The 52,799-nt window shown below is 59.8% G+C and carries 48 protein-coding genes and 1 pseudogene; 26 read left to right on the top strand and 23 right to left on the bottom strand.

The genetic code is table 11. From position 1 onward, the window contains the following. Positions 1 to 320: 320 nt before the first annotated feature. The 4 genes from G205_RS11400 (at position 321) to G205_RS11415 (ending at position 1,797) form a co-directional block, all read left to right on the top strand. Positions 321 to 737, top strand: a complete 417-nt coding sequence (locus tag G205_RS11400) for a hypothetical protein (RefSeq protein WP_160166606.1) — start codon at positions 321 to 323, stop codon at positions 735 to 737. Between the two features lie 14 nt (positions 738 to 751). Then, positions 752 to 1,045, top strand: coding sequence for a hypothetical protein (locus tag G205_RS11405; RefSeq protein WP_235046884.1), 294 nt, complete (start codon positions 752 to 754; stop codon positions 1,043 to 1,045). Between the two features lie 115 nt (positions 1,046 to 1,160). Next, complete coding sequence (locus G205_RS11410; protein WP_009358092.1) at positions 1,161 to 1,496, top strand: hypothetical protein; 336 nt, start codon at positions 1,161 to 1,163, stop codon at positions 1,494 to 1,496. Then, complete coding sequence (locus G205_RS11415; RefSeq protein WP_235046885.1) at positions 1,477 to 1,797, top strand: hypothetical protein; 321 nt, start codon at positions 1,477 to 1,479, stop codon at positions 1,795 to 1,797. Before G205_RS11410 ends, G205_RS11415 begins: the two co-directional genes overlap by 20 nt. Positions 1,798 to 1,817: 20 nt before the next feature. On the opposite strand, the gene G205_RS21920 is transcribed toward G205_RS11415, so the two are convergent. The 16 genes and pseudogenes from G205_RS21920 to G205_RS11485 form a co-directional block, all read right to left on the bottom strand. Next, positions 1,818 to 1,964 (bottom strand): hypothetical protein, encoded by a 147-nt coding sequence (locus tag G205_RS21920; protein ID WP_160166607.1) that lies wholly within the window; start codon positions 1,962 to 1,964, stop codon positions 1,818 to 1,820. Positions 1,965 to 1,967: 3 nt separating this feature from the next. Then, entirely contained in the window at positions 1,968 to 2,204 is a 237-nt protein-coding gene (locus G205_RS23470) for a M48 family metallopeptidase (RefSeq protein WP_268743674.1), read from the bottom strand. Further along, positions 2,179 to 2,691, bottom strand: coding sequence for a M48 family metallopeptidase (locus G205_RS11420; RefSeq protein ID WP_338058414.1), 513 nt, complete (start codon positions 2,689 to 2,691; stop codon positions 2,179 to 2,181). The genes G205_RS23470 and G205_RS11420 overlap by 26 nt, the downstream gene beginning before the upstream one ends. Continuing rightward, the gene (locus G205_RS22815) at positions 2,678 to 3,988 is read right to left on the bottom strand and encodes a type I restriction enzyme subunit R domain-containing protein (RefSeq protein WP_235046886.1); all 1,311 of its coding nucleotides are present in this window, start codon (positions 3,986 to 3,988) and stop codon (positions 2,678 to 2,680) included. The genes G205_RS11420 and G205_RS22815 overlap by 14 nt, the downstream gene beginning before the upstream one ends. Then, a complete protein-coding gene (locus tag G205_RS22820) occupies positions 3,946 to 5,763 on the bottom strand; it encodes a type I restriction endonuclease subunit R (protein WP_235046887.1) in 1,818 nt (605 codons plus the stop codon). The genes G205_RS22815 and G205_RS22820 overlap by 43 nt, the downstream gene beginning before the upstream one ends. Further along, positions 5,760 to 6,995, bottom strand: coding sequence for a restriction endonuclease subunit S (locus G205_RS11430; protein WP_083875052.1), 1,236 nt, complete (start codon positions 6,993 to 6,995; stop codon positions 5,760 to 5,762). Before G205_RS11430 ends, G205_RS22820 begins: the two co-directional genes overlap by 4 nt. Continuing rightward, positions 6,995 to 9,451 (bottom strand): type I restriction-modification system subunit M, encoded by a 2,457-nt coding sequence (locus G205_RS11435; RefSeq protein WP_009358096.1) that lies wholly within the window; start codon positions 9,449 to 9,451, stop codon positions 6,995 to 6,997. Before G205_RS11435 ends, G205_RS11430 begins: the two co-directional genes overlap by 1 nt. Before the next feature lie 265 nt (positions 9,452 to 9,716). Continuing rightward, positions 9,717 to 10,715 carry a restriction endonuclease gene (locus G205_RS11440; RefSeq protein ID WP_009358097.1) on the bottom strand — a complete coding sequence of 333 codons (999 nt, stop codon included), beginning with the start codon at positions 10,713 to 10,715 and terminating at the stop codon, positions 9,717 to 9,719. A 1,604-nt stretch (positions 10,716 to 12,319) separates the two neighbouring features. Beyond that, positions 12,320 to 12,910, bottom strand: a complete 591-nt coding sequence (locus G205_RS11450) for a recombinase family protein (RefSeq protein WP_009358099.1) — start codon at positions 12,908 to 12,910, stop codon at positions 12,320 to 12,322. A gap of 587 nt (positions 12,911 to 13,497) precedes the next feature. Further along, positions 13,498 to 14,268: a ParA family protein gene (locus tag G205_RS11460; RefSeq protein WP_035752829.1), complete on the bottom strand. Its 771-nt coding sequence runs from the start codon at positions 14,266 to 14,268 to the stop codon at positions 13,498 to 13,500. Between the two features lie 784 nt (positions 14,269 to 15,052). Continuing rightward, a complete protein-coding gene (locus G205_RS22825; protein WP_235046888.1) occupies positions 15,053 to 15,817 on the bottom strand; it encodes a MarR family transcriptional regulator in 765 nt (254 codons plus the stop codon). Positions 15,818 to 16,260: 443 nt separating this feature from the next. Then, complete coding sequence (locus G205_RS22830; RefSeq protein ID WP_235046889.1) at positions 16,261 to 16,647, bottom strand: hypothetical protein; 387 nt, start codon at positions 16,645 to 16,647, stop codon at positions 16,261 to 16,263. Between the two features lie 688 nt (positions 16,648 to 17,335). After that, positions 17,336 to 18,798: pseudogene (locus G205_RS11470) on the bottom strand (MinD/ParA family ATP-binding protein). Between the two features lie 6 nt (positions 18,799 to 18,804). Continuing rightward, positions 18,805 to 19,320, bottom strand: a complete 516-nt coding sequence (locus G205_RS11475; RefSeq protein WP_035752832.1) for a hypothetical protein — start codon at positions 19,318 to 19,320, stop codon at positions 18,805 to 18,807. 58 nt (positions 19,321 to 19,378) lie between these two features. Continuing rightward, positions 19,379 to 20,398: a CHAP domain-containing protein gene (locus tag G205_RS11480; protein ID WP_009358104.1), complete on the bottom strand. Its 1,020-nt coding sequence runs from the start codon at positions 20,396 to 20,398 to the stop codon at positions 19,379 to 19,381. A gap of 33 nt (positions 20,399 to 20,431) precedes the next feature. After that, positions 20,432 to 20,683 (bottom strand): helix-turn-helix domain-containing protein, encoded by a 252-nt coding sequence (locus tag G205_RS11485; RefSeq protein WP_235046890.1) that lies wholly within the window; start codon positions 20,681 to 20,683, stop codon positions 20,432 to 20,434. A 188-nt stretch (positions 20,684 to 20,871) separates the two neighbouring features. Here G205_RS11485 and G205_RS11490 point away from each other — a divergent pair, with 188 nt between their 5' ends. From G205_RS11490 to G205_RS11525, 8 genes are read left to right on the top strand one after another with little or no spacing between them, the layout of a single operon-like run. Next, entirely contained in the window at positions 20,872 to 21,465 is a 594-nt protein-coding gene (locus G205_RS11490; protein WP_235046891.1) for a DUF6668 family protein, read from the top strand. A 13-nt stretch (positions 21,466 to 21,478) separates the two neighbouring features. Continuing rightward, on the top strand, positions 21,479 to 21,766 hold the full coding sequence (locus G205_RS11495; protein WP_009358107.1) for a hypothetical protein: 288 nt from the start codon (positions 21,479 to 21,481) through the stop codon (positions 21,764 to 21,766). A gap of 12 nt (positions 21,767 to 21,778) precedes the next feature. Continuing rightward, positions 21,779 to 22,501, top strand: coding sequence for a DUF8175 domain-containg protein (locus G205_RS11500; RefSeq protein WP_009358108.1), 723 nt, complete (start codon positions 21,779 to 21,781; stop codon positions 22,499 to 22,501). Next, on the top strand, positions 22,501 to 23,811 hold the full coding sequence (locus tag G205_RS11505) for a TrbL/VirB6 family protein (RefSeq protein WP_035752838.1): 1,311 nt from the start codon (positions 22,501 to 22,503) through the stop codon (positions 23,809 to 23,811). The genes G205_RS11500 and G205_RS11505 overlap by 1 nt, the downstream gene beginning before the upstream one ends. Before the next feature lies 1 nt (position 23,812). After that, positions 23,813 to 25,324, top strand: a complete 1,512-nt coding sequence (locus tag G205_RS11510; protein WP_009358110.1) for an SCO6880 family protein — start codon at positions 23,813 to 23,815, stop codon at positions 25,322 to 25,324. Next, the gene (locus G205_RS11515) at positions 25,324 to 26,943 is read left to right on the top strand and encodes a hypothetical protein (protein WP_009358111.1); all 1,620 of its coding nucleotides are present in this window, start codon (positions 25,324 to 25,326) and stop codon (positions 26,941 to 26,943) included. The genes G205_RS11510 and G205_RS11515 overlap by 1 nt, the downstream gene beginning before the upstream one ends. Then, the gene (locus G205_RS11520; RefSeq protein ID WP_009358112.1) at positions 26,943 to 28,712 is read left to right on the top strand and encodes a type IV secretory system conjugative DNA transfer family protein; all 1,770 of its coding nucleotides are present in this window, start codon (positions 26,943 to 26,945) and stop codon (positions 28,710 to 28,712) included. Before G205_RS11515 ends, G205_RS11520 begins: the two co-directional genes overlap by 1 nt. Continuing rightward, positions 28,705 to 29,127, top strand: a complete 423-nt coding sequence (locus G205_RS11525) for a DUF4913 domain-containing protein (RefSeq protein WP_009358113.1) — start codon at positions 28,705 to 28,707, stop codon at positions 29,125 to 29,127. The genes G205_RS11520 and G205_RS11525 overlap by 8 nt, the downstream gene beginning before the upstream one ends. Positions 29,128 to 29,359: 232 nt before the next feature. Here G205_RS11525 and G205_RS21105 read toward each other — a convergent pair whose 3' ends face one another. Then, positions 29,360 to 29,641 (bottom strand): DUF3892 domain-containing protein, encoded by a 282-nt coding sequence (locus tag G205_RS21105; protein ID WP_009358114.1) that lies wholly within the window; start codon positions 29,639 to 29,641, stop codon positions 29,360 to 29,362. 583 nt (positions 29,642 to 30,224) lie between these two features. Between G205_RS21105 and G205_RS11530 the strand changes: the two genes are divergently transcribed. The 8 genes from G205_RS11530 to G205_RS24195 all read left to right on the top strand — a co-directional run bounded on the left by G205_RS11530 (position 30,225) and on the right by G205_RS24195 (position 37,861). Beyond that, a complete protein-coding gene (locus tag G205_RS11530; RefSeq protein WP_009358115.1) occupies positions 30,225 to 30,524 on the top strand; it encodes a type II toxin-antitoxin system RelE/ParE family toxin in 300 nt (99 codons plus the stop codon). A gap of 13 nt (positions 30,525 to 30,537) precedes the next feature. Further along, positions 30,538 to 31,626: a HigA family addiction module antitoxin gene (locus G205_RS21115; RefSeq protein ID WP_009358116.1), complete on the top strand. Its 1,089-nt coding sequence runs from the start codon at positions 30,538 to 30,540 to the stop codon at positions 31,624 to 31,626. Positions 31,627 to 32,018: 392 nt separating this feature from the next. Next, positions 32,019 to 32,597 carry an AraC-like ligand-binding domain-containing protein gene (locus tag G205_RS22835; RefSeq protein ID WP_235046893.1) on the top strand — a complete coding sequence of 193 codons (579 nt, stop codon included), beginning with the start codon at positions 32,019 to 32,021 and terminating at the stop codon, positions 32,595 to 32,597. Further along, complete coding sequence (locus G205_RS22840) at positions 32,564 to 32,980, top strand: helix-turn-helix domain-containing protein (protein WP_235046894.1); 417 nt, start codon at positions 32,564 to 32,566, stop codon at positions 32,978 to 32,980. The genes G205_RS22835 and G205_RS22840 overlap by 34 nt, the downstream gene beginning before the upstream one ends. A 223-nt stretch (positions 32,981 to 33,203) precedes the next feature. Next, positions 33,204 to 35,000 (top strand): FAD-dependent oxidoreductase, encoded by a 1,797-nt coding sequence (locus G205_RS11540; protein WP_009358117.1) that lies wholly within the window; start codon positions 33,204 to 33,206, stop codon positions 34,998 to 35,000. 3 nt (positions 35,001 to 35,003) lie between these two features. Beyond that, the gene (locus G205_RS11545) at positions 35,004 to 36,080 is read left to right on the top strand and encodes a maleylacetate reductase (RefSeq protein ID WP_009358118.1); all 1,077 of its coding nucleotides are present in this window, start codon (positions 35,004 to 35,006) and stop codon (positions 36,078 to 36,080) included. A 70-nt stretch (positions 36,081 to 36,150) separates the two neighbouring features. Beyond that, the gene (locus G205_RS11550; protein ID WP_009358119.1) at positions 36,151 to 37,062 is read left to right on the top strand and encodes a dioxygenase; all 912 of its coding nucleotides are present in this window, start codon (positions 36,151 to 36,153) and stop codon (positions 37,060 to 37,062) included. A 658-nt stretch (positions 37,063 to 37,720) separates the two neighbouring features. Continuing rightward, positions 37,721 to 37,861 (top strand): hypothetical protein, encoded by a 141-nt coding sequence (locus G205_RS24195; protein ID WP_012623559.1) that lies wholly within the window; start codon positions 37,721 to 37,723, stop codon positions 37,859 to 37,861. Positions 37,862 to 38,496: 635 nt separating this feature from the next. Here the strand turns inward: G205_RS24195 and G205_RS21125 are convergent. The 3 genes from G205_RS21125 to G205_RS11570 all read right to left on the bottom strand — a co-directional run bounded on the left by G205_RS21125 (position 38,497) and on the right by G205_RS11570 (position 41,268). Next, positions 38,497 to 39,219: a substrate-binding domain-containing protein gene (locus tag G205_RS21125; protein WP_157672522.1), complete on the bottom strand. Its 723-nt coding sequence runs from the start codon at positions 39,217 to 39,219 to the stop codon at positions 38,497 to 38,499. Further along, entirely contained in the window at positions 39,216 to 40,130 is a 915-nt protein-coding gene (locus G205_RS11565) for an intradiol ring-cleavage dioxygenase (protein ID WP_009358122.1), read from the bottom strand. Before G205_RS11565 ends, G205_RS21125 begins: the two co-directional genes overlap by 4 nt. A 418-nt stretch (positions 40,131 to 40,548) precedes the next feature. After that, complete coding sequence (locus G205_RS11570; RefSeq protein ID WP_083875054.1) at positions 40,549 to 41,268, bottom strand: flavin reductase; 720 nt, start codon at positions 41,266 to 41,268, stop codon at positions 40,549 to 40,551. A 258-nt stretch (positions 41,269 to 41,526) separates the two neighbouring features. Between G205_RS11570 and G205_RS11575 the strand changes: the two genes are divergently transcribed. From G205_RS11575 to G205_RS11595, 5 genes are all read left to right on the top strand, one after another. Continuing rightward, complete coding sequence (locus G205_RS11575) at positions 41,527 to 43,179, top strand: winged helix-turn-helix domain-containing protein (RefSeq protein ID WP_035752844.1); 1,653 nt, start codon at positions 41,527 to 41,529, stop codon at positions 43,177 to 43,179. Beyond that, positions 43,152 to 44,483 (top strand): AfsR/SARP family transcriptional regulator, encoded by a 1,332-nt coding sequence (locus tag G205_RS11580; protein WP_083875055.1) that lies wholly within the window; start codon positions 43,152 to 43,154, stop codon positions 44,481 to 44,483. Before G205_RS11575 ends, G205_RS11580 begins: the two co-directional genes overlap by 28 nt. A gap of 50 nt (positions 44,484 to 44,533) precedes the next feature. Continuing rightward, positions 44,534 to 44,893 carry an ester cyclase gene (locus tag G205_RS11585; protein WP_009358124.1) on the top strand — a complete coding sequence of 120 codons (360 nt, stop codon included), beginning with the start codon at positions 44,534 to 44,536 and terminating at the stop codon, positions 44,891 to 44,893. Between the two features lie 76 nt (positions 44,894 to 44,969). Next, on the top strand, positions 44,970 to 46,577 hold the full coding sequence (locus G205_RS11590) for a 4-hydroxyphenylacetate 3-hydroxylase family protein (protein WP_009358125.1): 1,608 nt from the start codon (positions 44,970 to 44,972) through the stop codon (positions 46,575 to 46,577). 105 nt (positions 46,578 to 46,682) lie between these two features. Then, a complete protein-coding gene (locus G205_RS11595; RefSeq protein ID WP_009358126.1) occupies positions 46,683 to 47,747 on the top strand; it encodes a maleylacetate reductase in 1,065 nt (354 codons plus the stop codon). Between the two features lie 311 nt (positions 47,748 to 48,058). On the opposite strand, the gene G205_RS11600 is transcribed toward G205_RS11595, so the two are convergent. Next, on the bottom strand, positions 48,059 to 48,685 hold the full coding sequence (locus G205_RS11600; RefSeq protein ID WP_009358127.1) for a TetR/AcrR family transcriptional regulator: 627 nt from the start codon (positions 48,683 to 48,685) through the stop codon (positions 48,059 to 48,061). 95 nt (positions 48,686 to 48,780) lie between these two features. On the opposite strand from G205_RS11600, the gene G205_RS11605 reads away from it, so the two are divergent. Further along, entirely contained in the window at positions 48,781 to 50,004 is a 1,224-nt protein-coding gene (locus tag G205_RS11605) for a beta-ketoacyl-[acyl-carrier-protein] synthase family protein (protein WP_012623565.1), read from the top strand. A gap of 70 nt (positions 50,005 to 50,074) precedes the next feature. Here the strand turns inward: G205_RS11605 and G205_RS11610 are convergent, their stop codons facing one another. Beyond that, the gene (locus G205_RS11610) at positions 50,075 to 50,665 is read right to left on the bottom strand and encodes a TetR/AcrR family transcriptional regulator (protein ID WP_009358129.1); all 591 of its coding nucleotides are present in this window, start codon (positions 50,663 to 50,665) and stop codon (positions 50,075 to 50,077) included. A gap of 174 nt (positions 50,666 to 50,839) precedes the next feature. After that, complete coding sequence (locus G205_RS11615) at positions 50,840 to 52,567, bottom strand: FAD-binding protein (protein WP_009358130.1); 1,728 nt, start codon at positions 52,565 to 52,567, stop codon at positions 50,840 to 50,842. Between the last annotated feature and the right edge of the window lie 232 nt (positions 52,568 to 52,799).

Below are 52,799 nucleotides of genomic sequence, written 5' to 3' on the forward strand. Positions count from 1 at the left end.
CCGAAAAATCTTGCGGGATCGGCGCGGAGCGTTGATCCCTGGCTGAAGAATTTTCGGCACGCAGGCCCCCGGAGGGGGCTAGACGGGTTGGGGCGGGCACGTACAATCCGAAGGACAGCAGCCAAAAACGTCGTAAACACACAGGGCCAGGGACGGCGGAGCTCTGCGGAGCCGGCACTGGACCCAACAGCCGGCCGCGCCAGCGGACGCCCGATTTGGTGTGAGCGTCGGCGAACACCCTCCGCCCTGCAGCGGGCAACCGCTAGCGGCATTACAGCCTGCCAGCGGCTAGTGTCGTGCCCTTCTGGTACTTTGCGGGCATGGACCTGAAGTCATGCGGATACTGCAAGGAAACGGTCGATCTCAGCACTGGACCGCATATCCACGACCCCAAAATATGCAAGAAGTGCGGGCAGACGCTGCCAGCAGAAGCCTACGACCGCTGGCCCTCCAGCGCTGACGGCCGCCGGCACGTCTGCAGCCAGTGCGTCACCGACGAATCTGCAGCCGGTAGGGCGCAGCGGGTCATCGAAAAGGACAAGCAGTTCCGGGACGACAAGCAAAAGCTGAAAGAGCATCGCTACCGCTGGACGCGGCGGATCGTGCAGCGTAGCCCGGATCCCATCTTTCGCTGGGCATTGCTGGATCCGCAGGGGCAAGAGGTATCAAAGGAACAGGCCCTCCAGGACATCGACATTGCAGAGAACCTTGAGCCCGACGACTACCCGATCTACTAAGAGGAGACATAACTTTGGGACTTCGCAACTTCCTCAGCAGACGACGAACACCAGCTGCAGCTAAGCCCTGGTCGGCCGCCCCGGCGACGGTGACCGAGCGCGCGCCGTTGACGCCAGCCCAACAGGCCGACTTGGAAGAGGCTTGGGCCGAGTTGCGGCAGGCCGCCCAGGAAGCCGGCGTGAAGTCATTTCGTGCTTGTACGCGCGACGGCAGCCGCTGGGAGGAAAACCTGGACTCCGTGCGGGCCATGACCCGCACGATCAAAGGCATACAGAAGGACACGACCGAAGGACCGAAGGACCCGTAGGGAAGGAACCTGGTCCTGTTGTCAGACCCCTCACCGATACTGAAAAGGATGGCGGCCATTCGTTGGCCGCCATCCTTTTCCGTGTCGCTTCGAATATATGTTCTAAGGTTGTGGTATGTCCTCCGAGAGTTTTGCGGCCGCGCTGCAGGCGCAGTACGCACGGCGGGCCGGCCCAATCGGGCTGACCGCGGAAGAGCTCGATTTCGAGCACTTCCCGGTCAAGAACGGATATCCGGGCATCCCGGTGAAGGCGTGGGTCCGGTTCCCGAACTGCGCCGAGCTGGTGGATGGGGAAGTCTTTGCCTGGACAGCGAAGGCGGCCGAAGTGACGTGGAAGGACGGGCCGGTCACGTACCGGACCTGGGTGTGGAGTTCGGCGGTCACCCGCCGGGAGGAAATGATGAACAGGAATTTGGGAGAGCGGACCCGCCGTGACAGCAACAGTAAGTGAAACAACCCTTGATGTTCCTGTGGACGTCCGCTTCACCGCCACGGGCACTCCCCTGGCCGTCCGATATGACGGGCGCGTGTGGGCTGTGGCTGCTGAACCAGTGCATTGGTTCACCAGGGACTCCTGGTGGGAAAAGCGGCGGACCGTCCCGGTCGGCATCGGAAATGTCGTGGACATCGAGCACTGGCGCCTTCAGGTCCGGCTGGGGCCCTCGACGTCTGCACTTCGGACTTTCGAGCTGCGCCGGGACCCCTTATCGGAGCAGTGGCTCTTGGAGGCCATTACCGACACCAAGCCTTGAGCTCGGGCCTTAGCCACGGCTCAACGATCAGCGCGGATGGTAATGAGTCTTTGCCCATCTTCTAAAAGCGCGTAAAGGTTTTCTCGCGCTTCTTCATAAGTGTCGCCTTCAGCTTCAATGTGTTTATAGCTGCCATCTAGGTTGGCGATGGTGCCGGTCAGGATCACGATCTATCGCCATTCTTCGTCGGCGAGGGGAGCCGTGTTCAGCTCTTCTTGACGTGCGCGCCAGTCGGGCAGGAACTCATTCATTAGCTCGACGAAACGCTCATTGTGGCTTCTTTCCTTGAGGTGGGTCAACTCGTGCACAACCACATATTCAAGGCAACGCGGGTTCTTTTTTGCAAGCTCAGGATTGAACCAGACGCTTCCATTGTCTGGGTTACAGGTACCCCATTTGGTTTTCATCCGGCGTACCCCAACATGGCGCGGTTCCGCACCAAATCACACCGGTCCAGTGATCAAGCAAACGTGGGATCGCCGCCTTTAATTCACGGCGATACCACCGTTCAAGAACGGCGAAACGTTCCACCGCCGATGCACCCTCTGGTGCCACAACCCAAAGAGTACTCCCGGAAGCTTTGACACCATGATTACCGCTTGTACGGGATACATCTAGCCGATAGCGTCTCCCCCAAACGAAGTGCGATTCTCCCGAAAGCATCTGCCTCGCGCTTTGGCGGTTGGCTCCTTGGAACTGTTCGCGCTGTCGTTTGATCCAAGGGAGACGTTGCACAACGGCACGCCTGATGGTGTCTTCGTCCAAACGCTCGGGAGCGGCAACTCGAATTCGCCCCATAGGCGGGTAGACGGAGAGGTGAAGATTCTTGATGTCCTTATAGACGACTTCAATCTCCAGCCCCGAGACAGTGATACAAGTGCTAACGGTACTCATCGTGCTGCTTCAACAGACTTATGAGATCGTCCAGCCGGTCTGGATCCAATTCTTGGAAGGCCAGCGCCAGGGATTTGCGCAATGCCCGCTCCTTAATCCCTGAAGTCGTCCAGCCATGCTCTTTGCTGTTCTGTATGACATGGTGGACATGTCCAATGTCGTTCTCTGTGCTCCAGCCAAAGTCGAAGAGGGCTCGACGAGCAGGGGTAGACGCCCAGTCGGGATAGGCGCCAACTGACGCGCCACTGCCGACCTGCGCGGTGAACTCCAAGATCTTTGCCAGAAACTCCGCGTATTCAATAGCCCCTTGGCGGCGTTGCTCTATGAGGGCGTCGAGAAGCTTTGACATCTTGTCGTAGTACTTCGGATTGGTTGCGTGCTCGTCAACGATTGTCTTACGAACATTGTTGATGATTGTTTCTGCGATGGCTTCGGGCCGCTTTCGGATGCCGTTCGGCAGCTTACCTATTGCCGCTGCACCGTGTTCCACGATTAGACCGACCAAACCTTGCTCAAAAGTTGCGACTGACTCTGACGGGTCAGCTTGGATATAGGTATCAAGCAGGGCACGCATGCCTGCTTCAAACTGTTTGAGAGCAACATTTTCCCCGGCGCCTAGTTTCACCTCGTCGCGGACGGCCACATAATGGGCGACTTCTTCCTTGATCGACGCGGCCTCGACCGAGCTGTATCCAGCGACTTCCATTTTGTTTGCAAGCACCGCGTAAGCACGCACGAGGGATGCGACACCCTTGTAGAGCTCCACCCGCTTGGGTTCATTCGTCTTGAGCTGTTCGGCGTTGCCAGGCTCAGAAGCGCAGAAGTAATGCTGATACTGAAGCGTCTCCTTGGGAGGAGCTACAGGTTCGCAGAGTGCCCGCATAATTTCGAGCTGGTCGTCGAGATCCTTGCGTTCTTGCTCCGTCCTGTCTTTGAGGAGGCCATCGATGTCCTCCTTTGCATAGCCATCGAGAGCTCCTGAGGTGTAGTCGGTGATTGCTGACTCCAGGGACTTGAAGAGGTCCCGGTAGTCGATTACGTACCCGTAAGTCTTGTCATCCCCATCAAGGCGGTTCACTCGGCAGATCGCCTGAAAAAGCCCGTGATCGCGCATTTTTTTGTCGATGTAGAGGTAGGTTGCGCTGGGGGCGTCGAAGCCTGTTAGGAGCTTGTCTACCACGATTAGTAGCCGCATTTGTCCCGGTTCTTCGACGAAACGGCGCTTGACGTCCTTCTCGAACTCTTCGATCCGCCCTACCGCCTCATCAGCTGGGATGCCGAAGTAACTGGCAAGCATCTGTCGGTAAATGTCGTACTTGCGCAGCTCCTCATTGTCGCCGTCCCCGGCGTCTTCTTTTGAGATTCCTCCCGGGTTGGAACATAGCTCGTGACAATGGCAACCTTGCCCTTGAAGCCCGCCTGGACAAACATCTCGTAGAACTTGCAGGCCTGGTACACGCTGTCGCTGACCAGCATCGCGTTGCCCCTGCCGTCCATGAGGCGCGGCATGGTTTCCATGTCGAACAGAATGTCCTGGACGATTTGTTTCGCTCGAGGTTCAGCGGACACGACCTTTTGCATTGTGCCCCATCGCTTCTTTAGCGCTGCCTTTGTAAGGTCAGTCATGCCCTTAGTCTTGGCCTCAAACCACTTGTCGACCTTCTCTGCGCCGGCCAACTCTTGATCGATATTGCGTGCTTCGTAACGTAGATCGAGTACGACACCATCACGGACAGCTTGATCGAACTTGTAAGTGTGGATGAAAGACCCGAATGTCTCAATGCTCGTCATTGCGTCGGCTTTCAGCAGCGGCGTGCCGGTGAATCCTATGAACATCGCGTCGGGCAACAGTGACTTCATGGCACGGTGCAACTTGCCGGTTTGTGTCCGGTGAGCCTCGTCGACGAAAACAAAGAGATTGCCCTTTGCCGAGAATCCCTGGGGAAGGCGGGATCGGAGTTCCGCCACATACTCGTCGCTGCCGTCTTCTTTGTCGTTGCCTTCGCCCTCAGCGTCACCACGGAACTTGTGCACGAGAGAACAGAGAAGCCATGGCTGGCTTTTGTTCAGCTGTCCTATCAGATCGGTGCCTGAGGCGGTGCGGTAAATCGACTCATTCACCCCGCCAAAGACCTTCTCGATTTGCTCATCAAGCTCGGTCCGATCGGTAATGATCAGGACTCGGGCATCTGGCTGGTTCTCACGTATCCACTTGGCTAGCCACACCATGGTGAGGCTTTTTCCCGATCCCTGGGTATGCCAGATGATGCCGCCCTCCCGCGTCGTTACGCGTGCTTGGGCGGCTTTCACTCCAAAAAATTGGTTATGTCTGGCAGCTTTCTTCACCCCGGAGTCGAAGACAATGAAGTCGTGGATCAGCTCAAGGAAACGCGCTTTTCCGCACAACTGATTTAATGCGCGGTCCAGCGGCTCCGGGACGTTGCTGGGCTCTTTCCATTCGAGCCAGTACTTTTCTGGCGTCTCGATGACCCCGTAACGCAAGCCTTCAACGTCATTGCCCGCGAAGAGAAACTGCACAGTCGTGAAGAACGGGCGAATAAAATGCTGTTTCTGATTACCGATGTTCTGCCTGATGCCTTCGCTGACGCTCACCTTTGAACGTTTCAGCTCTATGACACCTAGGGCGATCCCGTTCACATACAGGACGACGTCTGGACGCTTGTTGTGCTCTCCCTTTATTGAGACCTCCTCAGCGACTAGGAAATGATTTGCCTGAGGGGCCTCCCAATCGACGAGCCAAACGGTTTCATAATTTTCGGCAACGCTGCGCTTTACTTTGGCACCGTAGCGGAGGAGCTCATACACCTTCCGATTTGCATCGTAGAGTGATGCTCCTGCCGCTAGGGACGCTGCAGTGAGCAACTGCTGAATTGCTCGCCCAATAATCTCATCGTCGTACCCGCGCCTTAGTAGGTTCTGGCGGAGCGTCGTCTCATTAACGTTCGAGTTGTCGAGGTCTTTGAGGTTCCCTCCGAACGAGTACCCAAGCTGTCGGAACACGTCCAGGACACGATCCTGTGTCTTGCGCTCCATTTGGCCCACAGTGCTCATGCCGGATCCCCCTCCTTGGGCAGTCGCACCCGCCCTGTCAGCAATTCCTGCATCATACCCAGCTTGATCCTGCGGATGGACTGGAGGCGGCTTACTAGGACGGTGATCTCACGGTCGACGTCGAGCAGTGCTGTCGCAATTGCTTTTTGCTCGTCGAGGTCTGTGGGGGCGTGAAAGGTGAGGGTAGCCAGGTCTCGCTGATAGAGGTGGTTGATAGTCGATCCAGCGCTAAGGCCAGCGACGAATTCCTCAAACATCCGAGAGCACAGCAGAAAGTACATGAAGCGAGAGTCATATGCAGCTCTCTTAGGCCGCATAACAAACACACCGCTATTTAGCGTCGCTGGACCTGGCAAGGAATCCACGAAGGCAACCTTGCCGATCGTGCCATCCTTGGTGACTAGTATGTCTCCCCTTCGAAGCTGGATATTGCTGTCTTGCTCGAATCGCCACTTGTCGACATACGGCGTAGTTGACCAATCAACAAGGCCATCCTTGAAGTCTGTTCCCCCAACAAGCCAGTACTCACCGAAACTGCGGTACTCGGCTGTAGTCAATCCTTGCCATCCGATTCTTGCCTTGAGGTGAGAGGCAGCGGCGACCTCCAACGTGCCCCATGGTTGGTTGAAGCCGGGAAGCCGTGTAACACCTGTCAGGAGCTCCTGCATCATCCCTTGTTTGATTGCACGCTTCTTAGCGATAAGTCGTTCAAGTGAAGCAATCAGCTCGTCGACGTCCCAAAGTGCAGACGCAATTCGGCTCTGTTCCTTGGGATCCACGGGAAGAAGGACCCGAAGGCTCCTGACTATGTCCGTATTCACATTCATTTGCGAACCCGACTGACCGGCTTCCCGTAGCCGCTGCTCCGAGGCTTTGAGCACGTAGAGCAAAAGCCTCTGGTCAACTTTGAGATCCTCTAAGGCGACAAATCCGTCATGGATGCACGACGGAACGCCGGTGATCACCGGGACTCCGACCGTTGCAGCAATGCTCATAATGAGCGTCCCAGGCTCTAAGAACCGGCTCCGAGCTATCCCGTCAGGTGAAAGCGCTTGAGTGGTTTCACGCAAAGTACGGCCGTCGGAACGATTCATGTCGGCAATACGAACCCACCGAACTTCACTGTTCATGTCGAACCAGCGCGGCGATGCAATCGGCCTTGGGGAAGCCCCGCGGGAGACTGACGCCAATTCGCCGACCGTCGTTTCTTCCCAATCCGACACGACAGCCATCAGGCCTTTACTCCCATTGCCGTCAGGTGCGCTGTGACCTTGCCGCTGAGTTCCTGGACTTCGTTTTCCAAGTCTCCGACAGTACTTTCGTAGCGGCTGGCGAGCTCCCGCAGGCGATTAACGAGACGTTGGATGAGCATAAGGACTTCGTCCTCTATGGCCCCAACGATTGTTGCTCCCCACTTGTCATCAATAACGAGGCTTTGAACGTCGGCGGCACTCAGCACGGCGTACTGCGAAAGTGTCTTCCTGTTGAGCTCAATCGTGGCCATTTTTAGAGCCTTTTTGGCAGCAGCTTCATCCGCGTAGTGCCTAATAACGGCCAAGAGCGCATCAATCTCATCTTTCTCGGCACCCTCCCCACGCGCTACTTTTAGCCGCGCCTTGGCGAGGGCGGGCGAAAGTTTACCTTCGTCGTCGGCGGCGTCCCAGAGAAGGCCGCCCTCCGTCAGGTGTTCTTCAACGTATTCATCAAGTTCTTGAGTGGCAGTAGCCTGCGCCGTCACGAGCACATCTAGATTTTCTTGTTCGGCTTCAAAGTACCGGCGCACGATGTACTCGGGCGGGATCAAGTCCATCACCCAACGCTCTGCCTTGGCGCCGGTGCCGAAAACAAGGTGGGCATCCTCAAATTTGGGCTTGTCCTTGTTGTCGTACCCTGTGATTCGAGCGCGACGAGGCTGAACCGCTTCGATCCATCCCCCTCCAAGGATCAGCGTTACGTCGTCGTGCATTGACTGGTTCCAGTAGCTCATGAGCCGCTCGTACACGCCGTATTCATCTAAAAGGGGCTGAGTGCGGAACATGGCCAAGAGTGCCTCTGCGAGTTCATCAATTAGCGCTGTCGGCCTGGTTGATTCGTCGATCCCTTCCAGGCTAGTTCGATTGGCTTCCCACCACTGGTGGACCATGTCACGAGTTCCCTCGCGAAAGGTTATGGATTCTTGCGAACCCGTCACAACAGCAGGAATGTCAGCCCTTGGTACTGCCAGCTCTGAATATCCTTCCCGCAGGTGGGAATGGAACAGTGTTGATCGCAGCTCAGGGAAGGCTTCCCAATAAGGCTGGAGGATGTCGAGATCTCGGTCCGGGAAACCTCCTCGTAAGTGGGCGTGAAGGTCCTGGATGTCCTCCGGTTCCGCCGAATCGATGTAGCGGGGAATGTTCAGGTTGCAGTCGTTTTTTGGGTCCAAGATTTCACTCATCGGCACCATGCGAGCGAAGCGGTGAATGTCTATCCGTTTGAGGCAGGCATCGACAATCTTGTGCATGTCACGAGGACGCAACCTGTTCTTCGGACCATCTTTTTCAAATCCCTTGGATGCATCCACCATGAAGATGCCAGGACGGTTCTGTGCATCCTTTTTGTTGAGGACGATGATGCACGCAGGGATGCCAGTGCCGTAGAAGAGGTTCGCTGGTAAACCGATGATCGCTTCGATGTAGCCGCGCCTTACAATTTCCTTCCGAATAGTTGCCTCGGCGTTGCCTCGGAAGAGTACACCGTGGGGAAGGATCACGGCTCCCTTGCCAGTCGACTTCAATGACTTGATCATGTGCAGTAGAAAAGCGTAATCGCCGTTCTTCTCCGGCGGTTCCGGGTAACCGTCGAAGCGTCCATAGTCTTTTTCGAAGCCGTTCTTCCACGTCTTGACAGAGAAGGGCGGGTTCGCGACGAGGTAGTCGAACGCGTCGAGGGTCTCATCTTCACGGAATTTGGGATCTGCCAGGGTATCGCCCTGCCGAATATCGTGAGTCTCGTTCCCGTGAAGGATCATGTTCATACGCGCCAGGGCCCAGGTCGCGACGTCCTTCTCCTGCCCGTAAATCGTCAGGCCGTTTGGCGCCGCATCAGCGACCTTGATGAGCAGTGAGCCGGATCCACAGGTTGGGTCGTAGACAGTCGTGGAGCGTGGCGTGTCTGCCGGAATTTGAAGTAAATGCGCCATGACACGCGAGACTTCAGCAGGGGTGTAAAACTGCCCCTTGCTCTTTCCTGATTCTGTGGCGAAGTGTCGCATTAGATACTCATATGCGTCGCCAAGAAGGTCATCGCCTTCGGCTTTAGAACCTGTGAAGTCGATGTCTTGAAATATGCCGATGAGGTTCGACAGGCGATCCTGCATCGCTTTGCCGTCACCAAGCTTCTGAGGATCGTCGAAGTCAGCGTTGTTGATGACGCCCTGCAGATCGTTGCCCTCCGCCAGCTTACGGATGGCGATATTGATCTGCTCGCCAATGTTTGCCTTGCCCTTGAGCGCGACCAAGTCATCGAACGAGCCCCCGTCTGGGACGACAATGAGACTATTCGGATCGCTCTTCGCCTTATCGGAAACGTACTTTACGAAAAGGAGCGTAAGTACATAGTCCTTGTACTGGCTGGCATCCATGCCACCGCGCAGCTCGTCCGCGCTCCGCCAGAGGGAGCTGTACAGGTCCGATTTCTTCAGCGCCATTGTCCTACCACCATCATCGTTATCGGCCCGTGGGCCGTCTGGTCGCTCAGTTTCTTGCGCATCATTTTCGATTCGTTCGTCTCTGCCACTCCGGTGGCCTCAAGGTTTACTCGCAACTTCTGTTCCCCACTTTTAGGCACTGCCCAAGGACCAGGCAAGGACGCATGGGTGGCACAGCGGCTGGAGAGCGTGCACGGCCAAGCGCAGTGTTGCGATTTTTCTCCGACCGATTCTCTCATCATCGGAAGGAAGGATTTTGCCCGTGCTAGACGGCCGCAGGTTCCCCATCGAGCACCCAGACTAATTTCAGTGGCAGCGCGGCCTTGGTCACGTCCGGCAGCTGCGGATATACCTCGAAAAGTTTGTCCAGAACGTCATCGGCGTCCCAGAACGCCATCCTCGTTCGTTGCTGCGAGAATTCTCGTTTGGCAGCCGAGTTGATTCCTCCCCAAGCCACCAATAGTCCCTGGTCCGCTTGGTTGCTTGAGACGGCTCCTTGAAGCCCGCGGGCGACTTGAGTCTTGACTGGAGTGGGCTCCGATTTGACCTCCACTACCAGGGTTGGGGAATCGAGCCCGAGCGGGCCGCTGCCGGCTAGGATGTCCACTCCCCCGTCTGGTCCGGCCGGCGACACTGTGCAGATATACCCCAGTGCAGTAAGGATGTCTGCAACCAATCCCGTGAGCTTGTGACCCGAGAAGTTCTCTACAATGCGGGTGCGGATCGTATCCCGTATAGCCTCTATGGTTGGAGCCGGTGCGGGGTCTAGCAAGCCGGATTCGTCAAGTTCCCGCTCCTCTGCCCGCTCCGCGGGAGAAGGGACAGGCCGCGCCGGAACACCCAGTAAGCCTGGATCGCTGCCCTGGTCTTGGACCGCGCGAAGCCTGAACTCAGCATTGTTCCGTGTCGCTTTGAACACCGTCATGGCACCGTTTATCGTGTTCAAAAGGTCATCCTTGAACACGGACCGTGACATCCGTTCGGGGGTCCAGGTGACCGCGATGTAGTGACGGCGGGACCTGTCAGGTTCACCAGCATCGTAGGCGTACCCTGCTGTGCAAGTGCCGATGGCTATTTGTCCGTCGCTTTTGAGGGGCATGACGATCAAGTCCCCTGGCTTTATGCCGTGCCGCAGCGCCCATAGTTGGCCGGCGAAGTTGGCGCGGGTTCCTGGCTTGGCTTGTGGGTAGGCTTCGTCGACAGCGGCGCGAACATCTTCTCGGGAGTTGCATTCAAGGAGGCTTCCCACGCCCGTGAAACTCACTCCCGCGCGACCCTTCGCTAAATTCCAGCTCTCGGCTTCGCCGGCAACCCCCGCCCGAACAATCCACGCTGTCACCTTGCAACTCCCCTGTTCAGCTTTCGCACCCTTCGTGGCGCCCCCGACTCCCGGTACTGAGTGTATGCGGGCAGGCATCAACCAATTACAAAAGCGGTCGGTTCACGAAGAGCCCTACGGTTCACGACTCAAAGGCATTTGCGAATCATTCACCAGTGTCTGACGTACCCGTTTGTTGAGCGGGTACGCATTCTCTCCATGACCCGTAGACACGACCACAACGAGCTTCGTGGCATCAAACCCGCTCTCCCTCGCAGCGCGCTGAACCTCGGCGACAGGAATGAACTGATGTGCAGACTCACCAGGCTCCAGTGTGGTCGGCAGGGTTGTGGCACCGGGGAGGGGTAGCGGCGTGTACAGGCTGACTCCCTTTGGCATTCTGAGATGCAGAGAAGTGAGGACCGTCTTCCCCGTGCGACCAACGTTGGTCGCTTTGACACTAATGTGCGGCTGGCCGCTTGCTCCGCCGACGAAGACACCTATACTGCTGGTGACAGTGATGCGGGCGTCATCTCTGAATCTCAGCACTAATGTCAAAGCTACTGAGGCGAGCGAAATTACGATCGCAATAATGGGTAGAAGGCCTTGCCACCATGGTTGGCCAACAAGCTCGACAAGAATAGGATCCATACGCACCGCGCAAGGATACAGCTGGATGCCTAGGAGTAGCCTCAGCTCATGGTCAACTTCGTCACCCCACGGAACCTCTCTGACGAGTTAGAGGTCCCGCAATAGAAAATCTGAGATTACCTGCGTCAAACGTATGGCGTCCTTGTGGCGCGAAACGAGGTGCGCTGGCAATTGGACGCGGACCAAGCCTCTGCCGTCCGGCAGCACTTCCGTGCTGAAGGCGTTTCTCGGGAGAAGGGGCGCGATACCTACTCATGAGCGCGGCATGCAGCCGATTCTTGTAAGGTAGGAAGCGAGGTTGTTCCCTGAGTGGTGTGCTGGACAGTGCACTGCGAGCCACAGGGGCAGCCTTTTTCTTTCCGACGGGAGTAGGAGAACCGCAATTTTTTCCTAGGGTTTTCGGTACGGTCGTCATCTCAGACTGGTGAATTTACGCTGGTGACATGACCGAATCTGGAACTGAATCACCGGAGCCCTACTGGCTGATAAGGATGCGTCAAGCTGCTAAGCAACGCCCCAGGACCCGGTTCGTCAAGGTCCGCTGGCTCGAGTTGCAGTACTTGCTTCGCGAGCGGGATGCACTCTGGCTCGCCCCTGGTCCAGCCACGCGCGAACGGCTCCTAAAGCTCCGAACGACCGATGACTATACGTACTTGTCTCTTCAGGAGATAGCCGCTCTGCAAGCCTCCCAGGACGAAGAGCACAGGGCGTAGCGTTCCTGTTGCCGCTGATCCGTCAGCTGAGCCTTCATGGGCATCTCGTTTCCGTAGAACCGAGACACTCCACCGAACGCCTGCGACCTTCGGCGATAAATGGCGGCAATTTCACGGCGCTAGCTGTCGCTGGTGCCGGCTGCGTAACTTTGGTCTCCCAGAATCTGTCCCCACACCAGGGGTGCATTACGCCGCTGCGGGTGGGACTTCTGGCACATCGTTCTTGCTAAGAGCCCGAGTCAGTGATGAAACGCTGATGCTAAGTCGCTCAGCCGTTTCCTTCAAAGTTTTTCCTTCGTTGCGTAGCTGCCGGGCCGTTTCCAGTTTCCCTGGCGTCATTGACCGCGGCCGGCCGCCGAGCCGGCCCCGCGCCTTAGCCGCAGCCAGCCCGGCCTTAGTTCTTTCGGACAGCCGGGATCGCTCGTATTCCGCGAGGGAGGCGAACATATCAAAGATGAGTTTGCCGTGGGCGCTAGTTGTATCCAGCCACGGTTCAGCCAGAGAACGGAAGCCTATCCCCCGCTGGCCCAGCACTGTGACGATGTCCGCAAGGTCGGAGGTGCTGCGGCCTAACCTCGTCAGGTCCGCAACTAACAGCACGTTGCCCGGCTGCAAATAATCCAAGCAGTCCTTCCACCGCGCCCTTGCCTGGGTAGCGCCGGATGCATACTCCTGAAAGACGCGAACTGCTCCGGCCGCTACTAACGCGTCCACCTGTGAATCGAGCGATTGACCACGAGTACTGACCCTCGCATAGCCGACTATGTTCCTGGACATGTCAAAAACCCTCCCATCGCCCTTTTGACCGGTTTTCTTTTCGGCAACCAGTTTTGACTAAGACTAGAAGTGCTTTTTCGACTTTTTTTGGAGGCTTGCCGGATGCGGGTCAGAAACGGTCGTTATTGACCGACACTCGAGAGTGCTGGTAGTCGTACACGTATGCAGCTCTCCACCCACCCCTCGTTTCCAGGCCGACTTCAGCGCGCTTGACTCCTTGCCCTCTCTTGAACAGCGAAGGCTAATAATTACGTCCGGACATAATTATTTTTTAAGGCGATCCCTGACGGCTTCATCTAGGAAGTCGATAATCGAAAGTCCGTGCTCAGCCACATAGTCATCCATCTCGTCTCGGAGTTCGATTTCTATCTTTGAGGAGAAGGGTTCCATCCGGCGTTTGCTCCGAGGGCGGCCCGGTCCGGGACGCCTGTTCGAGGATGACCGAGGAGCATCTTCCGACGGTTCAGGTGCCCGGGCACGCAAAGGTTCTGTAGCCTGCGCTTGTTTGCTGTCGCTTCGGGAGGTCAGAACATCGACTACGTCCGCAGCGGGTGCCTTGCGGATTGCTGATTTTCTCTCTACTGGCATCAATTCACTCCATCGATAAAGCGAGCGTGCTCGACGAACTTTTCGGTCATGATTACAGCTCCCCTGCTGTTGAGCTTTGTAAGAGGCGCTCTCGAGCTGACCGAGTCCTGCATGGCAGTCCTGAGTGGAAGGTGAGGGCTCCTTACGTCCTGACCATAGGCGGCCTCCAATTCGCCGATTTGGAAGGCATGCTCTCCGGTGAGGGGCGAACTGGTCTTGTTGATGATGATTCCCAGGAACTCAAGTGCCGGATTCAGGTGCGGTAGCGACTGCACTTTCTTCACTGTCTCCAAGAATTCGGTGACTCCTTTGACGGAGAAGGCCGCAGGCTCGGTTATAGCCAGGACTCGATCAGCCCAAATAAGGCCATTAAGCGTCAGACGACCCAACGCGGGAGGAAGATCCAAAAGAATGTGATCGTATGCCGCCAATTCCTCGGCGCCCCATGCGGCGGTCTTCAACCGCAGCTCAGGAGTCATGAGGCTTTCCGATTCCAGCCGCGCAAGCGATTCTGAGCTGGGGATGAGATCAATGCCAGGCCAGGAGGTCTCTGTGATGGCCTGACCCAAAGTGCCGGCATCTCCCCCATGTAGCACGTCGAAGATGTCGAACTCGCCTGAGCCTTCAAGCGCTTCGGTGACGTTAGCTTGAGGGTCCAGGTCAATTACTAGCACCTTTTTGCCAATCAACTTGAGACCAGTGGCAAGACCCAGTGTCACAGAGGTCTTACCGACTCCGCCCTTTCGGTTCCCTATCGCAGTTACTTTCACAAGTCACCTCAGTCGTAATTAATAAATCTGCCTGTCTGCCCATCTATCAATCCGTCAATCAATCTATCTTTACGTCATGACGTATTTATCTCGGCCCGACCACGTGTGCACCGCGAGTCGAAGCAGGGGCATCTGTCTATCAATCTATCCGTCTATCTTTACGTCATGACGTATTTATCTCGGCGCGTCGCCCTTGGAAAATGAGGCTACGGAAGGGGGAGCTTTCCCCGACCTCCAGCGCTGCCGGGGGAAGCGACGGGGAACTATCCCTACGTCACGTAGGGCCTAGGGCTCGCAAACGCAAAGTCCGGGGGAGTGCCAGGCTTTCAGGCATCGCATGAAGTCGGACAAACGTGTTTTAGTGACGAGTGCTGTCAGGACCGATAAATACGTCTGGATTTATTCCATGTGCCACTAACAAAAAAAGGCCCAGTACTCTGAGACGGCGAAACACAAGGGCAATTACGGGACTAAGCCCGCACTGGAGCGGGGGATCGCCTCAGGAGTTGTGCGCCCTTTCAGCCCCGGCGTTTTCGGATTCAAATGTCCGAGTGCACATCACCGTACGGAGAAGATCCGTCATGCAGCCCTAGGAGAGCGGCGCAAGAATAAATACGTCAAGATTTATTCTCCGCATGCTCCTTTGCTTGACCGAGGGCAGTACAAGCTAAGGAAGCCCTGGGCCAATATTCATAAGGCCGAATCGAAGTCCGAAGCAGTCAATATTGTTCCCGTTCGACATCGTAGAGATCCGCCTCCACTCCCTTCCCTGTCATGTTTCCCCTCAAGCTGCATACCAGATTGCCGCATCGTCGGGTGGTAGCCAGTACTCGTCCCGTTCTGGGTCAAATAGGTCGGCCTTTTGTACCTGGGTGGTAAAAAACCGGTCTAGGTAGGCGTGCCAAGCAGCGCGTTCATGTCGGTTACGGCTGATCTGTTCAAGGTAGTCATCCATGACACCTAGTCGTGCCGCGAGCATGCGCAGGTTGACTGTGGTCGTCTTCCATGTGCCTCCTTGGCGTTGGATCATACCCAGGGCTTGCATCTCTGCCAGCGCTGCCGAGCATGCATTCCGGCTGACACCAGTAGCCCGCACGAGGTCCGCTGTGGTGGGAGCGTCCCGACCACGTTCAATAGCTTCATACACCAGCGCTGTGGCGTCGCCAAGCGCCCGGAAGACAGGACGGATGGCATGGATTTTTCCTTTTCGCCAGGATAATTCCCGAGCCAGTTGTTGATACTGCTCAGGGAGTTGGATGAGGTAAACGTCGGCGGTTTTGTGGCGTGCGTCCGCAACTTTGGTCAGGATGCCATCGGAGGCAGCAACCAAAACGGGCAGGAGCCGGGCGATCGTGACGTGGTGTTTTCCCATCGCGGCAGCAAGGGTTCGGCAACCAACATCGAGAACGTCAGTTTCCTTGGCTCTCATGTAGCCCAGTAGCCCACGAATCAGCAAACGAAGACTAAGGCCCTGCCGGCCTCTGGCACGCAGTCTGTGGTCGACGACTGCGTAGAGAATATTTTCCAGGTCATTCACGAGCTGGTGCACACCAGCGCTACTGAGTTTCCCCGCCCCCCCTGTGGTTAAAGTCGGGCTTGTGTTGTTAATAGGGGCAGTCTTTTTCCTCTGTCTATGGGGGTCTCGTTTCTGCAGAACTTGGGTGGAGGTGAAGGACTGGGCTTTGGCCCACTCATAGGGCAGGAGTCGTGCCTGGCGTTGAGGGGTTCCATAGAGCGCTGCCAGCCCGGGGAACTGGCCGGTGAGTTCGTTCTCGACGTGTTGTAGGGACCAACCACAGGCGCTGAAGTGATTCAATACAGCCATCCGAGCTTCGGATGGACTCTTGTACCTAGCCGTGTCATACAGGCCAGTACGCGCCACCCTGCGCAGCGGAGACTCACTGGCCATGGTCAGTGAGAGCTGCGGCAAGAAACCATTTCGCTGTGCGGCCACACTCCTGGCAGCCCTAGCTTTGAGTGCACGCTTACGGGTTAGTTCCGGAGCCAAAGCGGCCCGAAGCTCCACCAGCGCAGAGGCTGGGTTGCGGCGGCGCAGGATGTCGTAGGCTGGGAGAGTGGAGTGACGAGGGTTTGATGGCCTCCGGCCTTGTGCACCGAACCAGGGACACGGATACATCCGTCCGTGATGTTCTGGTGAGGACTCGGGTCCAGGCTCGTCGCTGTCAGCGCCAGCGCTTCCACCAGCTCCCTGGCTTCGGCTGCGTCCATACGATCCCGCAGCGGGATGTAAACGTGCCGGCCACCACTGGGGGAGAAGTCCTCAACAAAAAGCACCCCGCATGCCGACAACAACCGGCCCACCCGGGCAGCGTCCGCATCAACCACACCCTTGAGGGCCTTGGACGTGTCAAAATCCAAGCACAGCGTGGCAACACAGCCATCCGGCCCATGCACCATCACCGCCGCAGGACGCTCCGGAAGCGACCGCGTGATTTTCGGCGTGGCCCGCGGCCGCGGGTACTGGAATCGCGAACCAACCCACCGACCCAATCGGTATGAAGGTGCGCCAGCAATCATTGGAGCAAGGCTCCATGCCTCTTCTGGCTTCACATACGGCGCGACACCCATAAGGGCATGCGTTGACGCCGATACCGGTTCCGGTACCATGGTGTGCAGTAGTTCCTTTCGAGGTAACACAAATGGCACCCACAGCGTGGGTGTTGTCAAAAGTTCAGATCGTGTCCCGCCAAGAACTGGATCTGGACTTAATGCTTCCGAGAAGGCCCGCCTAGTGCGGGCCTTCCTCTTTTAAGAGGCGATACGGCCGATAGGCAGTTCCTCCTGGCCGCTAACGAATGTCATGTCGATAGCGGCGAGCTTTTCAGCAACGGCATGTGCGATGAACTCACTAGCCGACTGCCTTGGTGATCTGCAACAGCGAACAACTTTTCTGCGTCTGCAACGGGGAGCCGGGTAGTCAGAACATGACGGTCCCCTTTAGAAGGGCGTCCTCCGCGTGCGCGTTTCTGAATTGCCATGCCCCTCACGTTAGTTTCTGAAACGCTGGGGACCGGACATAAAGTACGGCGTGTCGGCTTCATCTCTTTTAGAAGCCTTTTGCGACGGCGGCGGCTGCGGCGAGCCAGGCTCGTTGGGTGGCTGGCTGGAGTGCGTCGTAGCGGATGGGACCATTCACCAGGGCGGGATCGTAGGGGATGCGGACAACGGCTCGTACATGGGGGGCGAAGCGTCAGCGATCCGTCGGGCCTCGTCCTTGGCGCGTTTGAGCGCGTCGCCGCTCATGCTGCGCTTGGCGTCGGTGGATTCTGACACGATGACGACGGCGTTGCGGGCCAGTTCGGCGTCGTGGCCGCCGCGGGATTCGAGGGTTTGGAGGGTCAGACGCGCGGCTTCGGCGCGGTCTTCGATGGCTGTCACGGGGACCACGAGCTGGTTGGTGTGATGGATCATTCGCCGCCAGTTGGCCGCCCGGGCCGTGTTTCCGGAGTCCATGACGATTAGACGGTAGTAGCGGGTGAGTACCTGGTGGGCGATGTCCACCTCCTCTGCGGTAACTTCGTGGTCGCCCTCCTCGTTTTCGTCCGAGCGCAGGACGTCGAACTTGTCTGAGGTCTGGTGGTGGACGAACTGGGCGATCTCGGCTGCTTGGGCGCTGGGGGATAGCAGGGCATGGGATGAGTCGATGAGGTCCAGGACGCTGTTGTTGTGGCCGCCCTTTTCGGTGCGCCAGCCGAGGGTGCCCTGGGATTCGTTGTTGTCCCAGGCGACGGTCGCCGCGCCGCTGTAGCGGGCCAGGATCGCGCTGAGCATGACGACGGTGGGGGTCTTGTTCGCTCCGCCCTTGCGGTTGACGACAGCTACGGTGCGGGGGCCGGGCCAGTGCTGGCTCACTGTGCGGATGTCCTCGCGTTCGGCCAGTTCCTCGGCTGATGGGTCCATGCGGAAGCCCAGGCGGCTGAGAACGCCGCGCCAGCCGCGCGTGGCCGGCTGGAGCACAGGCGCGCTGATGAGGAATGAGGTGTCTTTGAGGCTGCGCCGTGTGGCAGGCTCAGCTGCGGCTGCTGTGCTGGCCCGTGCGGGTCCTTGGGCGGACGCGTGTGTAACAGCTGCCCCGAAGGTCACCGGCGCAGCGTCGGCAGGGCGTGCCGGAACTTCTTCGGCCGGAGAGGCATCCGGCACCGAACCTGGCGTAGGAGCAGGCGCGGCCGTAGTCGTGGCCTTGGCTATTTCGGGCGAAGAGGCCACCGGAACGGGCAAGGTGTCCTGCTCCCGCTTCGGGGTGGGCTTGATCGGAGCGGCCTCGCTGACAACACCTTCGGGGGAGACGATAATGAGGCCCTGCCCGTCCGGATCAGTGGTGCTGACGCGGACGGGTCGGCCGAGCTGAGCAGCGGTTTCAGAGATGAGGCGTAGCGCCTCGCCCAGGACAGCGGCTTCGTCGGCGGCCTCGATCGCGTGGGAGGTTCCGTTGATGGTGACTTCGCCGGTTCCGTTGGTCCGCAGAACGGCGTTGATCTTGGGGAAGTCGAGTGCTTGAGTTTCCATCATCTGTCCTTACTTTGTGCCGTTCGGGGGCATGAAACGGTTGACCTGCCAAGGCTTGTCGGCTGCGCTTCGGAGCAGTTGCACGTCGTAGTCGCCGGCATCGGTGGGAAAGACGACATGGCAGCCGAAACCGTTGTTCTCATCGATCCTGAGCTGGCCCCTTCCAGTGATCCTGGTGACCGGGATGTTGGCCGGGTCAACGTATTGGTAATCAGCGGTGGCTTGGGCGGTGAGGAGCTGCCCGAGTTCCTGGATCCATTCCTTGTCCGTGACAGTGGGACGGGCGTACAGCGTCATGGCTTTGGTCGCGGTTTCCAGCACGGCTGTTTTGCTTGCCTCGTCCCAGGCAATGCCTAGCGTGGCCGGTGCTGTGCCGCCGGGAGCTTGGGGCTTACCGCCCGCTCTGAGCGTGGCTGAGCTGGCGGCGGAAGCACTGGGTGATGGTTCCGCTGGTGTTGAGCTGGATACCGGCGCGCATGCCGTGCACACGAGCAGGGCCGCGAGGGCTGTCAGGGTGCGTTTCATGGTTCCTCCGGGTAGTCGCTGCCGGGCAGGTAGAGAAAGGCGCTGGGAGTGCTGTTCTCTACTGTGCGGGTGTAGTAGGTGTGGTCGTTCGGGGCGGGGTTGCCGTTGTAGCCCTCTTCCAGGAAGCTTCCGTCACCGTTAACGGCTTTGACGACGGCGACGTGGCCGTAGGTGCCATCGGCGCCCCGGTGCCGGGGGAGTACCAGACGACAGCGCCGACACGGGGAGTTCCACCGGTGGGCCAGCCCTTGGCGTCCCAGCCGTCTTTCCAGGTAAGGGCAGAGCCAAGCACGGCACCGTCAGGCCGGAAGGTGCCGTTCAGGACCCTGTAGGGGGCGGTGGTGCTGCCCAGTTGCTGGTTGACACGCCAGAGGGCGAAGTCGACGCATTCGCGGTTGTACATGCCCAGAGGGGATGGCTCATAGATCTTGGCCGTGCGCCACGGCAGATCATCGTCTTTACCGGATTGGCCGGGGATCCCGCAGGAGCTTTCCCCGCCGGCATCGGTGATCTGAACGTCGCCCAGAGCGGCGACGACCTCGACGGCGGCCGCCCAGTAGGACTGGTAGTGGAACGGGTCGGCGTTGCGCTGGACCCTGTGCGCGGCCGTGGTGGGTTCGAGCTGTTCCCACCCGTTGACCTTCTGCAGGGCGGTAAAGAAGTTCGTCGCTGACGTCGTTGGGTTCATGCGGTCCGGGTAGGTCCCCCACGCGCCGTTGTCGCGCTGCTGGAACAGTCCCCGGGAGTCAGGTCCTGGGCCGTCGCCGTAGTCTAGGACACGGAGCCCGGATTCGCCCATGGCCGTCATGACACCGATCGTCTGCCCCCGGGCCGACAGACCAAGGGCTTTGCCTGCGTTTATGATCAGGGCCGCGTTTTTCAGTTGCTCGCCCTCGTAGCCGGCGACAGCGACTTTGGGCAGTTGGCTTGCGTCAACGCTGACGCTGGCCCCGGTTGGCGAGCAGACATCGGCCGCGGCCTGGGAGCCCCCGCCGAACAGGATGATGGACAGCACCAAGCCGACAGGGGCAAGGACGGCGCCGGCGACCAGCGCGGGCGCGGTCGTTCGTGATTGCATGTGTCCCCCTCACATCTAATCGGCTGCTTCGCCCTAGGGCTGGTCCTCGTCGTGCACTTCTGGTGTCTGGCCCTTCTTGAGTGTGTTCCGGTTCTCCCAGACCCAGTCCTTGACTTGATCTCTGGCGATTAACCATGTCTTCTCGACTTGGTAAGCAGGAATCACTCCGGTTTGGAGCCAGCGGTAGACGGTGTTTCGGGACAACCCGAAGATCTCTTCGAGGTCCTGAGGCGTAAGACGCTCCGGGTACTTGGCGAAGAGTGCTTCCAGGTACTTGGGGTCCACGCTCAGTCCGTCCCACCGCATAGAGCCATCGTAGACCACAAATTGGTACTGTGATGTACTGGAAGTGACTGAAAGGTACTAAAGCTGATGTTGGGGGTCACTTTTGGCCTTTCGTGTCGGATGGTACCGATACGATCTTTGCGGACATTAGTAGGGGATGTGAAATGCCGGTCTCAAAGAATCGCTGGGTGACGCTCGGCGCAGAAACTACCGACGAACCCGTTTCAGCTATCCCGGAAGAGCCGCCTTTCGTCCCTACGGGGGCGACGAGGCCGCAGCTGAGTGTTCCGCAACCGGACCAGGCGGACCGGCTTCCCCGAAGGAACGTGGTGGGGAGGGAACCGAGCTTTTGGTGGCTTGGCGTCCATGGCGGCGCTGGCGAAACGTCGCTTGCACGCCTGGACAAGAGAACCAAAGCCGCCGAACATCAGTGGCCTTTGACGGCAGCCGGATCCGTGATCGTCCTGGTTGCGCGGTCCAATATCCCGGGTCTTCGTGCAGCACGGCTCGCTGCCACTGAATGGGCTTCCGGTTCTCTTCCCGGGATCCACGTCGCTGGCCTGGTGGTCATGGCTGACGCTCCCGGACGGCTCCCGAAAGAGATCCGCGACTTCGCTCGCGTCGTCGGTGGGGGAGTGCCCCACATGTGGCATTTCCCCTGGGTGGACGCATGGCGCTATGGCCATGACGTCGCCACCGAGGAACTTCCCAAAGAAGCCCGCACCACTCTTGAACAGGTGCAGATCACAGTAACTGCCACCGCCGGACTCACGGCTAAGTAGAAAGAAGAAACTCATGCTGTTCTCCAAGGCCATGGAATGGTCAAGCTTTGCCATCACAGAGATACCGAACCCGGGCACAGGTGAAGCGCCTCCCGGCTCTGAAGGTTTGCTGACAATCCTCAAATGGGTCGCATGGATCGTCTTCGGCCTGGCCGTGGCCGGCATCCTGATCACAGCCGGAACGATGATGATCAACAACCGACGCGGAGAGGGCGGCGAGCATGCCGGCCGTCTGGCATGGGTCCTCGGCGGGTGCATCCTGGCAGCCTCCGCCGGCGGCGTCGTAGGCGCCCTGGTCTAAGGAGCTTCAGCCATGACTGAACCGACAGTGAACGAAGACCAGAATCCGTTGACCAAACCTAAGTTCATCATCTCGGCCGTTGTCGTGGCGATCATTGTCGCGCTCGGGGTAATCCTGGCCCTGGTTCCCAGAGGCGGCGGAACGGCGTCCCCTGAACCGAGCTCCACCAGCACGAGCACCAGCAGCCAACCTACGGCGACCTCGGCAGCCAGCGTGTGCGGCCTGCCATCCGGCGACCAGGCGAAACCAGCCACCACACCGACCGACACCAAGTGGGAATTGGTCGGCAAGATCGCCGCACCAACGTCGCCCACCCAGTTCGGCCCGGGCAAGACCGAAGCCAACGGCCTCCGTTCCTGTTTCGCGCACTCGCCGACCGGTGCATTGTATGCAGCGGCAAACATGACTGCGTTGTCCGCAGCTGGAAAAGCGGACCTCGTTTATCAGCAGTTGGCCGTACCAAGCCCCGAGCGAGATGCGGTGCTGAAGTCATCCCCAACAGCCGCCCCAAACTCCGTGACCGCCCAATTGGCCGGCTTTACATTCCGTTCTTACGAGGCTGATCGAGCCATCATTGATCTCGCATTCAAGGGTGCAAACGGAACTTTCGTCTCTATTCCGGTTCCGCTCCAGTGGTACGAGGGCGACTGGAAGTTCGTTGTGCCGGCTACAGGGGACACTGGGGCGCGACAGCTCAGTGACCTCAGTGGTTACGTTGAGTGGGCGGGTGTCTAATGGCTGACTGCTCCGGCTTGAACGCAATAAATCCCTTTTGCCAGGCGGGGGCGGCCATCGAAGATGTCGCCAATGATGCCGTCAAGAACATGGCGAAAGCTATTGCCGATGCCGTAGGCCAAACAGTCCAAACACTCGGGACATTTTGGGTGAACGTGGGAACTCCCGCTCTCACCGCAGCCCCGGGAGGGTCTACCGCGAGTGACCCGGTGTTGTTCCTTCAGAACAGTCTCTACTTCTGGACCGCTTCCCTGGCCGTGATGTCTGTCCTCGTGGGTGCAGCCAAGATGGTGATTGAGCGCAGGGGTGCACCCTTGCGGGATCTGATGCGTTCATTGGCGACCCTAATCGTCGTCTCCGGCGCCGGTGTGGCAGCAGTGGGACTGCTGACAGTCGCGGCGGATCAGTTCTCAGCCTGGATCATCACTAATTCCACGAACGGGACCTCGTTCAACGAGAACATCACGGCCCTGTTGGCGCTTTCGGCCACCAGCCCGATCGGGTCGATCATGATCATTCTCCTGGGGCTCATCGCGATTCTGGCCTCTGTTATGCAGATCGTGCTCATGATCGTCCGTGGTGGCCTGCTCGTCATCCTGACCGGGATCTTCCCTACGGCTGCAGCTTTCAGTAACACCGAGGCAGGCAGGGGTTGGTTCCAGAAGTGCACAGCCTGGCTGCTCGCTTTCATTCTCTACAAGCCCGCGGCCGCCATTATCTACGCGACGGCCTTCCAGCTCAGCGGCAGCAAGATCTTCGGAAACGTTGGTGACGGCAAGGACTTCGGCTCCGCGCTCCTGGCAACGGTCACGGGACTGGCTTTGATGATCATTGCCTTGTTCGCCATGCCAGCCCTCATGCGGTTCGTCACCCCGATGGTTGGTGCTGTTGCGGGCGGCGGTGGCGCTCTGGCAGCAGGGACGGTCGGCGCACTGGCTTCCGGTGCAATCAGCATGGGCAGCGCCGGACGCGGTGGCGGATCATCCACCAGCTCGACGACAACCAGCAGCACCTCGAGCCAAAGCCCTGGATCCCAGGGCCCCTCGGGCACCGGCAGCCAGGGAACGGCAGGAACGTCTGGCACAGCGGGGAAGACAGGTACCCGGAGCGCCGGAGCCACTGGCGCGGCAGCATCTACCGCCGGTGCGGGCAGTGCTGCTGCAGGCAGCGGAGCAGCCGCCAGCGGTGGTGCCGTGGCGGCGGGCGCGGGCGGTGTCGCCGTACTGGCAGCACAGAAGGGCGTCGAAGCAGGCCAGGCCGCTTCCGGGGCGATCAAAGACATGAGCGAAGAATCCACAGGGGGTGCCTGACATGGCAGCGATCGAGAACACCTACAGGGAACCGACCTACGGCAACTGGCGGCGGCCGCGTAAAGCGGGCATCGGCACTCTTGGTGGGCTGGCAACAGCCGGTTTGTTTGTTGGCCTCATCATCACGGTGATCTGTCTCTTTGTCGGCGGCTGGTTCGCCGGGCTGATTGCTCTGTTCATTCTTGGGGTGGTACTGGCCGTCGTCTCGGTGACCGACAAGCACAACAAGTCTGTAGGGGAGCGGGTTTTCGCCCGGCTGGCGTTCCGCTCCGCGCGGCGCAAGAAGGCCAACATCTACCGCTCCGGTCCGCTGGGGCTGACGCCTTGGGGTGAGTTCCAGCTGCCGGGGATCTCTGCCGGTTCCAAGCTGTACGAGTTCACCGACTCCTATGGCCGCCCCTTCGCGCTGATCCACCTTCCCGCCACCGCCCATTACACCGTTGTCTTCGGCACCCAGCCCGACGGGGCGTCCCTGGTCGATCCCGAGCAGATTGATGCCTGGGTGGCTAACTGGGGCGGCTGGCTGGCCTCGTTGTCGAATGAACCTGCCGTCGTGGCTGCATCCGTCACGGTCGAAACCGCACCCGATTCCGGGGCACGGCTGCGCCGGGAAGTTGAATCGAACATCCATGACGACGCCCCTGCCATCGCCAAGGCCATGCTCCGGGAGGCCTTGAACACCTACCCGCAGGGATCGGCCACGATCCGCGCCTGGGTCGCGCTGACGTTCAGCGCCGCTGCCCGGGCCGGCGGCAAACGACGCACCCCAGAAGAGATTGCAAGGGATCTCGCCTCACGGCTGCCCAGCCTGACCGAGCGTCTCGAATCCACCGGCGCCGGGGCATGCGCGCCGTTGAACGCCCAGGAATTGTGCGAGGTCGTTCGGGTCGCTTACGACCCTGCAGCGGCCCGTCTCATCGACGAAGCCCACTATCAGGGCACACCCGTTGACCTGGACTGGGGCGATGTCGGACCGTCCGCCCATCAATCCAACTGGGACGGTTACCGCCACGATTCCGGCCACTCTGTGTCTTGGACGATGACGGGCGCCCCGCGCGGGCACATCCTGGCATCAGCGCTGGCCCGCCTGGTCGCGCCGCACGGGGAAATTGCCCGCAAGCGCGTCACCTTGCTGTACCGGCCGATCGAAGCAGGCCGCGCGGCCGCCATCGTGGAGTCCGACCAGACCAGCGCATTGACCCGGGCCTCCTCGACCAACCGGCCTACTGCACGCGCTCTGGTCGACGCGCGCGCTGCGCAGGCCACCGCAGCGGAGGAAGCCAAGGGGGCCGGGCTGGTCAACTTCGGCATGGTGGTCACGGCCACGGTGCTGTCCGCCCGTGACCTTGAGGACGCCGTGGCCGTGGTGGAGGGCAACCTCGGCCCGTCGGCACGTCTACTGTTGCGGCGCGCGTACGGCTCACAGGATTCTGCCTTTGCCGCGTCCCTGCCACTGGGTCTGGTCCTGCCCAAGCACTTGAAGGTTCCCGAAGAGATCCGCGAGGCCATGTGATGTTCGGCAGCAGGACCAAGCACCAGCGCACACCGGCCGCAGCCACGAAGCTCGCCCCCGCGGTAGCCCGCCGCCCGGGCCTGCGGGGCTGGCGCGGCCGCGGACAGGGCGAAGCCGTCTATGTCACCGCCGCCGACGAATGGCGCGGAACCTCCGTCCAGGTCTGCGGTCTCTGGCCATTCGTGGGCGGCTCCGGCACCCCGATCCTCGGAGTTCCGATCGGCGTTCACACCGACACCGGAGCGCCCTTCAGCGCCGATCCCATCAGCTGGTTCATGCACGGCATGATCAACAACCCCTCCATGTTCGTCCTCGGCCTGCCGCACTATGGCAAGTCCACCCTGGTCCGGCACATCGTCCTGGGCCTGGCAGGCCGGAGCATCAACCCTTTGATCCTCGGTGACCTGAAGCCGGACTACGTTGACCTGATCGAAGCCCTCGGCGGGCAGGTCATCAGTCTGGGTCCTGGACGCGGCCACTTGAACGTCCTGGACCCCGGTGAAGCCACAGGAGCCGCAGTGAGGCTGCTCGCCTCAGCCGAGGAACACCGGGCCAAGGCGAACCGGACCCTGAATGAACCAAATGGCAATCGGGCCGCGGCCGCGCAGCTGTTGGCTGCCGCTGTGAAGGCGGAGAAGCTGGCCGAACAGCTGATGGCCGACTCGCACAACCGGCGCCTGAACATGATCACGGCGCTGATCACCATTGTGCGGAACGCAAAGCCCAGCGCCCACGAGGAATCCCTGATTGACCGGGCACTGCACATCCTGGACGAACGCCTGGACCGCGTCCCCCTGATCGGGGACCTGATCGAGGTCATCAAAGACGCCCCCGACGAACTTCGGGCCATCGCCCTGGACCGTGGTGACATGAGCCGCTACCTCGACGCGACCGACCAGCTGCGCCAGTCGCTCTATTCCCTGGACGGCTCGGGCCGGTTCTCGGACATGTTCTCCCAGCCCACGGACCAGCCGATGGACCTGACCAAGCCCGTGGTTTTCGACCTGTCAGGGATCTCCGACACCCAGCGCGACATTCAAGCGGCCTGCCTGCTGGCCTGCTGGTCAACCGGGTTCGCCACCGTCCAGGTGGCCCACACCCTGGCCGACGCCGGCCTGGAACCGCGCCGGAACTACTTCGTCGTCATGGACGAGCTGTGGCGGGCCCTGCGCTCCGGCGAAGGCATGGTGGACCGGGTTGACTCGCTGACTCGGCTGAACCGTACCGAAGGTGTGGGTCAGGCCATGATCACGCACACCATGAGCGACCTCGAAGCCCTGCCCACGGAATCCGAACGGATGAAAGCCCGGGGCTTCGTCGAACGTTCCGGCATGGTCGTCTGCGGGGCGCTCCCCGGAGCCGAAATGGAAAAACTCAACAAAGCCGTAACCCTCTCCCGGGCCGAACAAGCCCGCCTCATCTCGTGGGCTGACCCGGGGTCGTGGACCGACGTCGGCGGCTCCCGCAAACGGGTACGCCCGGGCCTGGGCAAATTCCTCTTCAAAGTCGGCGGCCGCCCCGGAATCCCCGTGGCCTTGAAGCTAACCAGCGTCGAAAAATCGCTCCACGATACAAACAAGCGCTGGACGCAAATTCGGAGCGCGGAAGGGGAGAACTGATGGGTGCGCCAAGCAGCGGCAAGCGTTCGGCGATGGATGGCGAAACCATCCTGCTTTGGGTCTTCATCACTGTCGTGGTGCTCGGTGTCGGCTCGGTGGCCGGAGCCGTGCACCTGGGCTCGCTCCTGTCCAAGGATGGCCAGAAGCTGCCGGCGAACCCGTTTGAATTGGTCTTCGGCCTGCTCTCGCAGAAGGTCACGTGGCCGGCGGCCGCCACTTGGGTCCTGGTCGGCTTCGGCGTCCTCATCGTCGTCGTGACCGTTCTGGTGGTCCGTGGGGTGCTGCGCCGGCGGTCCAAGCGTTCCCGTGTGGACGCCGCGGCCCAGCACATGGCCAAAGGCCGGGACCTGCGCGCACTGAGCCTGCGCGGGGCCACGGCCACTGCCGAACGTCTCGGAGTGAAGGGCTCCCCTGGCGTCCCGGTCGGCAAGACGGTTCTGGGCGGGCAAATGGTCTACGGTTCCTGGGAAGACATGCACATCGACATCTGGGGACCCCGCACAGGTAAGACGACATCTAGGGCGATCCCTGCGATCCTTGCCGCCCCGGGAGCAGCTTTGGTGACCTCGAACAAGCGGGACATCGTTGACGGCACGCGCGATGTTCGCGCCGCCGAGGGCCCGGTCTGGGTCTTTGACCCGCAGTCCGTCGCCCTCGAGGAACCTTCCTGGTGGTGGAACCCCCTGTCCTATGTCACCGATGAAGTGAAAGCGGCACGTCTGGCCGACCACTTCGCGGCCGGCTCGCGCGGCCCGGATGCCAAAACGGATGCCTACTTTGATCCCGCCGGCCAGGATCTCCTTGCCGGGCTCCTGCTCGCCGCGGCCCTTGACGGCCGCCCGATCACGCAGGTCCACACCTGGCTGACCCGTCCCGCTGAGGATGAAGCAGTGGACATCCTCAAGGCGCACGGCTTCACCCAGACCTCCAATGCCGTCGGCGGCGTCATCAACGCACCCGAGAAACAGCGTGGCGGTGTATACGGCACGGCGCTGCAGATGGCCTCCTGCCTCACCAACCGGCAAGTGGCCCGCTGGGTGACACCCCAAGGCAACGACGACCAGCGGCCGCAGTTCGATCCGGCAGCATTCGTCCGCTCCAAGGGCACGCTGTACAGCCTTTCCAAGGAAGGCAAGGGCACCGCCGGCCCGCTGGTGACGGCGCTGACCGTGGCGACGGTCGAGGCCGCCGAGGAACTGGCCGTTCATTCACCCGGGGGCCGGCTGGCCATGCCCATGGTCGGCGTTCTGGACGAAGCGGCCAACGTCTGCCGCTGGCGCGAGCTGCCGAACCTCTACAGCCACTACGGTTCCCGGGGCATCGTCCTGATGACCATCCTCCAGTCCTGGTCCCAAGGCGTCGAAGTGTGGGGCCGCGACGGGATGCGCAAACTCTGGTCCGCCTCCAACATCAAGGTCTACGGCGGCGGTGTCGCTGAAGCCGAGTTCCTGAACGAGCTCGCGCAGCTCGTAGGGGAGTACCGCTACTCCAACATGACCAGAAGCCGGTCCAAACACGGCACCTCCTACAGCCACGACGACGACCGCAAGGAACGCACCCTGGACGTCTCGGACCTGGCCGCGTTTCCTCGCGGCCGTGCCATCATGTTCGCCTCCGGCGCCCCTGCGGCGCTGCTGGAGACAGTGCCTTGGATGAGCGGTTCGCGGGCTGATGCGGTGCGAGCCTCCATCGCCGCACACGACCCCGCGAACAAGCCGGCGGCCGCGGCCGGAAGCCGGTGGATAGCCGCGGGTGCCTCTAATGAGTGAGGGACTGGGGGAGTGGGACGACGAGCTGGAGGACGCCGCGGCAGCCTCGGAGCCATCTGAGGAGGACGCGGACGCCCCGGAGCTGTTCTACCCGAACGTGGCTGAATTCGTCAGCGGCAAGCTGGCCGCCAGCTACCGCCGGCAGCTCAACGTGCAGGGTGGGGTGACCTGGTGCCCGGAGTGGTGGAAGCATGCCGAAGCGATCAGCCGCCTCGAAGCGCTCTGGCGGGCTTGGGAGTTCCTGCGCCTGGACGGAACCACGGGCATGAGCGTGTGGTGGCGCGACCACGCAGACCACCACATGTCCGTTCTGCTCTCAACAGATGGGCCGTTCAAAGGCTGCAACCCGGACGACGGCCACCGCGCCAAACTCGCCCCGCTACCCTGCGAGGAACCGCCCCCAGGGCTCTTCTAAGCCGGCTGTTGTCAGCCGACGCTTTGGGGTGACCACGCGGGCTGTCCATGGTTGGGGTCAATCCGGGTTATCCACGGCTGGAATCGGGAGCCATCGGGAAAGCTCCCTCAGCCGTAGTAGCGGTGGATAAACCCATCAGGATTGTCCCCGGCTGTGGTCAGCGAACTCACTGTCACTCCAACGCAAAGACCCCCGAGGAGTTCCCCAGGGGTCTTGGCGCTGGCAATGGACTCTAGAATCTGGGCAATGACAGAAGGTTGTTAGTCCATTGCTGATCAGCATAGGTCCGAAGATACGGAGCTGCAGATTGGGGGCGAACTACGCCGACCTCCACTCTTGAGGAGCCAGACCCTACGTACGCCCGGCCCTTTTTTACATCGATAAATTCGACCATTGCCGGCCTCGTGCTGGTTCCGCTACCGTTATCTGCTTCATTGACCCACTTGTAGCTGGTGATGTGTTGATGATCCTCTGGGAATCCTTCAACCCGCACGTGGGTAATTCTTACCGCCATGGATTACTCCTAGTTATTTGACTGCCTCTACGTGTTCCCGCGTTACCCTGATCTTCGTGCTGAGGGGATCAGACCTGCTGGGTTATGGTCCCGCCGGGGTTACGCCGAACTGTCGCATCAGTGACGAACCGTCCCGTTGATGCCGAACGATTCACACTTCGGCTGTTTCTGGTCCCGGAACCAACCCGTTCAGTGGTTGTCGTCCGCGGAGATCTGGCGGCAGTCGCTTTGGTTACAAAACGTCCGGTTCGCGCGCTGCGGCTAACTGATCGTGCCATAGTGTCCTCCTCAGAACACTCATCCGAGGGGGAGGGCACCCATCCGCGGGCGCCTGTGGCTCCGTTAGAATCGCTAGTACCACTAACCATGGAACTTGCGGTCCTGACCTCGAGTTGCTGGGCGGGCCCGCTGGAACGGGTCCGCCCTTTTTCTATCGGACCTGCCGACGTTTCCACAGTAATCGCATCGGTCCTTCGGTGCAAGGGTGAAGACAAGTTGCGAGTTCTGCGGTATAGTTTTCATACGAAGTTGAGCATTTCCTGTAGCGTGTTGTTCACATCAGGGGTGAAGGACGGCTTACAGAATGCAGGTGGACTACGAGGATGAGGATCTCCGGAAACTCGCCTACGAGCCAGACCATCGCACATCACGTTGGGCTCCAAACGTCACCCGGGCATACCGACGACGAATCCAGCAGCTACACGCGGCGGTCACAGATCAGGATTTGAGAGCGCTGAAGTCCCTCCACCTTGAGAAGCTAAAAGGTAACCGTGCTGGGACGTGGTCGATCCGGATCGATACCCAATACAGGCTTATTCTGCGGTTCCAAACTCAGGATGGCGGGCGCATAGCCATCGTCATTGAAGCCGTTGACTACCACTGAAGGACTGATTTCCATGGCCCCCGAGCTCGCTGAAGCATTCCCTCCCGGGGATTTTCTAACCGAGGAGCTTGAAGCACGTCATTGGTCCCAGAGCGACTTTGCACAGATCCTTGGGCGCCCGGCGCAGTTCGTCTCGGAAATAATCGCCGGGAAGAAGGAAATAACTCGTGAATCTGCAGCTCAAATCGGCGCAGCTCTTGGTACTGGTCCGGAGTACTGGCTGAACCTGCAGAATTCGTATCTCCTCTGGAGTCAGTCCCGGAATGAGGCGACCCGCAAGGACTTAGACGAGGTCAAGCTGCGGGCCAGGATGAACGAATTGGCTCCAGTATCACTACTTCTCAAAAGAGGAATCCTGACCGGCAAGTCACTGACAGAGCAAAAAGACGAGCTGATCAAGCTGTTCCAAATCGAACACATTGAAGACACACCGCGGTTTCTGGCCGCAGCCAGACGCTCCAATCAGGATGAAGAACCAACACCAACCCAAAAAGCATGGCTCGCGTGCGCCCGCAAGCGTGCGCAGGATCTTCAGGTTCCTAGCTACGACCCAGTGGGGCTCACGGAACTAGCGGAGCGCCTCTCGCGCTTGGTCGCAAATCCGGAAAACTTTTCGAAGCTCCCTGCTGAATTTGCTGCTGTAGGAGTGCGTCTTGTCTATGTCGAAGCGTTCCCTGGAAGCAAGCTGAACGGCGCATCCTTCCTTTTGGACGAGGACGCTGAGAAGCCAGTAATTGCATTGTCGGGAAGAGGTAAGCGACTAGATGTAGTTCTATTCACGCTTCTCCACGAAGTGGCGCATGTCCTCCTGGGACATGTTACGCCCGAGCGTCTCGTGATTGATGAAGACTCTTCAACCGAGCCGGCCGAGCTAGCTGCCGACGAAAAGGCAGGTGAATGGCAGATACCGGGGGGCCTCCCAGTCCCGCCGGCGGCCGTTCGTAGGGGGTGGATTGAGTCGACTGCACAGCGAATAGGAGTGCATTCAGTGGTTGTACTTGGGAGACTGCAACGCGATAAAGCTCTCGATTACCGGACCGCATTGGCAAAAGGGGCCCCAACCGTAAGCTCTCACTTAGAGCGCTGGAGTCACTCCCACTAACTCCCAGGTGACTTTAAGAGCCCCTCTGAATCTGACACTCCAACAAGTTTCTATTTGTGGCTGCCGTCAGATTTGGATCTAAGACTGCGGAGGGGACCCGTGCAAGGAACTTACTTCAGGACCCAAACCTGACGCTCTTCTCCTTGCTGCCTGACGTCAGGTTGGGGTGTACCTAACCGGACCGTCTCCCTGCCCGTAAGCCAGGCTCTCTCTGCACGGGCGCCAGTAGCACGAGCCGTGGTGGCAGGGGCATCTCAAGGGAGTGAGTCCGGAAACCCGAGTTCAGAAACAAAGTTGGACACAACCTGCAAAGGTTGTATCTCCTGACGCCAACGAGTCCGCAGTCACGAGTGTTGATCCAGCGTTGCCCTTGACCACGTACACTTCAGACTATGACGCAGCCCATACCAGGTGTGCGCCCGAACGGCTTGACCCGGTTCTCGACGGCGGGGTTGCCCGAGGCACGGCGGATCGCAATGTGGGAAGAGCACAATGCGCGCGCCCTGGTCGGGCTGCAGGCCCGAACACTGGCGGGTGGCGGGTTGAAAGCTACCGAGCTGAATTTGAACCTGCCCCGGCTGCAGGTGGCCCAGGTTTGGGGCAATCCGCACGTTGTAGAACGGTCAGCGCGGGAAATTGCTGCGCATCCAGCTGATGCCGTGGTCGCGTACTTCACGTTGGAGGGCGAGGGCTTCTTCTATCACCAGGACGGCTGCGAAATCCTCAGGCCGGGCGAGGCAATCCTCTATGACGCGGACCAGCCGTTCATGCGCGGATTTTCGCACGGATTGAAGGAGCTGGCCCTGAAGATTCCCCGCAGTACCCTGAGGGAACTCACGCGGCAGTCTGGGCTGAAACGCCCCAAGGTTTTTGGCTTCCATGGCCCCCAGGCGGAGCGTATATACGCCGGCGCCTGGCCTCTTCCCTCGGTGCCGCGTTGTCCGGACGGGCCGGGGACTGGGACGAACTAGAAAACACGGCGCTGGAACTGCTCGCCGTCACCCTCGGCGCTCCCGCAGGACCGGCCGGACATCTGGCCGCTGCGCAGGCATTTATCTCTCTTCAATCCGCAGATCCGCAGCTGTCGGCCGGGCGAATTGCTGCAGCCGTCGGCATTTCCGAACGCCAGCTCTCACGCATCTTCGCGGAGGGTGGCACCAGCGTACCGCGAGCTATTCTCAATGCGAGGCTAGAGGCGGCCCGGCAGCAGTTACTCTCCCCGGCAGCCGCCCGGATTCCTCTGAGCGCCCTGGCGCTGCAGCAGGGGTTTGCCTCGCAGGCGCATTTTTCTCGCGTCTATAAGGAGAAATTCGGCCTCTCCCCGCTGCAGGACCGCCGGTCCGCCAGCGACTAATGAGTCATATTGTTGGAGCATCCTCTCCTCTTGGTCAGCCGAACCTTACAGGCGAGTATTGTGCTGCAGGTCATGAGGGTGTCCGACGTGACTTTTTACCCCAATCCGCCCAGCTTTTGCTTGATTCCGCCGATAACGGCGCGACACCGCTTGGCTGCGGAATGACCTGAAACACTCGGAAGTAGTCCGGAACAAGACCGGCTGTTGAAGTGGAGTGTAAGCAATGGTGCTTTTCAATGACGGGGTCTCTGAGACCGAGATCCCAGACTCAGCCGTCGTTGAGACGGATGTCCTTATCGTTGGCTCAGGCCCGGCCGGGTCGTCGGCCGCGCTTTTCCTGTCCTCGTTGGGCGTGCCCAACATTGTGATCACGAAATACCGGTGGACGGCGAACACGCCCCGGGCGCACATCACGAACCAGCGGACCATGGAAATTTTTCGAGATCTGGGCATTGAGGACCAGGTGCTGGCTGACGCGACTCCGCATCATATGATCGGGGACACCGTCTTCTGTACCTCCATTGCAGGGGAGGAAATCGGCCGAATCCTCACGTGGGGCAACCATCCCGCGCGTCACGCGGACTATGAGCTGGCCTCGCCGTCGCTGAACTGCGATATCCCTCAGACGTACCTGGAACCGATCCTGGTCAGGAATGCCACCATGCGCGGGACGCAGACGCAGTTCTCCACTGAGTATGTCTCGCACCAACAGGATGAGGACGGCGTGACTGTGCGGGTGCTGAACCGGCTCACCGGCCATGGCTACACCATCCGCGCCAAGTATTTGATCGGGGCCGACGGTGCCCGCTCCAGGGTGGCCGCAGACGTGGGACTGCCCTACGAGGGGCGGATGGATATTGCCGGTTCGATGAATATCACTTTCAAAGCTGACATCGCAGAGTTCGTAGGGCACCGGCCCTCGGTGCTGTATTGGGTCGTTCAGCCCGGCTCCAACATCGGCGGTATCGGTGCCGGCCTGGTGCGCATGGTCCGGCCGTGGAACGAATGGCTTATAGTTTGGGGTTTCGACATCGCCCACGGCACCCCCGAGGTCTCCGAGGACGATGCCCGGCAAGTTGTCCGGAACCTGATCGGCGTACCTGACCTGGACGTGGACATCACAGGCATCTCACTCTGGGGAAACAATGAGCAGTACGCCACCCGGCTGCACGCCGGCCGCGTGTTCTGTGCCGGCGACGCAGTCCACAAGCACCCCCCGAGCAACGGGCTCGGCTCCAACACTTCCATTCAAGACTCCTACAACCTGGCGTGGAAACTGGCCGCTGTGCTCAAGGGCCAGGCCGGGGTGGAGTTGCTGGAAACCTACACCATCGAGCGGGCGCCCGTCGCGAAGCAGATCGTGACCCGGGCGAACAAGTCTGGCCGGGAGTTCGGCAAGCTCTTCGAAGCACTCGGCATCGACAATGCCGAAACTGCCGAGGAGATGAACGCCCTGATCGAGTCGCGCAAGAACAACACCGCCGAAGGGGCCGCGAAGCGCCAGGCCATCCACGCGGCCATGGAGATCAAGAACTACGAATTCAACGCCCACGGGGTGGAACTCGGCCAGCATTACGACTCCTCAGCCATCGTCCCGGACGGAACAGAGAAACCGGCACCTGCTCGCGATCCTGAGCTGTACTACGAGCCGTCTACTTATCCGGGCGGGCGACTGCCACATGCCTGGATCGGAGATAACGTGCACAAGCACTCCACGCATGATCTGGCACCTTACGGCCAATTCACGGTTTTCACCGGCATCACCGGTGAGGACTGGACAACTGCCGCGCAGAAAGTTAGCGAGCGGCTCGGCGTCACGATCGGGTCCGTCGTCATCGGCCCGGGACAGGACGTCACCGACCTGTACTTCGATTGGGCCAAACTGCGTGAAGTGGCCGAAAGCGGTGCGGTACTGGTCCGTCCAGACAAGCACGTCGGCTGGCGCGCGGACCGCTTGGCGGACGACCCCGAAGGTGCCCTTTACGCCGCCGTCGCCGCAATCCTGAACCGGGAGAACTGACCCATGAGCCTGACTTTTGAGCATGTGACCTTGGGCCAGCGCGTTCTCTTCGGCACCGGCAATGCCGCTGCGAACCTTGCCGCCGAGGTCGCCCGGCTGGGCGCACAGCGGGTGATGGTCATCGCCTCTGACTTCGAGACCGACATAGCCCGTACAGTCGCTACCGGCATCGAGGTGGCACTGTGGCACCACGATGTGGTGATGCACGTTCCCATCGAGACCGCCGAGAAAGCACGCGCCGCCGCGGCCGGGCACGGCATCGACCTGCTCGTGAGCGTCGGCGGCGGCTCGACCACAGGCTTGGCGAAGGCCGTGGCGATGACTACCCGAATCCCGGTCATCGCCGTGCCCACCACCTATGCCGGATCAGAAGCGACCAACGTGTGGGGCCTGACCGAGGCATCCCGGAAAACCACCGGGGTGGACGACGCCGTACTGCCGGTCACGGTCATCTACGACGCGGCCCTGACCCTGTCCCTGCCGGTAGACATGTCCGTCGCCTCCGGCCTGAACGGCATGGCCCACTGCATCGACTCGATGTGGGCGCCCCACATGGACCCGATCAACGCCGCACTTAGCGCCGAAGGCATCCGCGCCCTCAGTTCCGGCCTGCCCTTGATCGTGGATGACCCTACCGGAACTGAGGGACGCGAGCAGGCTCTTTACGGTGCGTACCTGTCCGCGGTCGCGTTCGCCTCCGCCGGGTCCGGGCTGCACCACAAGATCTGCCACGTCCTGGGCGGCACGTTCAACCTGCCCCACGCCCAGACCCACGCCACCGTGCTGCCCTACGTGCTGGCCTTCAACTCTCCCTTTGCTGCCGACGCTGAGGCCCGCATCGCCGCAGCGTTCGGCACCGCCGACGCCCTCACCGGACTCCAGAACCTCCGCAAACGCCTGGACGCGCCCAAAGCGTTGTCTGATTACGGCTTCACCGCCGACGGGATCGCTGAGGCCGTGACCGTCATTCTCCCGGCCGTCCCGGCGTCCAACCCGCGCGCCGTCACCGCAGAGAACCTCAGCCGCCTCGTCCAGGCGGCCCTGACCGGCGAAGAGCCCCAAGTCCTTTTGGACCTCTAACTCGGGTTCCTTGCCCGGTCGCCGGCCGAGCCGCCAGCACAAACCCACCCTCGAACCACAGGAGTAAAGCATGTCGGGAATCATCCATGCCGGCGCCGGCATCAGCCCGGAACAGGCCGCCGTCGAACAAAAACTCGTGGACACCGTCATCGCGTCCTTCGACAAAACCCAGGACCCGCGTCTGAAGAAGGTCATGCAGTCCCTGACCCGGCACCTGCACAACTTCGTCCGCGAAGTCCGTCTCACCGAGGACGAGTGGAACACCGGGATCGAATTCCTCACCGCCGCCGGGCACATCACCGATGACAAACGCCAGGAATTCATCCTGCTCTCGGACGTCCTGGGCCTGTCCATGCAGACCGTCGCGATCAACAACAAGGCCTACAAAGGCGCCACCGAGGCCACCGTCTTCGGCCCGTTCTTTATCGAAGACGCATCCGAAATCCCCCTAGGCGGAGACATCGCCGGCGGCGCCCACGGCCAGCCCTGCTGGGTCGAGGGCACCATCACCGACACCTCCGGGAACCCTGTGCCGGGCGCCCGCATCGAGGTCTGGGAAGCGGACGAAGACGGCTTCTATGACGTCCAATACGCCGACGCGCGCGTTGCCGGACGCGCCTACCTCTACGCCGACGACCACGGCAGATACTCCTTCTGGGGACGCACCCCCACCCCGTACCCCATCCCGCACGACGGGCCAGTGGGCAAGATGCTTGAGGCGGCCGGGCGCTCACCAGTCCGCACTTCCCACCTGCACTTCATGGTCACCGCCCACGGTCTGCGGACCCTCGTGACCCACATCTTCGTCGAGGGAGACCCGCAGATCGAAATTGGGGACTCAGTGTTCGGCGTCAAAGACTCCCTGATCAAACGCTTCGAACCCCAGCCGGCAGGCACACCCACCCCCGACGGCCGGGACCTGGGCAACCAGACCTGGGCACGCACCCGCTTCGACGTGGTCCTCGCCCCCGCCCTCGCATGAAATGAAAGAGTTCTGCTCAAACCTAGGCAGGGCAACGTGGCTGAGCCCCAAAGTGCACGCTGCGCGTCCCCGGCAAGGAGTTAAGGCTGGCAATGGTGAGCGATCGAATGTCGACCGTACCTCCTGCTGCGGTGACTCCGAGATACGCGTCGCTCATTTGCGCTCTGCACGGCGCTCGGTCACCCAGCGTGCTCACGCGCACATACCCGGTCCGCTGTCCGGCCACTGTTGCTCCAACCCTTCGCCTGTGAGGTTGAGTTCCAGATACGTCCTACAAGGAATCGCCGCTTCGTCTCCGCGTGGTGGCGTCGGCAGGGGAGAGGCTCAGTCTTGCTTGGCGTGGCACAGGTACTGGTAGACGGTCTCGCAGCTGATTCGATAGTCACGGGCAAGGACGGCCTTTGGAACACCGCTTACGGAGCGGGGACCAGTACGGCGGCACCGTTCCGGTGCGAGGATCTTTTTCCGTCTTTTGTGGGCGCCGCGCTGCTTGGCCAGGGCGATTTCTTCTTTTTGGCGTTCCGCGAGGAGCGAGCGTTCGAATTCCGCGAAGGCACCCAGGACGGGAGCATGACGCTGGCTATAGGGGAGTCCTCACCGATGAAGACTACGTTCTCTTTGACGAAACTCCACCCCGCACGCCCTCACGGGTCAGACCATGGACGAGAGCACGTACGTCGACGAGGTTGCGGGCGAGCCGTCCATGCTGTGCCCCACCACGATGTCCCCGTCGCGGGCGAACTGGAGTAGTTCCGTGAGCTGTGGCCTGCTGGTGTCCCTGCCCGAGGCCTGTCGGTGAAGACCCGGTCAACCTGGCCGAGCTGGCGTTTCTCGTTCTGCTCCACCGTGCTAACGCACACGTACGCGAGCCGCTGTCCGCTCACCTGCGTCTCCAAACCTCGTCCTGTCAGGTTGAGGTCTAGGCTCAACCCAGAAGAAGGTCAATGCTTGCCGGTCGGGTTTGTCGGGGTATGTGCCCGGAGTCTGGCACTGCCAGGTCCCTGGCCATGTCAGGAACGGCGCATCCGTTCACGCCCAAAGAGAGCAACAAATCGCTTGCCCAATCCGTGAAATGGCTCGTTGATCAACCACTGCTGACACCGCTTGGGCTTCGGCACCGTCAGGATCACATCTCAAGTTTCCTAGTGAGCGGCGGTCTCTTCGCTTCGATATTCGTCGTTGTAATGCAGTCCTACCCAAGGAGAGGCGCAAAACTCTACGAGGATAGGCCCCTGCCAGCTATCGGTCTCTTCTTTTCGTCCTTCGGGCTTCCAGTCCTGGCCTAAGGTGTGGCTTCTTGTTGGCATCCTGGCTCCTACATAGTCGGATAATTTACGCTAGATCGGGCATAGTCGGTTCTGGTTGAGTACATAAGGTTCTTCCTGCACCCACATGCAACGGACCCGGTCGGGGACCAGAGCTGCACCGATGCAGCTAAAAGGCTTGGAGGCCAGCGGCAGCGTAGGCGGATCTTGCGAGGGAGCTGCTCAGGAAGTTGAAAAGTGCGGTTGCCAGGTACTTATCGGCTGTCTTATTGCATAAATATGTGGAGAACTCCGTGTACCTCTGAACGGCGGCTGGAAGCGGCCCGAGAAAGTTCACCTCGGGGACTAGCTTGAGTTCAGAGATTTGTTGCACAGCTAGAACGGCTCGTCCGTCAATTAAAGCGCTGGCTGTTGACCCTTCCTCCACAAAAGTGGCGCGGGAGTTCACTATGTCAGCTATCCCTAGGTCCTCGAGCATCCGATGGAAATAGGTCCCGCTCGGTCGCGTCCTCGAGTAGGCAACCGAGCGGCACCTTGTAAGTGCAAAGGCAAGCTCCTCAACGGTTGTGATGCTGGGAGCTTTGGCATCGGGGGCGGCAGCGACTCCGATTCCCGACCTAACGATGTGTCTTGCAGTGTGGAAGGCGTCGCTGCCCGGAGGCTCCGGGTTCCCAAGGGAACCTGAGAGACCTACAAATACAGCCGGTTTAGCCCCCGCATTGACCCTTTCCAGGAGCCTCGCCGTTGAATCGAAGACAATATATACAGGTTGTCCAGTAGCTCTGGTAAAAGCCGGCATGATCACCTCCTCTACCGGCTTCCTGAGAGCATTAGCACAGAAAAGAGACACGGTAGCGGTTACGGAACTCGGTTTCGTCGTCTCAGTGTTCACTTCAGATCAGGATTAGGAGCAAGCACGATATCAAACCGAGTGCGCGCCCATGTTGCACCGTGAAGCTCGCGACCGTCAGGAGTCGGGGCTCCCGCTGGTTGTTGCTCAAAGCGTTTGATTAGGGAACTCTTGACTCCGAAAACTGAATCGCCGGCTTCAATATAAGGGTCACCCTGGACAAAGATATGAGTAACCAAGGTGCGGTGTTCATCAGCTGTAACCATGAAATGCAGATGCGAGGCGCGCATGGGAGATCGACCTACCGCTTCCAGCATTTTCCCCACCGGCCCATCATGCGGGATTGGATACGGTGTTGGGGTCAGTCCCCAGAAGGCGTAGTGTCCGTCCTGGTCAGCGAAGAGATGGGCGCGGCCAGCAACTCGGTGATTCGTGTATTGGACGTCGTAAAAGCCGTCTTCATCGGCTTCCCAGACCTCGATTCGGGCGCCGGGAAGAGGTTTACCGCTGGTGTCTGTAACGATGCCTTCGACCCAGCAGGGCTGACCGTTTGCCCCACCGGCGATGTCGCCTCCAATCGGGATTTCGGGGGCATCCTGGACGAAGAACGGCCCAAAAACTGTAGCTTCAGTCGCGTTCTTGTGGGTTTCGTTATTTATGGCGATGGTCTGCATGGAAAGGCCTAGAACGTCAGAAAGCAAAATGAACTCTTGGCGCTTGTCATCGGTGATGTGGCCGGCGGCGGTGAGAAATTCTATGCCCGCGTTCCATTCGTCCTCCGTGAGGCGAACTTCACGTGCGAAGTTGTGTAGGTGCTGGGTGAGGGCTTGCATGAGTTGCCTCAACCGGGGGTCCTGCGCCTTCTCAAAAGAGGCAACTACTGTGTCCACGAGTTCTTGCTCTACCGCTGCCTGTTCAGGTGAAATCGGTGGGGCTACTTGACGGGTCGTCATGAGGATTCCTTAGGGGTCTTGTGAGGTTCCGTAGTGTGCTTGGAAAGATGACTTGACTCGGGAGGGATTCGGTTTGGGACCGGGTTACTGGTAGTCGTTGCTCGTAGCGGCGACCGGATAGAACCAGCTCTGGATCACCTTGTTTGTTTTTCGTGCAGGGTCCCACTCCAGTGGAGAGTCAGGTGATAGCCGTCCGCTCGAGCAAACATCCGGCGCCCCCAACCCCCTGCAAGATGCACCCAAATAATCGCCCCGTCAGCGGTCACGTCGTCTACTCGTCCGTGGAAATGGCCCTGGCCCTTTTTGTACAGGGAAACGTCGTGGCCGGGGGAGACCTCTTGCCAATCAGGTAATGCCACTTGGGATGACACTTCCTGTTGCCTGTGTCCGCTGCGGAACGAATACGCCAAGTGCGAGCTCACCGGCTTCCCGTTTCACGTGAGGATCCGCTCAGAGCATTTGGGGCGGCGGGCATTGACAGTTTGTCCGTTGCTGTCAGCTTGGGTGTCAGGAGGTAAGTCCCATCGGGCTCCGCCAGCAATAGCCCTTCATTTCGAAGTTGCTGAAGAGCATGATAAGCCGAGGAACGGTCAACCTTCAGTTCAAGGGCCATATTGGCCGCAGTGATAGGTCCAGAAGCGTTACCGGTACGGGCAAGGATGGTCTCGCGGATCAGCTCGTAGACAGACTCATCCAAGGCCCGAGTAAAACTGCCAAACTGGCCTCTGAAATACCCCAAGGGATCTCCTGCACCGGCTTCAGCCGTTTTCACCTCGGCCATAAATACAGCGTGTGTTGCCACGTCGGTGCGTGAAACGATGGTGCATTCAATCTGCGCCAACGCGTCAGAGATGAGCGGGACGTCAAGCTCGCGGGTCATCAGTTCCACGTCCCTGAACTTGTCGGGATGCCGGGTCGCGAACTGAACCGCTAACTCGGCCTGCTTATCCCCGAGGATGTTCACAGCGAAGACGCCGGCCTCGCTCACAGCATCTGTTGTGGCGAGCTGTCGATTCAGGCACACCAACAACATAGGTGGGTCCATGGAGAGGGAGCTCACAGCGCTGGCCGTTACGCCGAACTTGGTGCCGGCGTGTTGCGTCGTAATAACCGCAACCCCGCTAGTGAAATGGCTGATGACCCTACGGAAGGCAACCGGATCGACAGACTCCCGGACCGTGTGTCGGAGATGCTCATGATGGTTCCTCTCAAGCGATAAATGTGATGCAGTTCATGAATCAGCATCGTGGGCGCCCGTTAACGAGGTCGAAATGGGCGATCTGTGCCGCCGCTCACCCGGGCTATATTGTGTCTTATGTCACGCACTAGAGGCCGTTCGGCTGGTCTGATAATTCGCAGCAAACTCGCGGTGCCGCCTCTGGCGGAGCGACTGGTTATGCGGCCCCGTCTTAACCAGCTGTTCAGTCAGTTGATAAACCAGAACCGCGTGGTTTGGGTTGCCGCAACGGCAGGTTCCGGCAAAACCACGGCGATTGTTCAGGCTGCTGCCACATGGGGCGGCCCTATTGCCTGGCTCACTCTGGACGGGACAGACGCTGCCCCCGGCCGGCTTCTCATCTATCTGGAGGCGGCAATAGCAGCACACGTGCCAGACGCTGCCGGTCTGGCCAGCAGCGCGCTCGCGGCGCGTATTCCCCATCCCGAAGTGGCTGGTTTGCTGGCCGAGTCTGTAGGAGATGAAGATCTCCTGCTGGTGCTTGATGGCCTGGAGAATCTAGTTGGCGCCTACGAAGCGCTGGACGTCGTCGGGGCGGTTGTCCGTTATGCACCGGTGGGACTCAAGGTTGTCCTGCTTACTCGGGTTGATCTACCGATCGATCTAAGTGCTCAGGCTGGGGTTGATCGCGTGGCAACTATAGGTGAGGAGGACCTGGCCTTCACTCCCGAGGAAGCTGCAGGGGCACTCGTTGAAGCCGGAATAACAGACATTGACGCCTCCAGTGCCGTCGAGGCAACAGGCGGCTGGGTAACAGGGGTTCTTTTTGAGGCGTGGCACTCACGGCTGCACATTTCCGGAACCGGCGGTGAGGCTGACCCCCTACATGGCTATCTGGCTTCGCAAATCCTGGCTAAGTTGGCTCCTGAAGAACGGGAGTTCCTCATCGTTTCTTCCTTACTGGACGAAGTGACACCATCCCGGGCGGCAGCCCTGGGTCAATCCAACGCCGGCGATTTGCTGGTTAGACTGCGAAGCCACCACTTGCCTGTTTCCTGGATTTCCGGGACCTACCGCATGCGGTGCCACCCTCGATTCCGAGAATACTTGGTGACTTGTTTGGAGCGCCGGGGAAAGGCAGAAGTTCAGGCTACACGGCGCGCCTATGGGGACCTTCTAGTCACCGAGGGCCATCTTGAGGAAGCTGTCGAGCAGTTCCTGGCCGCAGAAGAGCTGGACCGAGCTGTGGATGCTGCCGAAGTGGTTATAGGCGACGTACTAGACCGACTCGATTTCGTTGTTGCCGAAAGGTGGCTCGGTTACCTCGCCCCACCTGGCAGTTCCGGGTCCCGGAGGCTGGGCCCGGCCACACTCATGCTGTCAATAGCCCGCGAGGACTACCGAAAGGGCGTGGCTATCGCCGATGATCTTCAGGCAAACGGTGTCAGGGATGACCTGGCCCGTCTTTCCCCGCGGGGTGGTGCAATCATGGCGTGGTGTTACTGGCATCTGGACCGGCTAGACGATATGCGGGCGGTGATCGACCTGGCCCCGAATAGCCCAGAGATTGATGCTGTCCGTTACCTGCTATCACTTGCCACCCGTCGGGAAGCAACCGGCGCTTACCCCGCTCCTACCCTTAGTGGTGGACCACTGGATGCTTTGGTGATGCGCGTGCACTACGCCCACGGAAGACTGAGTGAGGTCAGCAAAATGCCGGACTCCCCATGGGCTGCTGCAGTCTCCGCTCCGTGGCGAGTGGGCGCTCTTAGAGCAACAGGCCGCTTGACGGAGGCCTTGGAGCTCTATCGCTCAGCTGATGCTGGCCACTGGCGCCCGCCTGGATGCACGGCATTGTTGGTCCGGAACTGATGATCGATCTGGAGGACACAGAAGAAGCGCAACGGGTACTTGCCAAGGGCCAGGGATTGGTCAGGGCAAGCGGCTCCGTTGTGTTCGAGTGGCTGAACCGCCTCATCGAAGCCAAACTTGAGCTGCGTTTGAACCACGACCCTGTTGCTGCGCTAAATCTTCTCGAACAGGTGGAGAACGCCGGAGGGCGCCACTATGACTTCATTAGTGAGGCTTTGGATACCTGGAAGGGCCTCGCGCTTCTGCTTTCCCGGTCAGACAATGACGACGCCGTCGTGATGCTCAGACGAGCTGTTAACAGCATGACCGAGGCCAACCGCATTCTCGACCTGCCCGCTGCGGCGATATACCTAGCTGAAGCCGAATGGAGACAGGGTGACTTGACAGAATCTGATGCAGCTGCCGACCAGGCGATGGTTGCCGCCAGGCTCCAAGAATCCAACCACCAGATTCTACTGGCCCTTGCGGATTTTCAGGCAGTACTAACTCGTCGCCTGGACTCTGAAGAATTCACCGACTCACCATGGCATGAACTGGGCCAGGCCCTGATGGCCCGCGGCGTGGGAGCAGGTTGGAATCAGCATCCCGTCATTCTCTTATCCGAGTTCGGGCGGATTGCCATCTCAGTCGCTGGGCAAGAGGTAAAGCCGCGCATTGCCAAAAGTCTGAATCTACTAGCCTATCTGGCCGCAGTCCCGAGTCACCATGCTTCCCGCGAAGATCTGCTTTCGGCGCTCTTCGATGGTCAATCAGACGAGTCCGCGAGAGCCTACTTGCGCCAGGCCGCTCACCGGCTTCGGGAAGCTCTTCCTGCCGGTATCGGACCAATCTTCACCGGCAATACCTTGGCGTTCACCACTCCCGTCATTCTGGACAGCGAGTCCACCAGATTCGAGGCGTTAATCGCAAAGGCTGCACGACTCCGCGGGCAGGGAAGACTTGAAGCGCTTTTGAAGGCGCTTGCCATCGTTGACAGCGGGGAGTACCTGCCGGGGATGGATTCATCCTGGGCAACGCAGCGGCGGGAGCAATTAGAGGAGCAGGCAGCCCAAGCTCGACTTCAGGCTGCCCAAATGGCATTTACAACCCAGCAGTACCGCCAGGCCGAGCAACTTGCGGAACAAGTTGTCGCCCAAGATCCGTATAAAGAGAGCGCTTGGCGAATTCTCATGCGGATAGCCAGCGCCACAGGAAATGAGGACGGCGTCGTAGCCTCCTACCGCCGCTGCAAGGCAGCACTCCAAGAGCTGGGCATCACGCCCTCAGACTCAACCCAACAAATGTTTCAACGGCTCAGGCGTTAACTGCCGGCTATTTCGCAGCCGTTAACACCTGATACCGGATCGTTGCACCCATGGAGAACAACGCCAGCTTCGAAAGTCCGGGATCGATCTTCAAGCGCCTGCATGAGGCGTACAACAGGCACGACCACGCCGAAGCGGCTGCCTTGTACGCAATTGACGGCGAGCATGAGGACATCGCACTAAGCCATGTTGCTCGGGGACGCGATGCAGTTGCGGCGGGGCTGGCTCATTTCTTCACAGCCTTCCCTGATGCGCACTGGCACGCGCTGGATGATCTCGAAACGACGGATCGCGCTATGGGCCGCTATGTCCTCACCGCGACGTTGCAACGGGACATGGGAAACCTGAAGGCCGCTGGTCAGCGTTTGCAGCTGCGAGGCGTACACATTCTGGAAACGGCTCAAGGCTGATCCAGCGGTCGGAGGACTTCTGGGACAGCAAAACGTTCCATAACCAAATGAACACCATGAATACAGGAGCTAAAGCATGAGGACAGGAAAAGAATACCTGGAGTCTCTTCGCGACGGACGCAAAGTCTATGTCGGCGGAGAGCTCATTGAGGATGTAACGACGCATCCCAAGACAAAGGGTTATGCCCAGGCAATAGCCGAATACTACGACCTTCATCTCAAGCCGGAGAACCAGGACCTCCTGACGTTCGTCGACGAGAACGGCAAACGCGAATCGATGCACTGGTTCTTGCCGCGCTCAAAGGAAGACGTCATCAAGCGTCGTAACTACGCCGACTTCATTTTCCGGCACTTCCAGGGCGGCATCTTCACCCGACCGCCGGCAGGGATGAACGTCGTCATGTTCACCCAGGTGGACGACCAGGAACCATGGGCGGAAAACTCCAGGTTTAAGAACGGCCACCGTGACCTGTCCGGCAACATCCAGCGCCACTGGGACGAAGTCACCGCCAAGGACCTGGCGGTCTCGCCAATGTTCGTCGACGTGCAGTACGACCGGGGCCGCGATGACTCAATGGCCGAAACGCCCATGCTCAGTATCATCGAGGAAAACGATGAAGGTATCGTCGTGCGAGGCTGGAAAGCCATCGGAACCTCGATCCCGTTCGTAAACAACCTGCTGATCGGTAACCTGTGGCGGCCCGGCCAGACAGCCGAACAAACCATCTACGCCATGGTGCCGCTGGCCACACCCGGCGTGAGCGTCGTTGCCCGCGAATCCCGCGCCCAACCTGATGCGGATCCTTACGATCGTCCGTTGGCAACACTGGGAGACGAGCTCGACGGCATGGTCTATTTTGACGATGTTCTCATTACTTGGGACCAGGTGCAGCACGTCGGAAACCCGGAACACGCGAAGTGGTACCCCCAGCGGCAGTTCGACTGGGTACACCTCGAGACCCAGATCCGTCAGACAGTGCACGCAGAGCTGATGGTCGGCCTTGGCCTGCTCATCACCCAGGCTCTTGGAACCAGCAAGAACCCCGTGGTCCAGTCTCAGCTGGCAGAGCTCATCCGCTTCCGCGAGACGTGCCGGGCGTTCATGATCGCTGCAGAAGAGACGGGCTTCCACACCCCCGGTGGCCTGTATAAGCCCAACAACATCTTCATTGACTTCGGCCGGGCACACTATCTCGAGCACCAGCACGAGTTTGTCAACATGCTCATCGAGTTCTGCGGCCGCGGCATCGTTATTCAGCCCACCAAGCGCGAGCTTGATCACCCTTACATTGGACCGAAACTTCAGGAAGCCCTTCGCGGCTCCGAGATCAGCGCCCGCGATCGAATCAAGATCTTCCGTCAAATCAGTGAACGCTTCCTTACCGAATTCGGTAGCAGGCACGAGATGTTTGAAAAGTTCAACGGTACTCCGCCATACCTGATCAACATCCTCACGATGCAGCGCACCGAGTATCAGGTTGACGGACCCCTGACACAGCTGGCACGAGATGTCTTGGGCTTTGGCGATACGGCCGAGCTTGGCAGGCGAGCAGAAGAGGCCGAAAAGGCTTCGCACTACGCGAGCGTCAAGTACCAGCCCGAATACGCACGCTCCCAGGACGTGCACGACGGCTACATCGAGAACGCCGAATCAAGTGACCCTGCGGTAACCACGCCGGCCTAAAGAAACAGGCAGGACCCGGGATACCCCTTCCCGGGTCCTGCCTTACCGCTGCGCCCCCAGATCAATCCGCCTATGAGCGGGCAGTCGTGAAACGAGAACTCCCCAATGACCGATCGTTTAGTGTTTGCACATCAAACCTTAGGGCAGCGTGTCCTGTTCGGTTCCGGCCTGGCCGCAGTCAACGTGGCCGCGGAGGTGGACCGCCTAGGGGCCGACACGGTCATGGTGATCACAGGGGGACATGACAAGGATTTCGCAGCCCGCGTTGCCCACCAGGCCAAGGCAACTCTCTTGTATGACGATGTGGCGCCCCACGTTCCGCTCGAAAAAGCCGAGAAAGCCAGGGCTGCCGCGGAGGAGCATGGCGTCGATCTCGTGGTGTGCGTGGGAGGTGGCTCCGCTATCGGACTGGCCAAGGCGATTGCCCTAACATCAAGGCTGCCCATCATAGCTGTGCCCACTACCTACGCTGGCTCTGAGGCAACCAATGTATGGGGCATAACTGAAGCGTCCCACAAGACCACCGGCGTTGATGACGGCGTACTTCCCGTGTCCGTCATCTATGATGCCGAACTTACGCTCTCCCTGTCCGTCGAGCTGAGTGTCGCCTCAGGGCTGAACGCTCTGGCACACTGCGTGGATTCCTTATGGGCTCCTCGTGCTGACCCTATTAATGCAGCCATGGCCGCGGAGGGTATTCGGACCCTTTCTGCCGGCTTGTCGGCCCTGAACACTGATCCAAGAGACTTACGCGGTCGTGAGCAGACCCAGTACGGGGCCTATCTCTCAGCCGTAGCATTTTCCTCAGCCGGATCCGGCCTTCACCACAAAATCTGCCATGTGCTCGGCGGTGCTTACGATCTCCCGCATGCCCAGACCCATGCGACCGTCCTGCCGTATGTTCTTGCCTTCAATGCTCCGGCCGCGCCGGAAGCTGCCAGCCGGATCGCCACCGCGCTTGGTCACAGCGATGCTCTCGAAGGGCTAAATCAGCTTCGAAAGGTGCTTAAGGCCCCCGTTGCACTCCGTGATTACGGTCTGAAGGAGACAGATCTGGCAGAGGCAGCCGATCTAATCTTGAAAGTGATTCCGCCCTCCAACCCCCGGAATGTAACGCAACAGGACCTACTCACCCTCCTTCATGGGGCCTGGAGCGGCGCGGATTTATAGCTAGCCCACTTGACGTTTGAAGTTGCCTGCCTAGCGGCAACTTCAAACGAAGATGAGCCAAGTGCGACCTCCCGAGGGTGATCCTGCTGAGCTGCAGCGGGAGGGGACAGAACCTTCCCCGCGATATCGATGTTCCCACCGATTTTCTTAACCCTGTGGTCACCTTCGGCTAGCGCCGCTTCCAAACTGAGCCCGACAAAGCCGATGCGGTTGTTGGTCGCCGCCGCACTGTCCCGCGAATTCGCAACTAATCGGCTGGTGCGAGTGGCGACCGTCTCGTCGAGCTATACACCTTGAAGTTTGCGGAAGGACTATTCCGACTTCTCATAGATGGTCAAAGTTCCGGCTAGGTCCAAGTCGAGGGCAGACCCTCTGACACCAGCCCGAGACAGAAGAACTGCCCCGAATGCCGTACTCCAGAACGTGCGGACCTCGACAGTTAGAGGCCGTTTGTGGGACCAGTTGCGTTCGCCTATCAGCGTTTGCAGGTAGCGTTCCGACTGGCGGAATAGCAGGTGTAAGTAGTACCCAAGCGTTCCAGCGAGACCGGGATTTGCGCTTCCGGTCGCAACAGCCTGGGCGACCAGCCTCATAGACGGTAGGGCAAGAATTGTGCGGGCCATGACACTCTTGAAACCCTCAACGGTCTGCATCCGGTAACCCGCGGCCTCTAGACGCTCAGCATCATGCAGCAGTGCAAAGAATGCTGAGTGAATAAGGAGTGCATCCTTAGACCCGAAGTAGTAAGTCACCTGGTTCGGATAAACACCCGCAGCTCGTGCAATCGTACTCACGCTGACGTCGCTCAATTGATGTTTCCCGAACAACACTGCTGCCTCTTCAAGGATGCGACGTCGCGTCTGCTTTCCCTTTGCCCGCACCGGCTCGCCAGCGGCCCGACGCTTCGTCGCCGTTACCCTCGCACTCTCTGCCATCATGACGGAATTGTATCCGATACAACTAAAAGTGTAAGTTGTATAAGATACAAAAAACTTTCCAGTAGTGACTGGGGACCGACTTTGCAGGAGCCGTCGTGGACGACAACGATGTTGTAGTAACCGGACTGGGAGCCATTACCCCATTGGGCGCTGATGTGGGCTCCTTGTGGACGGGCATGATAGAAGGGCGTTCGGGGGTCCGCTCTATAAGCGATGCTCTGATACCAGGGCTGGAACTGCCCGTGACAATCGCCGCTCCAATGCCTGTATCACCTGCGGACCTCCTTGATCCTATAGAGGCCAAACGTCTGGACCGTTCGCAGCAGGCGGCACTGGTGGCCGCCCGGGAGGCGTGGTCAGATGCAGGAACTCCAGAAGTAGAGTCCTCACGCCTGGCGGTAGTGATTGGCACCGGAATCGGGGGGGTACTCACCCTTTTAGGCGAGGACCACGTCCTCCAGCGTTTCGGAGCGCGGCGCGTTTCTCCTCGTACTGTCCCGATGCTGATGACGAACGGAGCAGCTGCGGCGCTAAGCATTGAATTCGGGGCGAAGGCCGGCACTTACACTCCGGTATCAGCCTGCGCTTCAGGGGCAGAAGCCATCGCGGCTGGGGCACGTCTGATTCGGGCCGGTGAAGCGGACGTAGTGATCGCCGGCGGAACTGAGGCGGCGATTACAGCGATCACCCTGGCCGCGTTCGCGCAGATCGGTGCGCTGTCGAAACGCGGAGACCCTGAATTCGCGTCACGTCCCTTTGACCGGGACCGGGACGGCTTTGTGCTGGGCGAAGGCGCTGGGGTTATGGTCCTCGAACGCGCAGACCGCGCCAGTGCCCGGGGCAAACGAGCCCGGATTGTCCTAAATGGAGCCGGTATCACTTCCGACGCCTTCCACCTAACTAGCCCCCACCCCCAAGGCGAGGGTCAGAGCAATGCGATGAAGGCAGCTCTTCGACAGGCAGGGCTGCATGGTGGCGATATCAGACACGTCAATTGCCACGCTACGGGCACTGCTACTGGCGATCTGGCGGAAGCAAGATCAATCCGCCAAACCCTGGGGCCGAGTCCCGTTCTTACCGCCCCGAAAGCGTCCTTGGGCCACCTTGTGGGAGCAGGAGGGGCCGTTGAAGCGATTGTCACGGTCTTGAGCATGCGGAATGAACTGATACCTCCAACCCGTAACTTAGAAAATGTGTCCCCAGAGATCGACCTGGACATTGTTACCGGCAGCGCCCGTAGCGGACCAATCGAGGCGGCCATCACAAACTCTTTTGGTTTCGGAGGCCAGAATGTTTCGCTGCTCTTCACGATGCGGTAAGCATGCGGGGATAGCGTTATGGCCTCACGAACAAGACAAAATAACTGCTGCTTAGCTAAACATCGGGAGTTTAGGAAGTCGATGTACCCAGGAGCGACTGCACGGTAAGCGCGACAGCCCTTACCACCGAGGCACGACGAGCTGAATCCCGCATGATCCGTTCCCCCGAGGGATAGGAACTTCCGTGGAGGATAACAGGCGAGCAGGCGCAGAGCGTCACAATCGTAAATAGGACGTCCGCTGCGCCTGCCCGGTCTAACCCAGGAATCGCTATCAAGAGACGGTCCATTTGTCGGATCCACCAGCGTCCAGTGCAGTTGGATTCCAGTGCCCCGGGCGTGCCCTCCAGCGCCTCCCAGAGTAGGAGCCTCGCTAGGGTGTCATCCTCGCAGTATCGGTCAAAGAGTTGCCCAACAAAGTCGCTCAATGATTCAGAGCCGCGCTCTTGCAGCGGCACCTCAAGATCACGGGAGACCAGTTCACCTAGAACCGCGTAAAAAAGCCCGGCTTTGTTTCCGAAATACCGATAAATCCGCTCTTTACTGACTCCCGCACTTCTTGCTATATGATCCACGCGAGCCCCAGCGAGGCCCTTTTCGCTGAATTCACTGGTTGCTGCAGCAAGAAGCAACAACTTGGTCCGCTCAGTGTTCCACGCCATCGATTACCCTTCTTGGCATTGGCCAAATGGGGGCGCCCCTAATCCCTACACCGGGCAACCCATCATCGTGGGGCAGCGCCCACGCTGATGGGTTGAGACGTACTTCCCGAAGTTGTCATTGGACCGGCGTATCCACCGTCCCAGGTTGGTCTGGCCTCAGGTCTTGCCGCGACGCTACTCGACCAGTTTTCCAGCCGTCGATACGTCTTGCATCAACTCTGCTATTTCGTCCGGGATGGGCGGGATTGCTTCACGATCTAAGCGACCGGGCGACCATACGAAGTTAACCTGAAGCGACTCATCTTGATCCGGGAAGTCCGACCTGTTGTGGCAGCCCCGGGATTCTCGGCGTTCCAGGGCCGCTTCAAGCGTCGCGCGGGCGGCGAGCAGCGAGGACTTGAGGTCAAAAGCGTGGGCCAGATCCTGGAAACCGGCGATATCAGGGTGAATTCCAAGATGTTCAAGTCGGTCCTCAATGGAGTCCAATTCCTCCAAGCCCGCGATCAAACCTTCTTCGCTCCTCACCACGCCGGCGTGCTCTGTCATCGTGTCCCGGACGGCCCGTTGTAGGGCCCGAACGTTTTCCGATCCCTGACAGGCCAGAAGTGCGTCCACCTCGGACCGCGCTTCTACGATCGCCTCGAGAGACCGGCGTTGTGATTCAAGTTGGTTAGAGTACTTAGCGGCCGCTTCGCCCACGATCCGTCCGAATACCAGTAGCTCGATAAGGGAGTTACCACCCAGTCGGTTAGCACCGTGAAGTCCACTGGCTGCCTCCCCGATCGCGTACAGGCCGTCAACGTCCGTTCCATGGTCTTCTGGTCGAACCCATACCCCACCCATGGAGTAGTGAGCCGTAGGGGCTATCTCAATAGGGTCCTTGGTGATATCAAGCATTTGGACGTCGAGTAAGGTCTGGTAGACCCTGGGCAGGCGCTCCATGATGACTGCGCGGGGGAGATGGGACACGTCCAGCCAGACACCGCCGTTTGCGGTTCCGCGGCCCTCCTTTATTTCTGTGTATGCAGCTAGCGCCACGCGGTCGCGGGTGGAGAGTTCCATCCGCTCGGCGTCGTAGCGCTCCATGAACCGTTCTCCCCGGGCGTTACGGAGGATTCCACCCTCACCGCGGGCTGCTTCGGAAACGAGCGTTCCGGCGGCGCTTTCTGGCTCGATGATTCCGGACGGGTGGAACTGAACCAGTTCGGGGTCCCGGATCCTTCCCCCGGCCTCGACGGCGAGGCGGAAGGAATCGCCGGTGTTTTCGTCTCGGCGAGATGATGACCGCCGCCAGATCCGGTTGTGGCCCCCTGCCGCCAGAATCACAGCGTCGGCGTGGATGACGTAACGGGTACCGTCTTCGAGATCAAACCCGTAGGCCCCGAAGATGGTGTTCTCCCGGACAAGCAACTTGGTGATGTAGATGGTGTCCAAAATGGACACACGCAATTGTTCGGCCCGCCGAATCAATGTCCGTTGTATTTCAAGACCCGTGTAGTCCCCAGCGAAAGCAGTCCGCCGAAATTTGTGGGCCCCGAAGAACCGCTGTGAGATTGCACCGTTCTCTTCGCGGGCGAAGTTCATGCCGTAACGTTCCAGATCACCTATTCCGCGCTCTGCTCCTTCAGCGACGATTTGAACCGTTAACGGATTCGCCAGAAGGTAACTTTCCCGGATCGTATCAGCGGCGTGTTGCTGCCAGGTGTCTTCCGGGTCCATCGTTGCCAAGGCAGCGTTGATTCCGCCAGCAGCCAGCGAGGTATGTGCGTCAGCCTTCGGGCGCTTGCCCACCGCAATGACATCTACTCCTCGCTCGGCGAGTTCGATAGCGGCACGGAGCCCTGAGCCGCCAGTCCCGATGACAAGGACAGCGGTAGTTATTCTCTTCTCTTGGATATTCATGTTTCCTCCGGGGATGTGATGAACCGTTACTACCTGGGTTGAGTTCGATGGGTCCCCTGCACGCCGTGCTCTCTCGGGCATACGGAAGGCGGTTTAAGGTCGCGCCGAGGTATGAATTAATTCACGATTTTGCTTATTGGCGAGGCTGCGGCCAGCAGGATTCGCTGACCGCAGCTTCGTGCGTCCCAATCATCGACACGAGGCCGATGCATTTTGGTTGGCACCTGCTGTC

It is taken from the genome of Arthrobacter nitrophenolicus, from assembly GCF_000332815.1.
GTDB classification, from domain to species: Bacteria; Actinomycetota; Actinomycetes; order Actinomycetales; family Micrococcaceae; genus Arthrobacter; species Arthrobacter nitrophenolicus.

Excerpts from the sequence above, each read along its gene's own strand:
- G205_RS21105 (WP_009358114.1), bottom strand. The coding sequence starts at position 29,641 with ATGGCGGTAAGAATTACCCACGTGCGGGTTGAAGGATTCCCAGAGGAT.
- G205_RS11530 (WP_009358115.1), top strand. The coding sequence starts at position 30,225 with ATGCAGGTGGACTACGAGGATGAGGATCTCCGGAAACTCGCCTACGAG.
- G205_RS11435 (WP_009358096.1), bottom strand. The coding sequence starts at position 9,451 with ATGGCGCTGAAGAAATCGGACCTGTACAGCTCCCTCTGGCGGAGCGCG.
- G205_RS22815 (WP_235046886.1), bottom strand. The coding sequence starts at position 3,988 with ATGCTTGCCAGTTACTTCGGCATCCCAGCTGATGAGGCGGTAGGGCGG.
- G205_RS11510 (WP_009358110.1), top strand. The coding sequence starts at position 23,813 with ATGGCAGCGATCGAGAACACCTACAGGGAACCGACCTACGGCAACTGG.
- G205_RS11520 (WP_009358112.1), top strand. The coding sequence starts at position 26,943 with ATGGGTGCGCCAAGCAGCGGCAAGCGTTCGGCGATGGATGGCGAAACC.
- G205_RS11505 (WP_035752838.1), top strand. The coding sequence starts at position 22,501 with ATGGCTGACTGCTCCGGCTTGAACGCAATAAATCCCTTTTGCCAGGCG.
- G205_RS11430 (WP_083875052.1), bottom strand. The coding sequence starts at position 6,995 with ATGGCTGTCGTGTCGGATTGGGAAGAAACGACGGTCGGCGAATTGGCG.
- G205_RS11590 (WP_009358125.1), top strand. The coding sequence starts at position 44,970 with ATGAGGACAGGAAAAGAATACCTGGAGTCTCTTCGCGACGGACGCAAA.
- G205_RS22820 (WP_235046887.1), bottom strand. The coding sequence starts at position 5,763 with ATGAGCACTGTGGGCCAAATGGAGCGCAAGACACAGGATCGTGTCCTG.
- G205_RS11515 (WP_009358111.1), top strand. The coding sequence starts at position 25,324 with ATGTTCGGCAGCAGGACCAAGCACCAGCGCACACCGGCCGCAGCCACG.
- G205_RS11565 (WP_009358122.1), bottom strand. The coding sequence starts at position 40,130 with ATGACGACCCGTCAAGTAGCCCCACCGATTTCACCTGAACAGGCAGCG.
- G205_RS11480 (WP_009358104.1), bottom strand. The coding sequence starts at position 20,398 with ATGCAATCACGAACGACCGCGCCCGCGCTGGTCGCCGGCGCCGTCCTT.
- G205_RS11595 (WP_009358126.1), top strand. The coding sequence starts at position 46,683 with ATGACCGATCGTTTAGTGTTTGCACATCAAACCTTAGGGCAGCGTGTC.
- G205_RS21115 (WP_009358116.1), top strand. The coding sequence starts at position 30,538 with ATGGCCCCCGAGCTCGCTGAAGCATTCCCTCCCGGGGATTTTCTAACC.
- G205_RS11600 (WP_009358127.1), bottom strand. The coding sequence starts at position 48,685 with ATGATGGCAGAGAGTGCGAGGGTAACGGCGACGAAGCGTCGGGCCGCT.
- G205_RS11495 (WP_009358107.1), top strand. The coding sequence starts at position 21,479 with ATGCTGTTCTCCAAGGCCATGGAATGGTCAAGCTTTGCCATCACAGAG.
- G205_RS11585 (WP_009358124.1), top strand. The coding sequence starts at position 44,534 with ATGGAGAACAACGCCAGCTTCGAAAGTCCGGGATCGATCTTCAAGCGC.
- G205_RS11575 (WP_035752844.1), top strand. The coding sequence starts at position 41,527 with ATGCGGCCCCGTCTTAACCAGCTGTTCAGTCAGTTGATAAACCAGAAC.
- G205_RS24195 (WP_012623559.1), top strand. The coding sequence starts at position 37,721 with ATGGACGAGAGCACGTACGTCGACGAGGTTGCGGGCGAGCCGTCCATG.
- G205_RS11615 (WP_009358130.1), bottom strand. The coding sequence starts at position 52,567 with ATGAATATCCAAGAGAAGAGAATAACTACCGCTGTCCTTGTCATCGGG.
- G205_RS11610 (WP_009358129.1), bottom strand. The coding sequence starts at position 50,665 with ATGGCGTGGAACACTGAGCGGACCAAGTTGTTGCTTCTTGCTGCAGCA.
- G205_RS11410 (WP_009358092.1), top strand. The coding sequence starts at position 1,161 with ATGTCCTCCGAGAGTTTTGCGGCCGCGCTGCAGGCGCAGTACGCACGG.
- G205_RS22835 (WP_235046893.1), top strand. The coding sequence starts at position 32,019 with ATGACGCAGCCCATACCAGGTGTGCGCCCGAACGGCTTGACCCGGTTC.
- G205_RS11500 (WP_009358108.1), top strand. The coding sequence starts at position 21,779 with ATGACTGAACCGACAGTGAACGAAGACCAGAATCCGTTGACCAAACCT.
- G205_RS11545 (WP_009358118.1), top strand. The coding sequence starts at position 35,004 with ATGAGCCTGACTTTTGAGCATGTGACCTTGGGCCAGCGCGTTCTCTTC.
- G205_RS11420 (WP_338058414.1), bottom strand. The coding sequence starts at position 2,691 with ATGAGTACCGTTAGCACTTGTATCACTGTCTCGGGGCTGGAGATTGAA.
- G205_RS11540 (WP_009358117.1), top strand. The coding sequence starts at position 33,204 with ATGGTGCTTTTCAATGACGGGGTCTCTGAGACCGAGATCCCAGACTCA.
- G205_RS11580 (WP_083875055.1), top strand. The coding sequence starts at position 43,152 with ATGCACGGCATTGTTGGTCCGGAACTGATGATCGATCTGGAGGACACA.
- G205_RS11475 (WP_035752832.1), bottom strand. The coding sequence starts at position 19,320 with ATGAAACGCACCCTGACAGCCCTCGCGGCCCTGCTCGTGTGCACGGCA.
- G205_RS23470 (WP_268743674.1), bottom strand. The coding sequence starts at position 2,204 with ATGAAAACCAAATGGGGTACCTGTAACCCAGACAATGGAAGCGTCTGG.
- G205_RS11525 (WP_009358113.1), top strand. The coding sequence starts at position 28,705 with ATGAGTGAGGGACTGGGGGAGTGGGACGACGAGCTGGAGGACGCCGCG.
- G205_RS11550 (WP_009358119.1), top strand. The coding sequence starts at position 36,151 with ATGTCGGGAATCATCCATGCCGGCGCCGGCATCAGCCCGGAACAGGCC.
- G205_RS11450 (WP_009358099.1), bottom strand. The coding sequence starts at position 12,910 with ATGTCCAGGAACATAGTCGGCTATGCGAGGGTCAGTACTCGTGGTCAA.
- G205_RS11400 (WP_160166606.1), top strand. The coding sequence starts at position 321 with ATGGACCTGAAGTCATGCGGATACTGCAAGGAAACGGTCGATCTCAGC.